At 52.9% G+C, this 57671-nt stretch carries 41 protein-coding genes (2 of these 41 running past the window's edge); 11 read left to right on the top strand and 30 right to left on the bottom strand.

From position 1 onward, the window contains the following. The 3 genes in view from CFI03_RS07755 to CFI03_RS07745 are tightly spaced (at most 6 nt apart) and all read right to left on the bottom strand, a layout consistent with a single transcriptional unit that may run on beyond the window. Positions 1–288: the 5' end (the start) of an ABC transporter permease gene (locus CFI03_RS07755; RefSeq protein ID WP_116394106.1), read on the bottom strand. The gene continues 504 nt to the left of window position 1, outside the view; the window shows 288 of its 792 coding nt (coding positions 1–288); it begins with the start codon at positions 286–288; the stop codon falls past the left edge of the window. A gap of 6 nt (positions 289–294) precedes the next feature. Then, positions 295–1089 (bottom strand): ABC transporter permease, encoded by a 795-nt coding sequence (locus CFI03_RS07750; RefSeq protein WP_116394105.1) that lies wholly within the window; start codon positions 1087–1089, stop codon positions 295–297. After that, complete coding sequence (locus CFI03_RS07745) at positions 1086–2162, bottom strand: ABC transporter ATP-binding protein (protein WP_116394104.1); 1077 nt, start codon at positions 2160–2162, stop codon at positions 1086–1088. The genes CFI03_RS07750 and CFI03_RS07745 overlap by 4 nt, the downstream gene beginning before the upstream one ends. 253 nt (positions 2163–2415) lie before the next feature. Between CFI03_RS07745 and CFI03_RS07740 the strand changes: the two genes are divergently transcribed. Further along, entirely contained in the window at positions 2416–3480 is a 1065-nt protein-coding gene (locus CFI03_RS07740; protein WP_116394103.1) for an LCP family protein, read from the top strand. A gap of 559 nt (positions 3481–4039) precedes the next feature. After that, positions 4040–5350, top strand: coding sequence for a glutamate-1-semialdehyde 2,1-aminomutase (locus CFI03_RS07735; protein ID WP_116394102.1), 1311 nt, complete (start codon positions 4040–4042; stop codon positions 5348–5350). A gap of 353 nt (positions 5351–5703) precedes the next feature. Here CFI03_RS07735 and CFI03_RS07730 read toward each other — a convergent pair whose 3' ends face one another. The 4 genes from CFI03_RS07730 to CFI03_RS07715 all read right to left on the bottom strand — a co-directional run bounded on the left by CFI03_RS07730 (position 5704) and on the right by CFI03_RS07715 (position 18290). Then, positions 5704–14412: a hemoblobin-interacting domain-containing protein gene (locus CFI03_RS07730; RefSeq protein WP_116394101.1), complete on the bottom strand. Its 8709-nt coding sequence runs from the start codon at positions 14410–14412 to the stop codon at positions 5704–5706. A 149-nt stretch (positions 14413–14561) separates the two neighbouring features. Then, positions 14562–16343 carry an extracellular solute-binding protein gene (locus CFI03_RS07725; protein WP_116394100.1) on the bottom strand — a complete coding sequence of 594 codons (1782 nt, stop codon included), beginning with the start codon at positions 16341–16343 and terminating at the stop codon, positions 14562–14564. Between the two features lie 135 nt (positions 16344–16478). After that, entirely contained in the window at positions 16479–17357 is an 879-nt protein-coding gene (locus CFI03_RS07720) for a carbohydrate ABC transporter permease (RefSeq protein WP_116394099.1), read from the bottom strand. 18 nt (positions 17358–17375) lie between these two features. After that, a complete protein-coding gene (locus CFI03_RS07715; protein ID WP_116394231.1) occupies positions 17376–18290 on the bottom strand; it encodes an ABC transporter permease in 915 nt (304 codons plus the stop codon). A 213-nt stretch (positions 18291–18503) separates the two neighbouring features. Here CFI03_RS07715 and CFI03_RS07710 point away from each other — a divergent pair, with 213 nt between their 5' ends. Then, a complete protein-coding gene (locus CFI03_RS07710) occupies positions 18504–20234 on the top strand; it encodes a sensor histidine kinase (protein ID WP_116394098.1) in 1731 nt (576 codons plus the stop codon). 62 nt (positions 20235–20296) lie between these two features. Next, entirely contained in the window at positions 20297–21922 is a 1626-nt protein-coding gene (locus CFI03_RS07705) for a response regulator transcription factor (protein WP_116394097.1), read from the top strand. Positions 21923–21983: 61 nt separating this feature from the next. Here CFI03_RS07705 and CFI03_RS07700 read toward each other — a convergent pair whose 3' ends face one another. The 7 genes from CFI03_RS07700 to CFI03_RS07670 all read right to left on the bottom strand — a co-directional run bounded on the left by CFI03_RS07700 (position 21984) and on the right by CFI03_RS07670 (position 32545). Next, a complete protein-coding gene (locus CFI03_RS07700) occupies positions 21984–26435 on the bottom strand; it encodes an InlB B-repeat-containing protein (RefSeq protein ID WP_162862770.1) in 4452 nt (1483 codons plus the stop codon). Between the two features lie 257 nt (positions 26436–26692). Next, positions 26693–27550, bottom strand: coding sequence for an inositol monophosphatase family protein (locus CFI03_RS07695; protein ID WP_116394095.1), 858 nt, complete (start codon positions 27548–27550; stop codon positions 26693–26695). 163 nt (positions 27551–27713) lie between these two features. Next, complete coding sequence (locus CFI03_RS07690) at positions 27714–28532, bottom strand: sulfite exporter TauE/SafE family protein (RefSeq protein WP_116394094.1); 819 nt, start codon at positions 28530–28532, stop codon at positions 27714–27716. A gap of 114 nt (positions 28533–28646) precedes the next feature. Further along, the gene (gene uvsE, locus CFI03_RS07685) at positions 28647–29663 is read right to left on the bottom strand and encodes a UV DNA damage repair endonuclease UvsE (RefSeq protein ID WP_116394093.1); all 1017 of its coding nucleotides are present in this window, start codon (positions 29661–29663) and stop codon (positions 28647–28649) included. Positions 29664–29669: 6 nt separating this feature from the next. After that, positions 29670–29987, bottom strand: coding sequence for a hypothetical protein (locus CFI03_RS07680; protein ID WP_015842440.1), 318 nt, complete (start codon positions 29985–29987; stop codon positions 29670–29672). 40 nt (positions 29988–30027) lie between these two features. Then, positions 30028–31155 (bottom strand): D-alanine--D-alanine ligase, encoded by a 1128-nt coding sequence (locus tag CFI03_RS07675; RefSeq protein ID WP_116394092.1) that lies wholly within the window; start codon positions 31153–31155, stop codon positions 30028–30030. Positions 31156–31180: 25 nt separating this feature from the next. Then, complete coding sequence (locus CFI03_RS07670; RefSeq protein ID WP_116394091.1) at positions 31181–32545, bottom strand: amidase domain-containing protein; 1365 nt, start codon at positions 32543–32545, stop codon at positions 31181–31183. Positions 32546–32811: 266 nt separating this feature from the next. On the opposite strand from CFI03_RS07670, the gene acnA reads away from it, so the two are divergent. Beyond that, complete coding sequence (acnA, locus tag CFI03_RS07665) at positions 32812–35514, top strand: aconitate hydratase AcnA (RefSeq protein ID WP_116394090.1); 2703 nt, start codon at positions 32812–32814, stop codon at positions 35512–35514. A gap of 311 nt (positions 35515–35825) precedes the next feature. On the opposite strand, the gene CFI03_RS07660 is transcribed toward acnA, so the two are convergent. Continuing rightward, positions 35826–36569, bottom strand: a complete 744-nt coding sequence (locus CFI03_RS07660; protein ID WP_116394089.1) for an IclR family transcriptional regulator — start codon at positions 36567–36569, stop codon at positions 35826–35828. 236 nt (positions 36570–36805) lie between these two features. On the opposite strand from CFI03_RS07660, the gene CFI03_RS07655 reads away from it, so the two are divergent. Further along, a complete protein-coding gene (locus tag CFI03_RS07655; RefSeq protein ID WP_116394088.1) occupies positions 36806–37900 on the top strand; it encodes an alpha/beta hydrolase in 1095 nt (364 codons plus the stop codon). 195 nt (positions 37901–38095) lie between these two features. Here CFI03_RS07655 and folE read toward each other — a convergent pair whose 3' ends face one another. The 7 genes from folE to CFI03_RS07620 all read right to left on the bottom strand — a co-directional run bounded on the left by folE (position 38096) and on the right by CFI03_RS07620 (position 42490). Continuing rightward, positions 38096–38686 (bottom strand): GTP cyclohydrolase I FolE, encoded by a 591-nt coding sequence (folE, locus tag CFI03_RS07650; RefSeq protein ID WP_116394087.1) that lies wholly within the window; start codon positions 38684–38686, stop codon positions 38096–38098. A gap of 39 nt (positions 38687–38725) precedes the next feature. Continuing rightward, on the bottom strand, positions 38726–38941 hold the full coding sequence (locus tag CFI03_RS07645; protein WP_116394086.1) for a YneF family protein: 216 nt from the start codon (positions 38939–38941) through the stop codon (positions 38726–38728). A 110-nt stretch (positions 38942–39051) separates the two neighbouring features. Then, on the bottom strand, positions 39052–40239 hold the full coding sequence (queG, locus tag CFI03_RS07640) for a tRNA epoxyqueuosine(34) reductase QueG (protein WP_116394085.1): 1188 nt from the start codon (positions 40237–40239) through the stop codon (positions 39052–39054). Positions 40240–40267: 28 nt separating this feature from the next. Continuing rightward, the gene (rnhA, locus tag CFI03_RS07635; RefSeq protein WP_116394084.1) at positions 40268–40702 is read right to left on the bottom strand and encodes a ribonuclease HI; all 435 of its coding nucleotides are present in this window, start codon (positions 40700–40702) and stop codon (positions 40268–40270) included. Between the two features lie 44 nt (positions 40703–40746). After that, the gene (lepB, locus tag CFI03_RS07630) at positions 40747–41331 is read right to left on the bottom strand and encodes a signal peptidase I (protein ID WP_116394083.1); all 585 of its coding nucleotides are present in this window, start codon (positions 41329–41331) and stop codon (positions 40747–40749) included. A 5-nt stretch (positions 41332–41336) separates the two neighbouring features. Next, a complete protein-coding gene (locus CFI03_RS07625) occupies positions 41337–41894 on the bottom strand; it encodes a DUF402 domain-containing protein (RefSeq protein ID WP_116394082.1) in 558 nt (185 codons plus the stop codon). A gap of 173 nt (positions 41895–42067) precedes the next feature. Next, positions 42068–42490 carry a GNAT family N-acetyltransferase gene (locus tag CFI03_RS07620; protein WP_015842428.1) on the bottom strand — a complete coding sequence of 141 codons (423 nt, stop codon included), beginning with the start codon at positions 42488–42490 and terminating at the stop codon, positions 42068–42070. Between the two features lie 355 nt (positions 42491–42845). Here CFI03_RS07620 and CFI03_RS07615 point away from each other — a divergent pair, with 355 nt between their 5' ends. Further along, positions 42846–43460: a superoxide dismutase gene (locus CFI03_RS07615; protein ID WP_116394081.1), complete on the top strand. Its 615-nt coding sequence runs from the start codon at positions 42846–42848 to the stop codon at positions 43458–43460. Positions 43461–43626: 166 nt separating this feature from the next. After that, on the top strand, positions 43627–44370 hold the full coding sequence (locus CFI03_RS07610; RefSeq protein WP_116394080.1) for a hypothetical protein: 744 nt from the start codon (positions 43627–43629) through the stop codon (positions 44368–44370). A 449-nt stretch (positions 44371–44819) separates the two neighbouring features. Here the strand turns inward: CFI03_RS07610 and CFI03_RS07605 are convergent, their stop codons facing one another. The 7 genes from CFI03_RS07605 to isdC all read right to left on the bottom strand — a co-directional run bounded on the left by CFI03_RS07605 (position 44820) and on the right by isdC (position 53479). Continuing rightward, positions 44820–45974 carry a S1C family serine protease gene (locus CFI03_RS07605; protein WP_116394079.1) on the bottom strand — a complete coding sequence of 385 codons (1155 nt, stop codon included), beginning with the start codon at positions 45972–45974 and terminating at the stop codon, positions 44820–44822. An 11-nt stretch (positions 45975–45985) separates the two neighbouring features. Further along, entirely contained in the window at positions 45986–47236 is a 1251-nt protein-coding gene (locus CFI03_RS07600; RefSeq protein ID WP_116394078.1) for an FxLYD domain-containing protein, read from the bottom strand. 175 nt (positions 47237–47411) lie between these two features. Further along, complete coding sequence (locus CFI03_RS07595; RefSeq protein ID WP_116394077.1) at positions 47412–48185, bottom strand: ABC transporter ATP-binding protein; 774 nt, start codon at positions 48183–48185, stop codon at positions 47412–47414. Beyond that, positions 48167–49156, bottom strand: a complete 990-nt coding sequence (locus CFI03_RS07590) for a FecCD family ABC transporter permease (RefSeq protein ID WP_116394076.1) — start codon at positions 49154–49156, stop codon at positions 48167–48169. Before CFI03_RS07590 ends, CFI03_RS07595 begins: the two co-directional genes overlap by 19 nt. A 4-nt stretch (positions 49157–49160) precedes the next feature. After that, complete coding sequence (gene isdE / locus CFI03_RS07585; protein ID WP_116394075.1) at positions 49161–50096, bottom strand: heme ABC transporter substrate-binding protein IsdE; 936 nt, start codon at positions 50094–50096, stop codon at positions 49161–49163. 67 nt (positions 50097–50163) lie between these two features. Continuing rightward, positions 50164–52386, bottom strand: a complete 2223-nt coding sequence (locus CFI03_RS07580; RefSeq protein ID WP_116394074.1) for an S-layer homology domain-containing protein — start codon at positions 52384–52386, stop codon at positions 50164–50166. Positions 52387–52435: 49 nt separating this feature from the next. Continuing rightward, positions 52436–53479 (bottom strand): heme uptake protein IsdC, encoded by a 1044-nt coding sequence (isdC, locus tag CFI03_RS07575; RefSeq protein ID WP_248756973.1) that lies wholly within the window; start codon positions 53477–53479, stop codon positions 52436–52438. Between the two features lie 492 nt (positions 53480–53971). Here isdC and CFI03_RS07570 point away from each other — a divergent pair, with 492 nt between their 5' ends. From CFI03_RS07570 to isdG, 3 genes are read left to right on the top strand one after another with little or no spacing between them, the layout of a single operon-like run. Next, positions 53972–54910 carry an ABC transporter substrate-binding protein gene (locus CFI03_RS07570; protein ID WP_116394072.1) on the top strand — a complete coding sequence of 313 codons (939 nt, stop codon included), beginning with the start codon at positions 53972–53974 and terminating at the stop codon, positions 54908–54910. Positions 54911–54921: 11 nt separating this feature from the next. After that, complete coding sequence (locus tag CFI03_RS07565; RefSeq protein ID WP_116394071.1) at positions 54922–55920, top strand: FecCD family ABC transporter permease; 999 nt, start codon at positions 54922–54924, stop codon at positions 55918–55920. Then, positions 55917–57050: a heme oxygenase gene (gene isdG, locus CFI03_RS31005; protein ID WP_116394070.1), complete on the top strand. Its 1134-nt coding sequence runs from the start codon at positions 55917–55919 to the stop codon at positions 57048–57050. The genes CFI03_RS07565 and isdG overlap by 4 nt, the downstream gene beginning before the upstream one ends. Positions 57051–57359: 309 nt before the next feature. On the opposite strand, the gene galU is transcribed toward isdG, so the two are convergent. Then, a protein-coding gene (gene galU, locus CFI03_RS07550; protein ID WP_116394069.1) for a UTP--glucose-1-phosphate uridylyltransferase GalU crosses the window boundary here: on the bottom strand, positions 57360–57671 show its 3' portion. 573 nt of this gene lie beyond the right edge of the window; 312 of the gene's 885 nt are visible here — the last part of the coding sequence; the start codon falls outside the window, past its right edge; it ends in the stop codon at positions 57360–57362.

Genomic DNA, 57671 nt, shown 5'->3' with positions numbered 1-57671 from the left:
GCGGTCCATCTCCCCTTTTACAATATAACGCTCGCTGAAGTTCCACATCCCGAAGAAGGTAGAGAAGATTCCGTAAGGAATCATAAAGAAGCCGTATACGAAAATAACCTCCGACTCCGACCAGCCGCCAAGCGAAGGCGTGTGCTGGAACACGACAAGGATGAAGACCAGGTTCATCCCCTGGAACATCAAGTCCGACAGAACCTCGACCCAGAAGTCGGCGCGGTAGGTAAGACGGGTTTTGGCATAGTTTTTAATATATTCCCAGAATAACACGGCATACAGCATCTTGAATCAACCTCCTTGCACGAACAGCCGCTTGCGGGCCGCACGCCAAGTAAACATAATGGGCACGAGCAAAATAACGAACCACAACGCCTGAATGCCCAGTACGCCCCAGGCTTCGCTCATCGGGGTACGTCCGGTAAAGACGGCGCTTGGCAAATACGTGATCGCCTGGAAGGGCAGCCATTCCATCGTCCCCTTCAGCCAGCCCGGGAAGAAGGCGATCGGAATGAGCACGCCGGAGAACAGGTCGACAAGCACCCGCTTCATCCGCATCATTCCTTCGTTATTTTCCACGAAAAAGGCCGCAAGACCGGTCAAAATATTAAGCTGCGAATTAATGAACAAGCTGAACAGCAGCATAATGAAATAGACAATCCATACAGCCGGGTCCTTCGGCAGCTTGACCGGGAACAGCAGACAGACGATAACCAGTCCCGGACCCATAAAGAGGATCAGGCGGAACAGCCCTTCGCCAAGTCCCTGCATCATTTTGACGAGCAAATAGGAATACGGGCGGATCAGCTGCATCGCGATGCTTCCGTCCCGGATATCGTTCGCAATCTCGCGGTCCAGGTTATTGAAATAAAAGGCGCGCGCCATCCACGACACGGCGATATACGTCGTCATTTGAGCGAGCGTAAAGCCTTGAAGCGTCTCGGCCGAGCCGAAAATCGCTTTCCAGAGGAAATAATACGCTCCAATATTAATCGCATAAATAATGATACCGCTATAATAATTAACGCGGTAAGCCAGCATGGTCAGAAACCGGATTCGGATAAAATCGACGTAAGCGCTCATCATCGCAGAGAAGTCTCCTTCTCAGCCTCGGCCTCCTGCTTTGGGGACTCGGCTTCCAGCAGCGTTGCGGCGGCAGATGCCGACGCTGAACCGGAGCGATAAATTTCGCGCACGATATCGTCGGTGTTGGTCTCGAGGATTTTGATATCCCGGATATCCGCCCCGCCTACAACTACGCCAAGCGCGTCCGATACGTTAATCGTATGCGGCAGCCACATGGAGGCGCCTTGCTCGCTCATTGTCCAGGTAACATCCAGTCCTGCCGTTAGCAGCTGCAGCTTCGCAAGCGACGTTGGCGTGCCGAATTGGAACTGGATCTCGCGTCCTTTGCTCCAGCGGTTCTTCAGCTCTTCCAGTCCGCCGTCATAAATAATCCGGCCGTCATCCAGCATAATGACGCGCGAGCACAAGGCTTCGATATCCTGAAGGTCGTGAGTGGTAAGCAGAATCGTGGTCCCCTCTTCGCGGTTCAGATCCTTCAGGAACTCGCGGATTTCCGTCTTCACCACGATGTCCAGGCCAATGGTTGGTTCATCGAGGAACAGGATCGACGGATTATGCAGCAGCGATGCAACCAGCTCGCAGCGCATCCGCTGCCCAAGGCTCAGCTTGCGGACCGGACGGTTCAGAAGATCGCCAAGATCAAGGCGTTCCACGAGGTTGTCCAGTCTTTTGCGGAAATCTTGCTCGGATACGCGATATACTTTGCGCAGCAACTGGAAAGACTCAATAACACCGATATCCCACCAAAGCTGGGAGCGCTGGCCGAAAACAACGCCAATCCCTCCGACAAATTTTTCGCGGTCCTTGTAGGGTACATAACCGTTTACCTTCAGTTGTCCGGATGTCGGTACCAGAATGCCGGTCAGCATTTTAATCGTAGTCGATTTGCCTGCGCCATTCTCGCCGATATAACCGCAAATCTCGCCTTGCGGAATTTGGAACGATATATCTTTAACGGCTGTAACCTCGTTGTATTCCCGTTTGAACAGATCCTTTAGAGCGCCGGACAAGCCTTCTCTGTTCTTTTGCACTTTAAACTGCTTTCGCAGATCTTTGACATCAATCGCCAGCATGGGTTTAATAAAACTCCTCTCCGTTAAGAACGGTCGACATTTCCCGGGGAATTATGAGTTTTTTCCAAGGGAAACGATAAAACTTGCGTCTATCTATCGTTCCGCTTTATAATTTTATGATATGTAATATTACAATAGTTATGGTTTTGCGTAAATGGCAGGCATCATCGATTCGGGAGCGATGGATCGCCTGTCTGATTTGGGTTTACACACTTTTGCAGGATGAGTTGCTGAAAGGAGCACTACTACAGTCATGGCTACAAAAGCTAAAAAGAAAAGAAAACCTTGGAAATGGGTACTCAGCGGTTTTCTCGTAGTTATAGTTATTGCCATCGCCGGCCTGGTTTACTGGGGCACCGGCGTATATAATTCGTTAGACAATTTCAGCAAGAACAAAGAGGATTCCCGGTTTGGCCAATTCGAAGACAATACAACCCCCGCTCAAGCGCCTCCGAAATGGGAAGGCAAAGAACGCGTCAATATTCTGCTTCTCGGCGGCGACGCTCGCGGTCTGGAAGAAAATCAGGTTCCGCGGTCCGATTCCATCATGATCGCATCCTTTGACCCGGTTACGAAAAAGGCGCATCTCTTCTCCGTCCTCAGGGACACCTACGTTGATATCGAAGGGCATGGCAAAGGCCGGATCAACACGGCGATTACGCTAGGCGGACCGCAGCTGGCCATGAAAACCGTCGGAGACCTGCTTGGTCTCGACATTCAATATTATGTGTACACGGATTTCGAAGGATTCAAAGCCCTCGTCGATTCGATCGGCGGCGTATACTTCGACGTTGAAAAAGATATGCACTATACGGATAACGCCGACAAAAATAAATACGATATCGATCTGAAAAAGGGCTACCAGCTGCTGGACGGCGACAAAGCCTTGCAATACGTTCGCTTCCGCCACGACGCAATGAGCGACTTCACTCGCACCGAGCGCCAACGCGAATTTTTAGGCGCTGTAGCCGACAAGCTTAAATCAGGCTGGAACATCGTACAGATGAAAAAGATTCTGGACAGCGTATCGCCTTACATCGAGACGAACCTCCAGGTTACCGATATGCTGAAGCTTGGCCAGCTGGGCGTCGATTCCCACTTGGCAGGCACGCAGCAGGTTCCTCCAATGGATCAGATCGCCGAAGAGCATGTAGGCGGCGCGGCCGTGATTGGCGTCAAAGACCTGGATGAACTGAAAGCAACGGTTCAAGATACGCTGGCGAAGGATGATACAGAGACTACACCATCCCCATCGCCGGGTGCCGAGAACGGAACCGATACCACTACAAATTCGGTTAACAGCAGTACCGCGCAATAGGGGTAGAATAAAGGGAGTTAGCTTTACAAAAAGGGACCAGATCTCCGCCAACCGGCGAGATCTGGTCCTTTCGCATTTATGCGGTTAAAGGTAGAGCACGCTAACCTTTTATTTGTTTAATCATTGGCTTAGCTGTCGCTTGCGTTATATTGCATGAAGTTCAGCATATTCACGTATTTGAGCCCCGTAGGCAGATATAGCCTGCACGAAATGCAGGATACGATAGAATTAGCCTCCCAATTGGGCTAGATTCCGAGTGATATCCTGCATTTGGTACAGTATAACTTGTCCTAACCCTGTTCCTGGGGCAAATATACTGCATTTCGTACAAGGTGAATGAGCAGCAGAGCCATGTTTGGCGGATAAAGATCACGCAGCTGCTTGCGGAGCCTATAATTTACAACGGGGAGAAAGATATCTGCTAGGCCAGAAACGCCCTTGAGCATGACTTTGCTTTTTGCTCCGACTGCGCGATAATGGGAAGTGTCGATTTTTCTTCATTCAGGCTGTTTGCGCAGGCAACCGGCTTACATATTACGAACTACGGAGGATTTCTTTCATGTCTATGCAACGCAAACGTTCAGAGGCGCTTTACGAGGAAGCGCTGCAGCATATCGTCGGGGGCGTCAACAGCCCTTCCCGCTCTTATAAAGCGGTTGGCGGCGGTGCGCCGGTGTTCATGAAGCGCGCGGAGGGCGCCTACTTCTATGATGTCGACGATAACCGCTATATCGATTATTTGGCGGCTTACGGCCCCATTATTACGGGACATGCCCATCCGCATATTACGGAAGCGATTGTCCGGGCGGCGCAAAACGGTACGCTCTACGGTACCCCTACCGAGCTGGAAATCCAGATGGCCCGCATGCTGAAGGATGCGATCCCTTCTCTGGATAAAGTCCGCTTCGTGAACTCCGGCACGGAAGCCGTTATGACAACGATTCGGGTTGCCCGCGCGTTCACGAAGCGCAATAAAATCATCAAGTTCGCCGGCTGCTACCACGGCCATTCCGACCTTGTGCTCGTTGCCGCGGGCTCCGGCCCTTCTACGCTTGGCATTCCGGACAGCGCCGGCATTCCGACCAGTATCGCGCATGAAGTGATTACGGTACCGTTTAACGACCTGGACGCCCTGAAGGAAGCTTTGGAGCGCTGGGGTGACGATACGGCCGCCGTTATGGTGGAGCCGATTGTCGGCAACTTTGGCATGGTGATGCCTAAGCCGGGCTTCCTGGAGGGTCTCTGCACAATGACTCGCGAAGCCGGCGCCCTTGTTATTTACGACGAGGTTATTACGGCGTTCCGCTTCCACTACGGCACGACGCAAACGTTTAATGCCTTCCCGGATTTCAAAGCCATCGAGCCGGATCTTACCGCGCTTGGCAAAATCATCGGCGGCGGACTCCCGATTGGCGCTTATGGCGGCCGCAAGGAAATCATGGAGCAGGTTGCTCCGCTTGGCCCTGCTTATCAAGCAGGCACGATGGCGGGCAATCCCGCTTCCATCTCGGCGGGAATCGCGTGTCTTGAGGTGCTTCAGGAAGCAGGCATCTATGACCGCATGAACGATCTGGCGACAACGCTCGCAGACGGCCTGCGCGTTTCGGCTGCAAAGCATGGCATTCCTCTGACGGTTAACCAAATCCGAGGTTCGTTCTCGGCCCATTTCTGCAACCATCCGGTAACCAACTATGACGAAGCGCAGGATACCGACGGCGAAATATTCGGCCGCTTCTTCAAGCTTATGCTGGAGCAGGGCATCAACCTGGCCCCTTCCAAATATGAAGCGTGGTTCCTGACCACTGCCCATACGAAGGAAGATATCGAGATTACTCTTGCAGCAGCAGAGCATGCCTTCTCGAAGCTGTAATGAAATGCAGAAAGCTGTTCCGTACTGGAACAGCTTTTTCATATTCTCTGCATCAGCACACTTAACGGCCCTGATAGGCAAATAAGACCCTGCTAGGGTTTTATGCCCGCCATTCCCACTACTCTCTCTGCCAGTAAGACCCTGCCAGGGTCTTATTGCGTTGCAACACCGCTTCAACAGGCAATCTTCTTACGCCTTTTAAGCAAATAGGACCCTCAAAGGGTCTTATGCCCGCCATTCCCACAACTCTCTCTGCCAATAAGACCCTTCCAGGGTCTTATTGCTCCGCTCACCCGGCAACGCCGCATAACAAGATAAGCCCCCGCAAATTGCGGGGGCTTATCTCTAGCAACTTATTGATAGATTTCAATCTCGTACAACGAAGGACCGTATGGAGCAAAGCCCTTCTCCGTTACATAGATTCGTACGTATTGACCTTGCGTTGGAGCATCCAGATTAATGATCTGCTTCAATCCGTCTGCGCTAAGCGATTGTCCCGACACGGAATGGACAGTCGTCCAGCTCGCGTTATCGGTCAGATCGGCACCCGGCTGAGCCACTTGAATGTCGAACGATTTCCCGTAAGCTCCTTCCCAGTTCAGGACAAGTTTGCTGAAAGACTCTACGGCACCAAGATCCACGTAAATCCACTCCGGATGGTTATCCGTGTTTGTCGTCCAATCCGCTCCCCATCTCGAACCGGCATCGCCGTCTGTAGCTTCAGCCGCCAGGAATGCGCCCTGAACGGAGGAAGCAACGGCTGTCTTGCCAAGGGCAAGGTTCACATCGGCTATGATGACTTGCGTCACTTCGTTATCGGCATAACCCGATGCGGCAACCGTAATCGCGTAGCTGCCTGCTGCGGCGAATACGCCTGATTTCAATGTGATTTTGCCTGCCGCAACCGTATACTGGCTGGCTGCAAGAGCGGCATTGTTGACTTTAACGGCCGTAATCGCGCTTTCCCATGCGGAATCGCTGGCAAAGGCAAGGTCGATGCTACTGCCAACCTTATTATCGGTCGAATCCGCTGTCAGCACTGGGCCAAGCGGCAATACCGGATCGGGATTCGACGGATTGCCGTATACTTCAACCTCCCATAACGAATAGCCCCATTGCGTGCCTCTTGCCGTACCATAGATCCGGACATGGCGTGCTTCTTCGCCATGCAGCGTAATGTTGTCAATGCCGCCGTTGCCGGAAGGCTCGGTAAAGATGGTGGTCCAGTCGTTATCGCCCGGCGTTTCCGCCGAAGAGACTTGAACCGTATACGTCTTGCCGTAAGCCCCTTCCCAGCTCAGCGTCATGCTCTCCAGCTTATAGAGCTTCTTCAGGTCAAGCGAGATCCACTGCGGATCCTGTGCGGCGCTCTCCCATCTTGTTCCGGCCTTGCCGTCAATCGCGTTAGACGCAGGCTGATTGTTCGTCGATGCGGTTGCCGTGCTGCCAAGCGCGATGTTCTTCGCGCTGGTCTTCACTTCCTGCGATACTTCCGCTGCCGCATAGCCATTAGCCAGAATGGCTATGGAATACGTCTTGATCGATGGGAACAGGGAGGCATCAAGCGTGACTTTGCCAGCCGCAACCGTATACTGGCCTGCATTGACGGCCGCCCCGTCAATCGTAATGCCCGTAATGGCGCTTCTCCAAGCGGCATTGTCCGTAAAGGTCAGTTCAATTGGATAAGTCAGCTTATTATCCGTCGAATCCGCTGCCACCGTTGGCGGCGACACCTTCTCGCGGACGGCTACTTCATCGATGTAAATCGTATGCTCGCCGGATGGGGTCGTGATGTCTCCGCTTATAACGTTACCAAGCAAGTATTTCACCGTCAGCGTCATGTCGGCGGTTGGCTTCAATACTTTCGTGTAGACCGTAGAAGAGTCTCCCGTAAGATTGAACAGCACCTGCTGATTGCCGCTATAGCCGGTCAGCTCGACCAGAATCGGACGGTTCACGGTCGACCATGCTTTAAAGCTCAGCTCATACGTTTTGCCGGCTTTCAGCTTGATGCCGGATTGCATGAACTGCGTGGACCACGTATACGGAACGCTCCATTGCGGGTCCAGACCGCCGTTATAGTTGATTTGGATTGCAGCCTTCTCGTCCTCTACCGAAATCGAAGAGTAATCGTCGGCTCCTTTCCACGATTCCCAGTTAGCCGTACCGTTCGTAAAGCTGCCGTTTAATACAAGGTTGCCATCGCCGGAGAAAACTTGCTGCGTCAGGACAGCATCGCCATACCCGGTCGCGGCTACCTTCACCGGATAGTTGCCGTCAACGGAGAAGACATCCGAATGAAGAGTTAGTACCCCAGCCGTAACTGTGTATTGCGCTGCATTCAGAGCCGCACCGTTTACGGATACCGATGTAATAGCGCCTCTCCAGGCAGCGTCATCCGCAAAAGGAATCGTGATCTCTTGGCCGGCGAGATTATCCGTGCTGTCCGCTACCATCGTTGGCGGACGCTTCACCGGCGCATTTTCCACCTCAAGCACAACGTTGTCGATCCAGACGGTACCCACTGCTCCACCCGGCGTTTTGCCGAGCATGATCTTAAGCGCAAGCAGCTCGTCGGCCGCAGGACGAACCGTAAACTTCATATGCGTCCAATCCGTGCCAACCGCTTGCACGCCGGAATCAAATCTCCGGACGTACGAGGCGTTTTCCAACGTTGCCTGCAGGTCGCGTGCCACGGAGGCTTTTACGTCAAACTCCAGCGTATAGGTTAAGCCCTTCTTGAAGCTCATGCCGCCTTGAATCAGCATATTGCTGTAAGGCTGATTGCCCAGGCTTGTAATCGTAAGCTTCGCGGCGCCATTCTCCGTGGAGAACTGTGCAGCCCCGCCATCCTGCGTATTTTGTTCCCAATTCAGCAGACCGGCGAAGAAATCGCCGTTCTTCAGCGGGAACAGGTCCACGCCCGTGAAGTCGAAGTTGTTATTCGTCGTGCGGATCAGAGAGACATTGTCGATCGCAACATCCGCGTCATTGCCGCCTAGTCCAAAGACAAGCTGCCCTTCCTCATCCGTTACGCCAACCGGCATCGTAAACGTAAACTCCTGATTGCCCATTGCCGTGCCGATTGTAAAGTCTTTCGAAGCATAGACCGTATGGCCGTCCTTACTTAAGAAAGAAACCTCAATGGAACGCTCCGCTTCCCCCGAAGCCTTGAAGTTCAGCTTATAGGAATCGTTTTGAAGCAGATTGATTCCTTTTTGCGTTAGGGTAATATCCGATGGACTGTCTCCGCCGTTTGTAATGGCTGCTTCAAGTTGTCTTGCCTCAGGGTCAACCGAACCAGTAGCAGCTGCATCTCCCGAGGTTTCAAAGTTCCAGTACGTCATGCGGTCCATGGAGCCAAGATCGAAATTGCCGTTGTACACATGCTGACCGTTGCCAAGCGGCGCTTTCGCCCCGTTTTGCTCGGATACCGCATCAACCTCTTCGATCTTGATATTGCCGATCCATACCGTATTGGTATTGAGACCAAGATTAAGCTCCAGCCGCGCGGCAAGGTCAGTATCGTTATTCATCAGAAAGCGGTACTCGTAATGCTTCAGATTGGTTGTCAGCGCGGCATCGAAGTTATCCGAATAAGCGCCCCAGCCGTTATCCGCATCGCCGCCTACCTTCAGGCTCATATTTCTTGCTGCCGCTGCTTTGGCGTCAAAGCTGATTTTGTAAGCATGGCCTTTCGTAATCGTTGCATACTGAATCAATTGCAGAGCGTAATTCTGGTTGCCCCCGCTCGTAATCGACACTTTGGCGAACTTATCGTCGCCGATGGTGTCCACGACCGCGGAGCCTGCCCCGCCAAAGTCCGGCGTATGCAGGAAGTTCCAGTAGTTCGCGTCAAGCGCCTGCGTGGAATCCGTTATATCGGTAAGGCCATGCTCGAAGTCCTGATCGACAATCGCTTTCGCGTTAGCCGGAATCTCGTCCTTCGAATCCGGCTCTACCGGTGTACGGTAAGGACGGCCCGTCAGTTCGTAAGCACGAACATAGTCCACTTCCATTTTGGCTGGCAGATCGCTGTCGGCCGGAAGACGGTTGCCGTCAAATTGACCGCCAACGGCCAGGTTTAGAATAATATAGAACGGTTTATCAAACGGCGCGGGATATGCGTATTTATCCGGCTGATCGGCTCCCCAGCTGTTCCAGTTGTTAACCGTCTGATAGAGATTGCCATCCACATACCAGCGGATCTCGCCCGGCTCCCACTCTACCGAGTAGGTATGGTACCCGGAGATGGATTCGCCTTCGGGGAAGGTGTAAGCCGCACCCGTTGCTTTATTGTTCGGAGCGTTCTTGCCATAATGGATCGTTCCGCCGACTTCATGCGGCAGACGGCCTCTCGCTTCCATAATATCGAGCTCGCCGGAAGCGGCCCAGCCGCCGTATTCGCTGTCGGCAGGCATCATCCAGAAGGCCGGCCAAATGCCCGTGCCTTCCGGCAGCTTCATCCTGGCTTCGAATTTGCCGTAGGCCTTCGTAAACGTATTGCTGGTCCAGAGACGGCCGGACGTATACGGCTTGCCGTTAAACGTCTCTTTTTTCGCGGTAATGACCAGGTTGCCGGTTGCCGGATCAACGGCGATATTTTGCTTGCGGTAGTATTGCTGCTCGTTATTGCCCCAGTCCGCAACGCCGTATTCGGATCCATTGCCTTCCTGGTATCCCCACTTCGTCAAGTCGACGCCGTTTGTATCGGGAGTGACGGCATCGCCGTTGAACTCGTCGGACCAGACCAAGCTCCACATTTGCTGCGCTTCGATCGTTTGCGTAACTTGCCCCAGCTCGTAACCGGTTGCCGCAATAACGATAACGTGATCGCCCGCTGCTGCAAATACGCTCGCTTTGATCGTAATGCTGTTTGTTCCCACCGAGTAATCTTCCGCCTCAAGCGCTGTTCCGTCCACGGTGATCGCGTTAATCGAGCTGCTCCAGCCCGGCTGGAAAGCGAAGGTCAGCGTAATGTCTTTGCCCAGGCTGTTGTCCGTCACGTCAGGCGTAACGATTGGAGCCGAAGTAAGGCGTATATCGTTCGCGAGCGATACCTTTTCTCCCAATGCTTCCTTGGCGCCTTTCCGCTCGAAGCGGACGTTGTCGATCAAGACATCATGAGCGGCCAATGCATCGCCGTTCTTGCCTAGGAGGAACTTCAAGCCAACCGTATCATCCTTAGGCATCGTAAACTCGAAGGAATAGCTCTTCGTTGTTTCGCCTAGCGTTAATTTTTGATTCAGATAACGGGTATAAGTGCCATTTTCCGCAATAACCTCAATGGTTTTGGCTACGGTTGATCTTGCGTCAAAGGTTGCGATATAGGTATTATCCTTCTTCACCGGAAGCGGCTCTTGGAAGAGCATCACATCCCAAGGATTCGCGCCTACATTTTCGATATTGATCCTTGCTCTGCCGCCTGTAAAATCAAACGTTGCCTTCGAAGTACCGTCGTACACGCCTTGGATATGCTTCGACCAGTTCGCTTCGCCGTCTGTGAAGTAGCCGTTCTTTAATAGGAAGGCTTTCTCGCGGGCGTCTTTGATTTCCACCCGTACGTTGTCCGCGTACACATCATGCGCGCCAGCCGGATTTGCTGCTTGCTTGCCAAGCAATACTTTAAAGGAAGCTAACGTGTCACCTGTAACGGGAAGTTCATACGTAAAGGTCTGGTAGTCCGCCGTCAGATGCTCCAGCTTCGAAAGCAGGCGCCCGCCGGCATTGTCCACGACAATCTCCACGTCGCGCTCCGCGGTTGATTTGAGATCTACGGATACGACATAGGTATTGTCCTTGTGGAGAGTAAAATCGTTCTGCATCAGCATGACATCCCATGGATTATTGCCAACGCTGCTTACGTTGACCTTCATGCTTCCAGCGTCTTCGTTATAGCCGGTCACTTTGTCCCAGCCGTCGTAAGAGCCTTGCACATGCAGGCTCCACGATGCTTTGCCTTTCGAGAAGTCGCCGTTCTTCAGCGGGAACTGCTCGGAGAGAGGCAAATCGCCGATGCCATTGTTCGTCAGACGGGTCATGACCACATTATCGATGGTGACATCCGCATCGCTGCCGCCAAGCATAAAGACGAGAATCGCCTTGTCGTCGGCTGCTGCCGCGGAGTTGAAGTTCACCGTTTGCACTTCGGATGCGCTGGTCAGGTTTACCTCAACAGGGTCGACCACATTCGTGCCGTCCTGCTTCTGGATGCCAACCTTGATCGTACGGTCAGACGCTGCGCTTGCCTTGAACTTCACTTGATAATCGTTGTTCGGAATCAGGTTGACGCCTTTTTGAAGCAGGGTAACGGAGGAAGCACCCGCTCCGCCATTCGTAATATTCGCCTTGAATTCGCGTTCTTCCGGATCAACGGAGGCCGTTGCGGCCGCACCGTCCGCCGTATTGAAATGCCAATAAGTCAGACGGTCCAATCTTCCAAGGTCAAAATTGCCGTTGTATACGTGATTGCCGTTAATCGGCTCTTTCGCCGCATCCTCGTTATACGGATCCGGTGCGTCCACTTCCTCCAGCTTCACGTTGCCGATCCAGACCGGATTGGTGTTCAGCCCGATATTTAGCTCCAGGCGTGCCAGAACATCCGTATCGGCAGCCATCTGGAACGTCATGCTGTAGGTTTTGAATTCATCGGTCAGGCTTGCCGACAGAACATCGGAATACGTTGCCCAGCCGCGGTCGGCACCGCCGCCGATCTTGGCGGACATGGTCCGGTTCGTTGTGGATTTGGCATCAAAGGAAAGCTTGTAGTATCTGCCTTTGCCTACGGTAACGTTCTGGATGAGCTGCACGGAATAGTCCTGCGAGCCTCCGGCCGTAATATCCGCTTTGGCATACGTTTTGCCGCCAATAACGTCGGTTCCGATGGAGCCGTTGCCGTTATAGGTAGGGACATGCACGAAGTTCCATTTTTCCGGATCCAAGGTATCCGAATCTGTCGCTACCGTCTTAAAGCCATTCGCGAAATTCACATCATGCACATAGTTGCCGTCAATGGCCGGTTTGTGATTGTCAGGCAGAGCCTCTTGATCAACCTTTGGCTCTTCAAGTCCTTCCGTAGTATATCCGCCCTTCTTATCGTAGACGCGGACGTAATCGACTTCCATCGTACGGGCATTGTCGTCGAGCGGCATCTTGCCGCCGTCGAAGTTACCGCCAACCGCCAGGTTCAAAATCATGTAAAACGGTTTATCAAACGGTGCCGGATAAGCGTATTTCGCCGGCTGGTCAATTCCCCAGCTATTCCAGTTGTTTTGCGTTTGATAGACTTCGCCGTCTACCAGCCAGCGGATTTCGCCCGGCTCCCATTCAACGGCATAGACATGCTCGCCGCTGAAATCCGTTCCGCTTGCGAAGTTATATTTATTGCCCGTGTAGCGGTTGCCCGGGGCAGCTTTGCCGTAATGGATCGTTCCGGAAACTTCGCCCGGCAGTCGGCCGACCGCTTCCATAATATCGATCTCGCCGGAGGACGCCCATGTGCCGTATTCGCTTGTTGCCGGCATCATCCAGAACGCTGGCCAGAAGCCTTGCCCCTTCGGCAGCTTCAGCTTCGCTTCGAATTTGCCATAGGCTTTGGTGAATGTATTCTGAGTGAAAATTCGGCCGGAAGTATAAGGCTTATTATTGCTGTTTGCTTCCTTTTTCGCCGTAATGACAAGCTTACCGTCTTCTACCTTCATATTGTCCGCTTCATAGCTCTGCTGTTCGTTATTGCCCCAGCCGTCAAGGCCGTATTGCGAACCCGTACCAAGCTGATAACCCCACTTGTCGAGGTTTACGCCATTCGTATCGAGGTTGCTGCCGCTTCCGTCGAACTCATCATTCCAGACCATCTCCCACTCATCCGTTGGAATTGGCGTTGGTGTCGGTGTCGGCGTTGCCGTCTCCGTTGGCGTTGGCGTCGGGGTTGCAGTCGGCGCAGGTGTTGGCGTTCCGCCGCCAGTGCTTCCTCCACCGGTGCCTGGAGCTGTTCCGCTGTCTACGGCATAAGATTTATCTTTGTCCAGATTTTTGCCATTCAGGCTGGAATCCGATTTATTGCTGTTCACATGGTCGATATCCGAATTACTCGTTTCCAGTACCGTATCGGAATTGAGCTCCATCGTTCCGACCTCTGAGCCGTCAACAACGACGCGGACCGGCCCTTCCTTTTTATCAACAACGATATTCGGCGTCTGAACATTATTCAGATGAATACTATGCACACCACCGCCGCTGATAAAGATAGTTCCTTTTACTTCCGTATTTTTCAGCGTAAAATCGCCTTCGCCAATCCCAGCGGTCAAGTAAAGATTCCCGCCGATTGCCGAATTCTCGATCGTTACGCCGTCAAGGTTCACCAGCCCGTTGCCCGCCAGCTTTTGATCCTTGTACGTCTGCGCTTTCACGTAAGCTTCGCCTGCTAGCCGGCTTAATAGAACAACCGCTTCCGCACGCGTAATCGACTTAAGCGGCTGAACCGTCCCGTCCGGGAAGCCCTTCAAATAACCTCCGCTTACCAATTGGCCCAGCGGCTCTACCGCAAATGCGCCAACTTGCGCTTTATCATTAAACGCTACAAGCGGATCAGCGCCTGTTACTGCCGGCAATCTGAACAGTCCTGCAGCTATTTTTGCCGCCTCTTGTCTTGTAATTGCCGTATTTGGTTTAAAGGTTCCATCCGGATAACCGTTAATAAAGCCTGCTTGCTTTCCGATCGACACCGAATCGGCATACCACGCTTCTGCCCCTACATCCGAGAAGCCGTTCTCTCCTTTTGCCGTAAAACCAAACAAGCTGTTAATCAGCTTCGTAAATTCCGCGCGCGTAATGCCTTGCTCCGGCTTGAACGTTCCGTCCGGATAACTGTTAACGAGGCCCTTGGATGTCCAATCCGTTACCTGTTGCGAAGCCCAATGCCCCGCAACATCCGGTGCCGCAGCGCTAGTGGCTGCCGCTGTCGTATCCGAAGCCGCAAATACGGCTGACGGCACGTAACTTACGGCGATAACGACCGACATCACGAACGACAATAACCTTTTTGTTCTTTTTCTAGTCAACACTGTTTTCCCCTCTCAAGCAAGATGACCAGGGTGACTGTTCTAGTTGTAAACGTTTTCAGAATTTTCTAAAAAGGATATCCGGCAAAAGAAAAGGAACGCCTGGCGTAAATATGGCGTTCCTTATCCTGTTGCAAGCCGTTATTGCTAGATTACTTCGAAGCCGAAGCGTACCAATCGTTAACTTCCTTCGTTACTTGGTCGCCGCCGGATTTCTTCCAGTTCTCGACCATGGTATCGAACGAATCAAGCGGTGCTTGACCGTAGATGATTTTGGAATACGATTCGTTAACCAGTTTGTTCAGCAATTCGTTTTTGGACTTCATCGTTTCCGTCAGAGGACCTTGGAAGTAGTTCTTCATGCGAATATCTTTTTGATCCATAACGATCTTCATCGCTTCCAGGTTTTCCGGTTTACGAACGGCTTTTGTCTGCTCTTCGTACGGAGTAGTTGGAGCTTCGCCGTTATACAGCTTGATCATCGTGTCCGCATACAGGGCCGGTTGACGAGCGCCTTCGAATGTCAGCGAGTAGTAGATCGGCTCTACGAGATGCGTGCGGTCCGCATAGTTCGGGAACAGGTCCGGATATTTTTGCGGATCCTTCGTGATCGTGCCATCCGGCAATTTCGCCCAGTCGTAGCCTTCCGCGAAGCCGTTTTCGAACTCGCTGCCTTTTTGCGGGTTCGCCCAGTTATCGAAGAAGAAGTTGTAGTAACGGAGCAGCGCTTCAGGATGGGCCGCCTTTTTGTTGATCAGCATCCAGCCGTTAACGGAAGGGTTACCGCTTTGGGAACCGATTTTACCGTCTGGACCTGCAGGGATTGGGTAAGCTTTGTATTTCGCGCCGGGAACGTTGTTGATCAGATCGCCAAACGGCCAGTCCGGCAGCCAGTTGCGGCCTACGATTGCGCCCGCTTGACCTTTCGTGAAGAACTCCGAGCCGGAAGTATCGTCTTTCAGACCGGAGTCTTTCGAGATCCAGCCTTTATCCATCCAGGTTTTGAGCGTGCTGAGAGCCTGCTTCGCAGCTGGATCCACAGAGCCGAATGACAGCGTGCCGTCAGCCGCTTTATTCCATTGGCCCGGCATTGTGCCGTAAGCGCCGAACAGCCAGCTCACGTCCGTCATCCAGTTCAGGAAGCCGTTTTTGAAACCGAGTGCCATACCGAATGTATCCGGCTTGCCGTTGCCGTCCGGATCTTTGTTGGTGAATGCATCCATGATGGCTTCAAGATCGGCAACCGTTTTCGGAGCTTGAAGGCCCAATTTATCCATCCAGTCCTGACGCAGCCACAGCACCATATCGTCGTTGTAGGCGTAGTCGAGAACCGGAAGCGCCATTTTCTCGCCGTCGCGCGTTACCGGAAGGAAGGTATCCGGGTTCAGCGCTGCCGCTTTTTTGTACTCGTCGCCGGCATACTTGTCGAACAGCTCGTTAACCGACATGAATTGACCGGAGTCAATCAGCATGTTAACGGTCTCCATATCGCCGCGGTACGTAATAACGTCAGGCATTTTCTCGCCGGAGGAAAGCATCAGACGAAGCTTTGTTTTGTAAGCGTCGTTTGTATCCGTTACCACCCAGTCGTATTTCACGTCGATGCCCAAGTTGTCTTTCATATACTTTTGCAAAACGTTGTTTTCCATCGTTTCGCCCGTTTTGAAGAAGTAGTTCGTACCTACGCCTTTAACCGTTGTCAGAGTGATCGGCTCTACGTATTTCTTGCCGTCCCAACCCGTCTCGTCCGCACCGCTCCCCGCGTTGTCCGTACCTGCATTGTTCGTTGCAGCCGCATTGCCGGAGCTGGTTGCCGCAGGGTCGTTAGATGGCTTGTTGCCGTTAGTATTGTTGTTTGATCCGCATGCCGCAAGGCTTGCCGCAAGCACGCCAGTCAACGAAACGAGCATAAGCTTTTTCATTGAATTATGCATTTTTTTCCCCCCGTAAAATGATTATTATAGCATGAGAGCGCTTTATTTACTCTCAAGTAATACTATAGTCTTGGTTATTACTGATAGAAATACCATAATTTTGAGTAACATGCCATTTTGTTATCTTCTTAATTTCTACTCTTTTACCGCGCCAAGGACAATCCCTTTGACGAAAAACCGCTGCAGGAACGGATACACGACCAGAACCGGCAGCATCCCGATAAAGATCTGAGCCGCCTTCACCGTACGCTGGGAAATGTTCTTCAGCTCGTTTACGTCCGGGTTCAGCTTGCTGAAGTCCTGCTGTACGATTATCGTCTGCAGGAAGGTTGCGAGCGGATAGTTGCGGTAGTCGTTAATATAGAGCAAAGCGTCAAACCATGCATTCCAGTTGCCTACGATCGTAAATAGCGACATGGTTGCAATCGCCGGCATAGCCAGAGGCAGATAAACCCGGAACAGAATCGAGAAATGTCCCGCTCCGTCGATAAAAGCCGCTTCCTCCAGCTCCTTTGGCGTGGCGCGGAAGAAGTTCATCAGGAGAATCATGTTGAATACCGCGACGGAGCCCGGAAGAACAAGCGCCCAAATCGTATTCATCATATGAAGATTGCGAATGACGATATACAGGGGTACGATACCACCGCTAAACCACATGGTAAATACGAAATACCAAGCATATCGCGAGCGCGCCTTAAAAGCGGTCGTATCCTTGGACAGCGCATAACCGCCAAGCGTGATAACGGCCAGGGTAATGGATGCGCCAAGCGCCGTCCGCCCGATCGAGATCCAGAACGCCCGGAGGAAGTTCGGATTGTTCATCGTTTTCGTATACGATTCGGTATTGAAATCCACCGGCCACATGCCGACCAAATGCGCGTTTGCAGGAGCACTGGCACTAAAGCTGATCGCAAGGATATGAATGATAGGTATAATACACAACAGGCCTGCTAGAGCCAGGATTAAATAGTTGAATACCGAGAAAACCCGGTAACCGAATGTCTTTTGATACATGTGCGCAGGTACCCCTTTTTAGAAGATTTTATAATCCGCATATTTTTGAGCGAGCTTGTAACCGACGATAATGAGCACGAAACCGATGAGCGATTTAAAAATGCCAACGGCCGTGGCCAAGCTGTACTGCCCGTTTAGGATACCCGTACGGTAAACGAACGTGTCTATAATGTCGCCTTTGCTGTAGACAAGCGGATTATACAAGTTGAAGATCTGGTCGAAGCCCGCGTTCAAAATATTGCCAAGCGCAAGCGTCCCCACAACGATTACGATCGGCAGGAGCGATGGAATCGTTACATGCCAGGTTTGCTTCCAGCGAGTCGCGCCGTCTACTTCCGCCGCTTCGTAGAGTGCCGGATTCACGCCCGCCAACGCCGCGAGGTACACGATTGTGCCGTACCCGAATTGCTGCCAGACATCGCTAAGCACAACGACAAACCGGAACCAGTTCCCGTCGCCCAGGAACAGAATGGACTCCTTCACGCCAAACCAGTTATGAAGCACCGAGTTGATAATCCCGTCCGACGCCAGCATGTCATTCAGGATCCCCCCCAGGAATACCCAGGAGATAAAGTAAGGCAGATAGACCAGCGTCTGCACCGTGCGCTTGAAAGGATTAAAGCTGACTTCGTTCAGCAAAAGCGCAAACACGAACGGCACGATAATGCCGCATATAATTTTTAGTCCGGCGATCAGCGCCGTGTTCGTAATAACCTGCTTAATGTCCGGATAATCGAACATAAATTTGAAATGCTCAAGCCCTACCCACTTGGAATGGAAAATGCCATCGTACGGTTTGTAGTCTTGAAAAGCGATAACCAATCCTCCGAGAGGCACGTACACGAATATAAATTGCAGGATTACGGCCGGAAGCAGCATGATATGAAGCGGCCAGGTCCTCTTCAGAAATCCTCTCGATTTTGATTTGCCCATCTCCTGTCGCAAGACCTCATTGCCGGCTATCGCCTTTGTCGTTGTCCCCATCCCCATTGTCCTTTCCGCTATTCTATTTGTCGATTGACAGAGTTTCATCATGATGTATAGTAAGTATAGCAATCGGGGAATCGCCAAGTCTGCGCCAATGATTTTAGAACGATACCCGGATTTTTTGTTTTCATCCACTTTGATGCGGGGAGACGGACTATCATGTCGCTGAGATTGAATACGTTTACAAAAATAGTCGGCATCATCGTTTTGCTGCTCATTCCGATCATCGCCCTCTACTGGTTTTCGAATAAGACAAGCATGGACGTCGTGATGAACGAAGTGGAAATTTCCATGCACAAGGACTTGTCCTACTTTGCGGCCGAGACCGATGATACGGCGGAGCAGCTGGCGAAAAGCGGCCTTATGATAACCGAAGATATTAACGTCCGTACCCTTGAATTTTTGGAGATAGCCACCCTATATGAACAAACGGATCAGAAGATTCGCATTGCCGACAAGCTTCGGCTCATCAATGCCTCCTCCGATTGGGATACAACGATCAGCATCTATGCGCCGGCTACCAACACCTTCGTTTCAACCGACTTCCATCTTCAATACGATAAAGATCTCGTAGCGAAAAACTATTCAAAGGTCTGGAAATATACCGAGAACGTTGCCCCTTACTATCAGAACAATCCGAGGTTTGTAAGGTTTCTAAGCGAGCCCTATGACAGCTCCTCCTCTAACGCGGGAGTTATCGTTGAAGTCAGCTTCGCGGCCGACGAATTAGTGAAGGCGCTGGAACGCTTCAAGGCGGGAAGCAAGGGAGATGTCTTCTTCAGCTCGCCGGACCGGAAGATTCTCGCGGTGAACGGCTCCGATACCGAGCTGCAGAAGAAGCTGCTTGCCAAGGTGAATTTGGAAAAGCTTTCGGAATCGCAATATACCCGCATTAAGCTGGACGGCATCGAATATACCGTCAACAGCGTGTACATGCCCGAGCTTGGCTGGTACCTTTTTGACTACCTTCCCATCGATGACGTAGTCAGGCCGATTACGGCAAACAGCAATCTCTTTTACATCTGTATCGTCTTTCTCCTTATCGGCAGTACGATTGCGGCTTACGTGCTGTACACCAATGTGCAGGTTCCGATCCGCGAGCTGATCAGAGGCGTGAAAAAGCTGAAAAAAGGCGAATATCCGAAGCTGAAGGTGTTCCATCCGAACAACGAGTTCCACTTCCTGCTCGTCAGCTTTAATGACATGGCTTCCCAGATCGAGCAGCTCATCCAGAACGTGTATTTGGAGCAGATCCGTTCCAGGGATGCCAACCTGAAGCAGCTTCAATCGCAGATTAATCCGCATTTCCTCTATAATTGCTTCTCTCTGATCCGCAGTCTTACGAGACTTGGGGAAAAAGAATCCGTTATGGAGCTTGCGCTGCATCTCAGCCGGTATTACCGGTATACGACAAGGTCCGAAAGACAGCTGGCCTACCTGCGCGAGGAGGTGGAGCTGGTGAAGAGTTATCTGGCGATCCAGGCGATGAACGTCCAGGATATGACCTACGTCATTACGATCCCGGAAGCGATGGACGAGCTTGAAATTCCTCGGTTAATCCTCCAGCCGATCGTCGAAAATGCCGTTCTTCACGGCCTCGAGCCGATCGGCGGCGGAGAGGTGCGAATTACCGGCTCGCAAAATGACCGGTACAACGTCATCACCGTCACCGATAACGGAGTTGGCGTAACGGAGGAGCAGCTGGCCCAATTAAAGCTGCAAATGTCAATGCCGCCAACGGAGGACAAGGGCTGTGCCCTGTGGAATACACGCCAGCGCATGACTCTGCAATATGGACAGGAAGCCGGAGTCCGGCTGATCCGCGGGGATGATGGCGGATTGACCGTCGAGCTGTATTGGCCTAATGAAAGTGAAGGGAATCAATCTTAAGCAAGGCATTCTTTTTGCTGACGCACTAGCTTGCGAGCTATTCTTTTTAGGGGGAATTCGAGATGCGCCAACTTCTAATTGTAGACGACCAATCGATACTTGCCGACGATCTGGCAGATATGCTGCCATGGGAGGAAGCCGGCGTTGACGTTGTCCATAAAGCCTATTCCGGCCCGGAAGCCATCGGGCTATTGCATGAGCATGCCATAGATGTCGTCATTACGGATATCCGGATGCCGGGCATGACGGGACTGGAGCTTATTCAGGAAATCAAGCAGAACTGGAAGCATACCAAATGCATTCTGCTGTCGGGTTACTCCGACTTCGAATATACGAAGCAGGCCTTGAAGCTGAAATCCAGCGACTATCTGCTGAAGCCTGCCTCGGACGATGAGCTGCTGACTTCGGTCCGCCGCGCAATCAAGGAGCTTGAACAGGAGTGGCTGGAGATCAGCTCGATGCAGCGCGCGATGTACTCCTTGCGGGAGCAGCTGCCGAAGCTGAGAGAATATCTGCTTCTGGATATGCTGAGCGGCAAGCAGTCTCTGTCCCCTCAGCGCTTGTCCAAAAAGCTTGCCACCTATACGGTACCGTTCCGGGAAAACGACGATTTCCATGTGATGCTGCTCCGGATTGATGATGAGGACCATCTCTACGATGACGGCGAGAGCGAGGCTTTAATCGATTACGCGCTGGCCAATATCGCGGAGGAAGTATTCGGCGACCAGCTGGACATGTGGCATGGCAAGGATTCGAACGGCTTTATCGTGTGTCTCCTGAAAGCCAAAGCCGGTTCGACCCTTACAAGCGAGCTGGACGAATGGATTGAGAGCCACGCTTTCCAGCTCCAGCATGTCGTGAAATCGTACCTCAAGGTCGGCATCTCTATTCTTACGAGTAAAAGAGGAACATTCCCGCAGGATGTCTGCCCTCTCTATCAGACCTCCATTACGAACTTCCGCCAATTCATCGGCAGCGAGCAGGAGCTGTTCGTGTCGCTGGCGAAGGAACCGACGCGCGGCGCGCCCCAGCTGCTTGGCGAGCTGTACCGCCCGCCTTCCGTGCTGCAGATGCTGGAGCTTGGCCAATGGGATGCCGCCGGCGAGAAGCTTGAAGCGATTTTCCGCGAGATTGAGGAGGAATGGCGGGGGTCCCAGGAGCATGTGCTGGAAGCCTACTTCTCGATTGCGGCAACGCTAGCCGCCCTGGCGCATAAGAACAAAAAATGGCTGTCCGACATGATAGGCGACGACTTCCACGCGTTTGCGAACGGCAGCCCGATTCATACGGTTGATGAATTGCGCGCATGGACGGCCCGGACAATCGATTCCTACCGGAAATCGGTCAATTCGGAGGATAAGGATTCCCGCTCCAGCATTATCCGCAAGGTGCAGGAGTACATTCACAATCATCTGGAGCAGGCCTCCCTTCACTCCATCTCGGCGCATGTTTATCTCAATCCCTCCTACCTGTCGAAGATTTACAAGACGGAGACGGGCGAAGGAATCAGCGAATACCTGCTGCGCGCGAGGATGGAAAAATCGGCCGACCTGCTTGCCCAGACGGATGAGAAAATCTATGAAATCTCGGTTATGCTGGGCTATCAGAAGCCAAGCTATTTTATCCAGCTGTTCAAAAAGCATTTTGGCATCACGCCTCAGGAATATCGGAATAAGGTTACAAATTGACGTACAGACATGAAAAAGACGCTTCCTATCCGCATGGACAGGAAGCGTCTTTTTCGTTTCTTTAGATCAAATCCGATTTCGATAGAAGCCTTTGAATCATAACGACAGCTTCTGCTCTTGTAATATTCGAGACGGGAGCCAGAATCGAAGCGCTTTGTCCCGATACGATTCCGGCTTGCAGGCAAGCCGCAATGCCGCTTGTCGCCCAAGCCGAGATTTTCGATTTATCCGAGAACGCGTTGATTAAGGCATTTACGCTGCTCTCTTGAAGATCGGTTTGAATACCCGTCAATGTCATCGCTTTGGCTATAATCGTCATCGCTTGTTCGCGGGTAATGCTGTCATTCGGATGGAAGCTGCCGTCCGGATACCCGTTAATGAGCTGATGCGAATATGCCGTCTGAACATCATCGGAATACCAAGCCGATCCTTTTACGTCCGAGAAGCTGCTTGCGCCGTTCTCCATGCGAAGCCCCAGCGCGCGAACGATAATCGCAGCGAACTCGGCACGGGTAATCGCTTTGTTCGGGTAGAACAACCCGTCTCCCGCTCCGCCGACAATGAGGCGGGACGCCATATCATTCACCGCGTTCTTGGACCAATGATTGCTCATGTCAGAGAAGGAAACGCTCTTGCTCACAAGCGCATACAAGCTGTTCGTACGGCTGTTGATGACGGCATAACGCTTGCCTTCAATGCTAACCAGCTTCGTTGGCACTGGCCGGACAGACCCGTTCGGCTCCACGACGATGGCCGTTAACTCCGGATTTTGAGCCATGTTATCCGGAATAGCAATCATTCGTTCTACATAGGAAGCAAATGCGGAGAGCTCAACCTTCTTGTCGCCATAAGAAACCGTTACCGAGAATTGAACAGGCGATACTGCCAGATTAAGCTGATTCTGTAAGGCAGCCTTCTGCGTCAATGCTGTCATTGCTGCCGTTGGTTTCCCGATTTCCACGTTAACCGTGACATCCTTGGCATTTACGCTGCCATTAAACAGCTTCGTTAAATCGATAAGCCCGGTTGGCAATGCGTATACGGCATATTCCGTTTCGATCCGCAAGGTGGCCTGCTTCTGGATAAGCAGCTGCAGGAGATCGCCGGGAATCTCGCCAATGGCGACATCCGCTCCCGTCTTGATTGGAAGCACAACCGTAACCTGCTGATCCGATGAAGCCAGAATCTCCTTCAACTGATCCGCGCTCAGATGGAGAGTCGATACCGTTTGCTCTCCCCGCGCGGAAGTCTTGAGCTCGCCTAAGCGGTAAGACTTCCCGTCAATGACAACCTCGAAGCCGGACGCCGGATTCGAATTGCCGCCGTTGTTGCTGCTGATTACGGCAAATGAAGCCGTAACCGTCAGGTTTCCGTTTACGCTAAGATCCGTTCTTGTTGCGCTTCCCACTCCGTCGCTCCAACCGGCAAACCGGTATCCGGCATCCGGCACGGCCGTAACCGCCGTTCCGTCCGAGCCATGAGTAACCGTCTGGAGCTTATCGCCGGTGAGCGTTCCGTGATCGCCAGCCGTGTAGGTCAACGTATATTCGTTAATCGCGAAATCAGCCGTGACGTTCAGGTCAGCTACAATCAAGGTATCCTGACGCGTATCCGTCTGAATACCGTCGCTCCAGCCAATGAAATGATAACCAACCGCCGGTTCCGCTTTTACTTCCGTACCATTGGCTTGGTAGTTGATTTGCTGCGTTGCCGCCCCTGTTACGCTTCCCCCCGCTCCAGCGGAGTAAGTAAGCGTAAACGTGTCAATCGCGAATTCCGCTGTGACGGTTAGATCGCCGGTTACGTTCAAGTCCGTACGGCTGGCCGTCGTTACGCCGTCACTCCAACGGACAAAATGATAACCCGTATCGGCTGCTGCCGTAACTTCCGTTCCATCCGAGCCATGATTTACCGTTTGGAGCTTATTGCCTGTCAGCGTTCCATGATCCCCCGCCGTGTAGGTTAACGCGTACTCGTTAATCGCGAAATTCGCCGTGACGTTCAAGTTAGCCACAATCCCAGTATCCTGGCGGGTATCCGCCTGAACACCGTCGCTCCAACCGGTGAAATGATAGCCGACTGCAGGCACCGCATGCACTTCCGTACCATCGGCTTCGTAATTGACTTCCTGCGCGGCATCTCCGGTCACGCTTCCCCCGGTTCCCGCGGAATAGGTGAGCGTAAACGTGTCGATTGCGAATTCCGCTGCTGCGCTCAGATTGCCCGTAACGTTAAGGTCCGTGCGGCTGGCCGTCGTTATGCCGTCACTCCAACGGACAAAATGATAGCCCGTGTCCGCTACGGCCTTCACTTCCGCTCCATTAGAGCCATGGTTTATGGTCTGATGAGTAACGCCGGTCAGAGTCCCATGCGCTCCGGCGGTATAAGCCAGATCGTATTGGTTAATCTCGAACACGGCCGTTACCGCAACGCTGGCTTGGACATTTTTCTCTTGGCGGGATGCCGTGAGCAAGCCATCGCTCCAACCTGCGAAATGGTAGCCCTCATCCGCCACGGGGGTTACCGTCTTGCCGTCTTTTCCGTAATCGACGGTTTGAGCGGCATCCTGGTTAATGCTTCCCCCGGTGCCGACCGTATAGGTCAACGTATATTGATTAATGGTGAAAGTCGCCGTTACGCTTTTGTTAGAAACGACTGAGAGGTCTGTCCGGGATGCCGTCGCAACGCCGTCGCTCCAGCCGACGAAGCTGTAGCCCGGGTTCGGTACCGCCGTTACCTCGCTGCCGTTCGAGCCATGAGTGACCTTCTGGGAAGTCTGTCCGTCCAGGGTCCCGCCTTCCGCCGCCGCATACGTCAGCGTATACTCGTTAAGCGCAAAGCTGGCTGCTGCAGTCTTGTCCGCTCTCACATCGCGCTCTACGCGATTGGGAGTTTCGATTCCGTCACTCCAGCTAACGAAATGATAACCCGGATCCGGTGTGGCCGTTACTTCTTGACTATCGGAGCCGAAATCGACGGTCTGCACACGCGATGCTTGTCCATCAATGCTGCCACCCGGATTTGCCGTATAGGTAAGCTTGTAAGTATCGATTGCAAATAGCGCGGTGACGTTCAGAGTACCCGTAACGTTACTGTCCGTCCGGCTTGCATTCGTATAGCCATCGCTCCAGCCTACGAAGTGATAGCCCAGGTCGGCTACGGCCGTTACGGTTGTCGCATTCCCGCCATGCGTGACCGACTGAGATTTATCCCCCGTAAGGCTGCCGTTCGGACCTGCCGCATACGTGAGCTCATAAACGTTGATTGCAAAACTAGCGGTTACGCTGAGATCGCCGGTAATATCTTTATCCGTCCGGGCTGCGTCCGCATAGTTATCGCTCCAACTGGCGAAATGGTAACCGGTATTTCCTACGGCCGTTACTTCAGTCCCGCTTCCACCCGTCCGTACGCCTTGCAGCGCATCGCCGCTAATCGTCCCATTCGAGTCCGCCGCATACGTGAGCTTATGCTGTGCCATAAGAATGGTGCCGTTCGCGCCAAGCGCCATAAACTCTCCGTTCACGTACGCAGCCCCGTACAAGACGACTGTCGTGCCGCTTGCGCGCTGCTGCCAGCTCTGACCGTCCGGCGAGCTTAGAATCGTACCGTTGCCGCCAACGACTATAAAGGTGCCATCCCCGAATGCGGCTCCGTAGAACGTGCCGCTTACCGGTGGAATAATCGTCGTCCAATTCGCTCCGTCGGGAGACGTGAGAATTTTGCCGCCGTTTCCGACCGCAACGAATAGTCCATTTCCGTATGTAACTCCCCGCAATGTCGTTGTAACACCCGAGCTTTGCGGCGTCCAGTTCACGCCATTCGTTGAACTTAATATTGCTCCTCCGCTGCCAACCGCGACATAGGTTCCGCCGCCGAATGCTACCGCATTAAGCGCTCCGCTAGTCATCAAATACTGACTCCACGAAGACCCGTTGCCTGAGGTCAGAATGACTTGCGTCTGATTAAAATTGATATCGTTGCTCGCGCCAACCGCTACGTAACCCGCGCTTCCGTAAGTTACGCCGTACAGCGTAGTTCCCAATTCGCCGGGAAGCGTTTCGGATTCTTTCCACTCAATCCCGTCATCCGAAGTCATAATCTTTCCATGATAGCTCTGTTGACCATACCTGATCGATTGTGAGTATCCAACTCCTACAAAACCAGCAGGACCGCCGGATACCAAGCTTCTAATCTCATGATTGACTCCCGTAGTCAAAGCCGACCATCCCGCGCCTGTTGTTGAGGTACGGTATAAGCTTCCTGCGTGCATATCAACTTCTCTATTACCACAGGTTCCTTGAAGAGCACAGTCCGGAAAAGGCATCGGCGGGGTTCCGGTTGCGACGATTTTCCCGCTGCCGTATGCCGCCGTACGGAACGAATCCGTAGAATCGGTAGAGCCCGACGGCTTAGCTACCCAGGACAAGCCTTCCAGCGCATCCGTTCCCCCGCTTGCGAAGGCTTTGCCATATACCGGCAGCAGACCTGCTACTATCGCAAAGATTAATACCATTGCTATTTTCCTGCTAAATGCATGACGACTTATTGCTCTTCCCCAGATGTTCCTACTCATCGCCTGACCCATCCCCATCCTCAAATATGACAATACGATAATGCTACACAGTATCATATACCATACTAACGAACTAATATATTATACCTACGACCTATTCTATGATTTATAGCGCTATGGACACTGCCAACGCGCACGAAAAAACCGGCTATCGCCGATAGCCGGTTTTGCAAAACTCTATTTATTAATAAATCCTGTTATTTCACGGCATCCGCAGCCGCAAGCGCGTCAAGGAAGGACTGATGCATTTTTCCATTGGACGCAGCGACGTTGCGGACGCCCAGGCTGTACGGCTGCCCGAGCGTATCGGTTACGGTACCGCCGGATTCCTGAATGAGCAGCGCGCCTGCCGCCAGGTCCCAGCTATTCAGGCCGATCTCCCAGAAGCCGCTTAAGCGGCCGGCCGCAACATACGCCATATGAAGCGCTGCCGAGCCGCCAGAGCGGATATTGCGGACTTGCGGCGCCAGCGCCTGCAGCCCCTTCATGTTAAGCGGCAGCGCATAATCCAAGTCTGCCGGGAAGCCCGTAGCAATAAGGCTCGTCTTCAAGCTGTCCTCTTGGGACACGCTCATCCGCTTGCCGTGCACGTAAGCTCCTTTGCCCTTCTCGGCAATAAACAATTCGTCGCGCATCGGATCATAGACAACGCCAAGAATCACCTCGCCTTTATGGGCAAGCGCGATGGAGACTACAAAAAACGGAAAGCCGTGCACGAAATTAGTCGTCCCGTCAATCGGGTCGACAATCCACAAATATTCGGCTTCGCTTACTTCCTCCAGCGCGCGTGCGGATGCTTCCGGCCCGGGCTCAACGCCCTCCTCGCCGAGGAAGGAATGATGAGGGAAATGCGTCAGCACAAGACGCTTGATCAACGTCTCCGAGCCTTTGTCTACTTCCGTCACCAAATCATGAGCGGAATACTTTATATCAAGCTTCTCATAGTTTCCTAGCTTAGACTTAATCCATTCTCCAGCTTTAGCCGCGCAGTTGATCGCCACGGCGGCGAAGCTTTTGCCTCCGACGACGGTGCCCTGCTGATCACTTACAGTCACAGTCCATCACTCTACTCTCATCATAATTTGACCAAACATAAACGTTTCACAATAAAAAAAAGGGCAGTTTCATTTCTTATACGAACAACTTCCTCCGCAAGTTTCGCGCAAGTCGTATAGAGAGAATGTATACTTCGTATATTTTTAAAATATTACCGTAGTGTTAAAGCTTCGTCAAACCCTCGTAGATTAATTGGGCGGCCAGCAAAAGCAGCGTTACCCGAAGCAGCCAGAGCAGCCCTTTGCCGCTCATTCGCCCCGCGATCATGGCGCCAAGCTTGCCGCCAATCCATGCGCCCGGCACCAGCGCCAGCACGATCCAATAATTGATTTCTCCCAGCCAGCCGTGCATCCCGCTTCCCAGTATCGAGGAAAGAAAGATAACGAACATGGACGTTGCGGTCGCCGTATGCGGCGGAAAACGGAACAGGAGCACCATAAGCGGTACAAACAAAGAGCCGCCGCCTATGCCGAACAACCCGGATATGAGACCTACCGCAAACCCGATGGCCAGCGCGGGAACAATCGCATAACCGTACGTGTGCTCCTGCCCCTTCGCATCTACGATCGTACGCTGGATCGGCCATTCCCGGTTGATGGGTTTCAAATAATCGCGCGCTACGAGCAGCCCGGCCATAAGCAGCATAAAAATGCCGAAGGACAGCGAAAAGGCAGCGCCTTGAAACCGGCTGGTCAGCGCGGATCCGATCATGGCGGCAGGCCCGCTCGTCATAAAGAACAGCCAGCCGCTTTTGAAATCGACCAGCTTTTTCTTCGCGTAGCTTAACGTAGAGGCAAGCGCCGTAATAATAAGCATGGTCAGCGAGGTGCCTACCGCCGTTGCATGGCTGATCTCGCCCCCCGTCAGCTGCGGTCCCAGCAGCATAAGCACCGGTACGATAATAATGCCGCCGCCTAAGCCTACTATACTGCCAAACATCGCTGCAAGAACGCCAAGCAGCACCAGCAGAATCCATTCCAACACGTTGCCTTCACCGCTTTCCCGCTCATGATGTCTCTAAAAACTATGTAGCGTCTGTTCACAAAATAACACCGCCAACGCCGTCCTGTTGGCGGTCCTTGGCGGTGTTATCGCTTAAGGGTCGATCTCCACGGTTCCGCCATCCAGGATGCGGATTCCGTTTCCTAGCGCGGCCATTTCCTTTAGATCCTCCATTAGCTTGAGCAGCGCGGCATCCTTATGCTTCGCCTCCAGCATGCAGTCGATCCTCGGCGTTGACGCCGCAACGCTCCGGAGAAACTGCACGAGCGGCTCCGGCTCCACGTTATCGGCATGCCCCCGGGGATCGGACAAGCTTTTTGGACTGGAAGCATGGATTTTGGGCGGAAGGCCACCTTCCTCTAGACCGAGACGCTGCTCCTCCAGCTCCCACGTACGGGCAATCCGCTGCCATAAGCCGGCGGAAAGCTCGTCCATCGTCACATCCCCGCTGTTCACCGCATGATGGTGGATATCGAGAACCATCGGAACGCCAACGGCTTCCGCAGCTTCAATCGTTTCCCTGACATCAAACGTTTTATCGTCGTTTTCGAGCGTAACCCGATGCTTGTACCGGTCAGTCAATGCGCCGAACTGCTGAACGAACCGCTCGCCGGACAGCTTCTTATCGCCATAGGCTCCGCCCATGTGAATATTGCATTTCACCGTTTCCGGCAGCTCCATCGCTTCGAGCATCCGGATATGATAATCGAGATCCCGTTCCGATTTGACCAGGACATCGGGACGATTCGTGCTGAATACGCAGAAATGGTCGGGATGGAAGGAGGTCCTCATCCCCGTCTTTTTCGCATAGTCGCCAATTTCCTTCATGGACGGACGAAGGACGGGAAACGGATCCCAGTCCAGAAGATCCTCATGCGTGGAGAGCGGAATCAGCTTGGACGAGAACCGGTACATATGAATGTCATGGGCATTGGCATGCTTCATGATCCGAAGCGTATTGTGCAGATTTTCCTCCGCGATCCGCTCCATCTTCCTTATGCCGGCTTCTCTGTCGTTCAGCTTGCTAAAGTTCGCGAACGTCATTGTCCGGGACGGCGAAGCATTCTCTAGAATCGTGCTCATGGCGACAAATCCGAACCGGACGATCATAGTCAATTATACCCTCTCTCCGAAAAACATCTCGTACGCGAGAGCCGTCTGGATGCGCGCCTCCTCTTCCGTCAGCTTGCGCACCAGCTCCATCTCCACTTCCGTCACTTCTTCCCCCTGGAAATTGATTTCCGCGATGGAGGCGAGAATGCGAACGATCGCAATCGCTTCGTTATTTGGCGTATACGCGATTACTTTCTGGCCGGTCGGGAAGACGCGGAACCCGCTCTTCACCATTTTTCCCCTACCGTATTCAAGCAATTCATACAGCTCTTGCTCCGATTTGAATTTGCAAACGGAATTAAACTCTGTCGCGAAACCCATCTCTATCCCTCTTTTCCTTTTAGTCCGAATTATTGCTTCGTTAATTGCCGCCGCTGCCTCCGTAATCAATCGTCTTTCTATCGGCATAACGCTTGAATGCCAAGTCGATCAGCTTATCCAGCAAGTCCTTGTACGGTAGGCCCGACTCTTTCCACATAAGCGGGTACATGCTGATTGGCGTAAAGCCCGGCATCGTATTCACTTCGTTAACGAACAGCTGGCCGTCCGTCTTGCGGAGGAAGAAGTCTACCCGCGACAGCCCCGCCCCGTCAATGGCCAAAAAGGCCCGTAGCGCCATATCCCGCACGGCTTCCGCCGTCTTGTTCGGAATATTCGCCGGAATATGAATGGTGGACTTGCCGTCCACGTACTTCGCCTTGTAGTCGTAAAACTCGTTGGACGGGGCAATTTCCCCGGGAACCGATATTTTTGGATCATCGTTGCCAAGAACGCTGACTTCGATCTCCCTGGCATCGACGAACTCCTCCACGATGACCCTGCGGTCGAACCGGAAGGCAAAATCGATCGCCGCGATCAGCTCCTCGCGGGTCTTTGCTTTGGATATGCCTACGCTCGATCCGAGGTTGGACGGCTTTACGAAGCACGGGTAACCCAAAGCGACTTCGCATTCCATAATAAAAAAGGAGGCGTCCTTCTCCCACTGCGCCCGGTTGAAATACCGGAAGACGCATTGCGGAAGACCCTCGTACGCGAATATTTTCTTCATCGTAATCTTGTCCATCCCTGCAGCGGAGGCTAGAACCCCCGCCCCGACATAAGGGATGTCCGCAATTTCGAGCAGACCCTGAATCGTCCCGTCCTCTCCAAAGGTACCGTGGAGCAGCGGGAAAACAACGTCGATCGGCTGTCCCCCGCCCGCAAGCGTTCCTCCGGCCAAGCGATCGAGGAGCGGGGCAAGCGGAAGGTCCGGCACAACCGGCACCGGTGCCCCGTCCACCGGCTCAAGGCGAAGCTCGTCGATGTCCCCCGGCTGCCCGCCAAGCATCGATCCCACTCTCCATTCGCCCAGCCGGGTAATATAAAAAGGCGTTATTTCATATTTTGCGTAATCAAGCTCCCCCATCACCGCAAATGCCGTCCGCAGCGACACGTCATGCTCTCCCGACTTCCCTCCGTAAATCAACCCTAAGTGTACTTTCTGCCCCATTAGGTATCCTCCGGTATGGTTATTTTTAGAAGTGGTCCGCAATATGAAAGAAACGGTATCTTGTTTGCTCGGTCCAAGCATAGGAATCCCGGTAGTCCCAGAACCGGTGCCGGCTCGGAACCGTATTCGCGTTCACCAGCGGCATGCCTGCCGCATCGAAGGCGGTAATAATGGTGCTATGCTGGTAACGGTTGTCGCCGTTCCAGTCATAGGTGATGACATCGCCAAGCTGAAGCTCTTCCACGGATTCAACAACGGTTGCGTGCAGGCCGGAATTGCGCTTGCCGGACAAATAATTGGTCAGCGCATTGGACACCGCCCAACTGTAGCTCCACCATTCCTTGCCGCCGCTGCGGCCTTTGTACCACCAGCCGCTTTCTCTTTTACCAGTATAGTTCATAGGCGCGTGGCCTGCAAAGAGACACTGGGAAATATAGTTAGTGCAGTTCACCTCGAATTCCTCGTATGCCGGATTCCCTTCATTCCACCACCGGTCGGCGTAAGCGGCCGCCAGCTCGCGGCGATAGGGGATGCCTTTTACCCGTTGCTTCAACTGCGGATATTGATCCAGGTTCAAAAAAGGAGTCGACCGGAAGACCGATGCTTCTCGGGTCTGATCCAGGTCCTCCTCCATCGCTGCGGTGTACTCGGAAACGCCGAACCGAGGCCTCCGCTCCGCAATGACGGGCTCGATCCGGAAGATGCGCCAGGCGCCTCCCGACTGATTCAGCCATAACCGTTCGATTTCGGTCCTCTCCTCCAGATAATGCAGCCCCGATTGTTCCATCTGTCTTCTAATATGAAGCTTCAATAGAACGGATACTTCGGCAGAGGATTCGTTCACCTTGATAAGCTCAGCCTTGGTCTCGCCCCTGGCGGGAAGCACGCCGCGGTACAGCTCCCTTTCCCGCAGCCGTTCAAGCCGGTAACGAAGCCTCAAGCAGTGGTCTTTATCTTCTATATAATCATCGAGAACGGCATAATGCTGATCCGTCTCGGCCTTATTGTATAAGTTCACATATTTGGATATAACGGACTTCCATTCGCCTGCCTTCTCCCTTTTTCCGGCGCCTGACGGCTCGGCGGAACGAAGCAAGGAAGAAAGCTTCGCACCGGCTTCCCTTCCGGCGGTATGACCGGCAGACGGCTGGGCAGACTTTGTAGGTGCGGATTGGACGGGTAGCCCAGCGGGCAGCGATTGACCGCCCCGCTGCTCGCGGGCGGCATTTTCCGGCGTCACGACGGAAGGACGCTGCGTTTCGAGCTCCTCCGCCTTCAATATGATCCCGGACGGCTGACTTGTGCGCACCGCCGCCGGTTGGAGCACTAAAGCTTTGTTTGGCCGCTGCTTGTCGGGACGATTCCTTGTTTGATCCGATCGCGTAGACATGGCTACCCCTCCCATTCCTGTATTTGCTGGTTCATTATATGAGCAAATGTAAGATTTCATGTAACAATCGCCATGGGGCTTGGGAACACTATCTGGGGTAAAGAGGATGAATGTTTAAGCAAACCGTAAACTTTAAGCGAATGCTTTCGAAGTAAATGCTTCGCAAATTTTTGGCGGATGCTTTCGAAGTAAATGCTTCGCAAATTTTTAGCGGATGCTTTCGAAGTCAAATTTGCTTCGCAAATTTTTTAGGAGGTCACTAACGTATGTCCAAGAACAACCCTTTTGCCGAGCGCAGCACGCTGGATGCTGCCGGCAAAACCTATGCGTATTACCCGATCGCGGAGCTGGAGAAGCAAGGGCTGGGCCCTGTATCGAAGCTGCCCTTTTCGATTAAAGTGCTGCTGGAGGCCGCCGTCCGCCAATACGACGGCCGCGCGATAACCGAGGAGCATGTGAAGCAGATTGCTTCCTGGGCCAACGGCCGGATTGATAAGGAAATCCCTTTTATTCCAGCGCGTATTCTCCTGCAGGATTTCACCGGCGTCCCTGTTGTCGTCGACCTGGCGGCGATGCGCGATACCGTCAAGCGTGCCGGCGGCGATCCAAAAAAAATCAATCCGCTCGTGCCGGTTGACCTTGTCATCGACCACTCGGTTATGATCGATTCCTTCGGTACTCCGGAAGCGCTCGAATACAACATCAAGCTTGAATTCAAGCGCAACGAGGAACGCTACCGGTTTCTGCGCTGGGCGCAAACCGCCTTCGATAATTTCCGGGCAGTCCCGCCCGACACCGGCATCGTCCATCAGGTGAACCTGGAGTATCTGGCTTCCGTTGCCGCAACCAAAAAAATCGGCGACGACACGGTCGTCTTCCCGGACTCCCTGGTCGGCACCGACTCCCACACCACGATGATCAACGGTCTTGGCGTTGTGGGCTGGGGCGTAGGCGGGATCGAGGCGGAAGCCGGGATGCTGGGGCAGCCGCTCTATTTTGTCATGCCGGAAGTTATCGGCTTTAAGCTGACCGGCAGTTTAGCCGAAGGCTCCACCGCAACCGACCTGGCTTTAACGGTTACTCAGATGCTCCGTAAAAAAGGCGTTGTCGGCAAGTTTGTCGAGTTTTACGGATCCGGCCTGTCTAACATTAGCCTGGCTGATCGCGCAACGGTGGCGAATATGTCGCCTGAATACGGCGCGACGATCGGCTTTTTCCCGGTGGATGAAGAGACGCTCCGATACATGCGGGATACGGGACGGGATGAAGAGCAGATTGAGCTGGTTCGGGCTTACTATAAGGCACAGGACATGTTCCGTACCGATGAAACGCCGGATCCGGTGTTTACGGACACGCTGGAGCTTGATCTGTCCACGGTTGTGCCATCCCTTGCCGGACCGAAACGTCCGCAGGACCGCGTTGAACTCACCCATCTCAAGGAAGCTTTTAACGATATTATCAACCTGCCCGTTGAAAAGGGCGGCTACGGCTTAAGCGAGGAAAATAAAAATCAAAGAGTAAAGGTTCACCATAAAGACGGCCGGGAGAGCGAAATGGGCACCGGAGCCGTTGTTATTGCCGCCATAACCAGTTGTACCAATACGTCTAACCCAAGCGTTATGCTTGGCGCCGGACTTGTCGCCAAGAAAGCGGTAGAGCTTGGATTAAAAGTCCCGGCTTATGTCAAAACCTCTCTTACGCCAGGTTCGCTGGTCGTGACGGAATATTTCGAGCGCGCGGGTCTCATGGAGCCTCTGGAGGCACTTGGCTTCCACCTGACCGGCTACGGCTGCGGCACTTGCATCGGCAACTCCGGACCGCTCCCTGATGAAGTGAGCAAAGCGATCGCCGACAATGATATGACGGTGGCGGCGGTATTGTCAGGCAACCGGAACTTCGAAGGGCGCATCCATGCCCAGGTCAGAGCGAACTATCTGGCGTCCCCGCCTCTTGTTGTCGCTTATGCGCTGGCGGGTACGGTAAATATCGACCTGTCAAAGGACCCGATCGGTACGGGCGCAGGCGGCAAGCCGGTTTACTTGAAAGATATTTGGCCGACCAATGAAGAGGTGCATGAAGCGATCAAATCGGCAGTCCGTCCTGAGATGTTCCGTGATAAATACGCCAATGTCTTCACGCAGAATGAACGCTGGAACGCACTTGAAGTAGCTAAGGGAGAAAGCTACGAGTGGGACCCGGATTCGACCTACATCCAGAACCCTCCATTCTTCGAGAATCTGAGCGGAGATGTCGGCGACATTCAAAACATTCCGTCATCGCGCATACTGGCACTGCTTGGCGATTCCGTCACGACGGACCATATCTCTCCGGCAGGCAATATTAAAGCCGACAGCCCGGCGGGCAAATATTTGACCGACCATCATGTGGAACGGGTGGACTTCAACTCTTACGGCTCCCGCCGCGGCAACCATGAGGTCATGATGCGCGGCACGTTCGCGAACATCCGCATCCGCAACCAAGTAGCGCCGGGGACGGAAGGCGGCGTAACCACCTATCTGCCGACAAACGAAGTGATGTCCATCTACGACGCTTCAATGAAGTACCAGAAGGACGGAACGAACCTTGTTGTTATCGCGGGCAAGGAATACGGCACGGGCAGCTCCCGGGACTGGGCGGCAAAAGGCACTTTACTGCTTGGCGTCAAAGCGGTTATCGCCGAAAGCTTCGAACGGATTCACCGTTCCAACCTCGTTGGGATGGGCGTGCTTCCGCTGCAATTCCTTGAAGGCCAAAGCTGGAAGACCGTTGGTCTGACCGGCCGCGAAACCATTGATATTTCCGGTCTATCCAATGACGTGAAGCCCGGCCAGAAGGTCCATGTCAAAGCAACCGGCGAAGATGGCAAAGTAACCGAGTTCGACGTAACCGTACGTCTCGATTCCATGGTCGACGTCGACTACTACCGCAACGGCGGGATCCTGCAAACCGTGCTCCGCCAGATCATGTAGAAACAAAAGCGACTGTGCCAAGTATCAGCACAGTCGCTTTTCTTTTCTCTAAAATAGGTTAATGGCAAACGGAGCATTTTGAATGATTCTGGAGAAAGATTAAGCTTACGAAGCAACTTTCTTCCAGAAAGTTTTTAAGCGTTCGCTTTTGTGAAGGGATTCCTACCTATTAAACCTAATTCAAAGGAATCCCTGAGCAATGGCGATCGGAAGAACATTCAAATGCGGAGTATGCCACTTAACCAGAACCCCATTCAAATGCGGGGTTTGCCACTTTAACCTGCACGTATGCGAAGTTTGCCACTTAACCGTCACTTGATCATGGTGCCCATACGCTTCGCGAACTCGATTAGAACCGGCGAATACTCTCGCATCGTCTCCATCGTTAGACGGCTGGATGGCCCGGATACGGATAACGCCGCGGCCACCTGGCCATGCCGGTTGAAGATTGGCGCTGCCAATGCCGCTACCCCCGGCTCGCGTTCCTCGAAGCTGGTCGCGTATCCCTGCTGCGCGATCTCCTCGAGCTGCTGCTTATATTGGTCAAGGTCGATCGCGAGCAGCCAAGCCGGATCGCCAAAGATCTGTTCCTGCACAAAGCGGTCGGAATAAGCGATCAGCACTTTGCTGGATGCCCCGGCATACAGCGGCAGCCTCGCGCCAACCGGCGCTACCCGGCGAACCGGCTGATTGCTCTGGACCGCCTGAATCCGCACGCGCTCCGATCCGTCGCGTACATATATACTAACCGTCTCTCCGAGCCGGTCGCGCAAGCGCTCCATCTCCGGCTGCCAGATGACGGATTGGTCATCCGAGCTGGACAGATGCGCCGACAGCTCCCACATCCGCATTCCGAGGTGATAACGCTCGGACGACGGATCCCGCTCTACGAAGCCGCGGTCTTCCAACGTTGCCAGCATGCGGTGGACGGTGCTTTTATGCAGGCCTACCTTTTCCGCGATTTCGGACATTGCCAGATCCGTTCCCTCCGTGAAACAGAGCAAAATATCCAGCGCCCGTTCTACCGCACGTACATTTGATTTGCCTTCTTCCATCCAGTCCGCCCTCCTTGATCCGCTCCAATTTTGGTTTCGTACAATGAAACTTATTATCATCCAGTATACCTTAATTCAGCGATAATGGTAAAGAAAAGATCTTTCATTACAGCCTGATTACAAATGCTTAACATTACATCGACATCAATTGACAGGCCTAACCCTACGGGTCTACGATAAAAGTACTAGATATGTAATAGCGCTTACATAGTTAGTAGTGAGGGAGGGACGATGCGATGAGCACAACCATAATGACACCAATGCCGCTTGAAACCGGCTTTCCCCAAACGCTGCAGCCTTTTCCGCTTGATGGCGGACTGCAAAAGCAGCGCCCGCAGACTAAGACGCGCAAGCATTTCTTCATCGCGCTGGTTGCTTCGTTCACGGCTCTATGCCTGCTGCTTGTTCTCGTTTTCTACGGATATGTCGCCTGGATGCTGACCTATCCTTATGTAGCACCGCTTACTTCCAATCCGAAGGCCGCTGCCGGCCTCGATTATGAAGATATTTTATTCCCAAGCGCTAGCGGAAAAACAACCGTCAGCGGCTGGTATGTGCCGGCCTCGGATAATGATTCCGACGCGGTTCTGGCAAGCTCCACGGCGAAGTCGGAACGCACCGTTATTTTCAGCCACGGCTATGGCGCCAACCGCGAGGAAGACTGGGTACCGATGTATGATCTGACGAAGCTGCTTCACGGGCTTCACTATAATGTGGTGCTTTTTGACTACGGCTATGCCTCGCAGAAATACAAGGCGCCGGCTACGGCGGGGATTGAAGAATCGCAGCAGCTGCTCGCGGCCATCAATTTCGCCAAGTCCCGCGGAGCCCAGGAGATTGTCGTATGGGGCTTCTCGATGGGAGCAGGCACGGCTCTCCAAGCCGCGCTGCAGACGAAGGATATTGACGCGATGATTCTGGACAGCACCTTCCTGGCAACGGCCGATACGATGTTCCACAACGTGACGCAAATTTTGCCGCTTCCGAAGTTCCCGTCCAAGCAGTTGATCGAAATGCTGCTCCCTACCTGGTCTGGTACAAACCTGAAGCAGGTGCCGGTTGATCAAATATTAACGAAGTCCTTCGATATACCGCTGTACATTATGCATGGCACAAGCGATGCCAAAGCACCTTACCAGCTAGCCGAGCAAATAGCGGCGGATCAGACGAACCCGCTGTCTCGCTCCTGGATTGTACCAAACGGCCAGCACGAAATGCTTTTCCGCGCTTCGCCAACCGAATACATCCAGCGCGCAGCCCTTTTCCTCGGCCAGGTCGATCAACAGTACCAGGAATCGCATCCCGCCAAAGACAATACGCAAACCACTTAGCATACAGCCCTTATACGGATAACAAAAAAGCCACCGCAGCATCAAGCGTTCGAAACGGAACTTGATGCCACGGCGGCTTTTATTTCATTCTAAGAATTTATAAGTTCTGTCTTATAAATAGGGCTTAGAATTCTCCGGAATGAAACGCTCCCCGCCATCAAAGGATGGCGAAGCCGTTTCACCTTGTTACAGCTATTATTGCTTGAGCAAAGACAGAAACTCCGAACGCAGCGCACTATCCGAGAATACGCCGCGAACGGCCGACGTAACCGTCTTGCTGCCCGGCTTCTTCACGCCGCGCGCGCACATGCAGAGATGCTCGCCTTCCACGACAACCATCACGCCTTGCGGCTTCAGCACTTCCTGCATAATGTCCGCGATCTGCGTGGTGATCCGCTCCTGCACCTGCAGTCTTCTCGATACCGCTTCAACAAGTCTTGCCAGCTTGCTGAGACCGGCGATTTTGCCGCTTGGAATATATCCGATGTGCACCTTCCCGAAGAACGGCGCCATATGATGCTCGCATTGGCTGTAGTAGACAATGTCTTTGACAATAACAAGCTCTTCATGCTGCTCGTCGAAGGTAACGCCAAGCACCTCGCGCGGATCTACCTCGTAGCCCGCGAAAATCTCTTCATACATCCGGGTAACGCGAGCTGGTGTCTCCAGCAGCCCTTCTCTTTCGACGTCTTCGCCAACCAGCTTCAAAATTTCTTTTACGTGATGCTCGATTTGCTCCCGGTTGCGCGATACCGCCGAATTGACGTAGTCTTTCATCCCCGCCATTTCGTACCACCTCTCCGGCTACTACCAACTGACCGCACTTTATCTTCGTGGCATTTTCTGATTTTTCATCATTTGCTGTGCACGATTCATTTGCTGTTTGTTCAAGTTGTAGCCCATTTGTTTGGCCATTTTTTGAATCATTTCAGGGTCGTTCTGCATCTTCTCAAGCTGCTTGCGCAGGTAGAATACCCCGATAAAAAATCCGCCTGCAACCCCTGCGATTAAAGTTACAATCGGAATAATGATGTTCCACATAATGATGAACTCACCCGGCCCTTTCTACTAATCCAGCCTATAGTCTATAATGACCCCTATAATAGCATGTAAAGCAGGCATTCGCAAACGTCCCGGGGAAGTAATTTTTCCTAGCTTTCATGCGGGATCGAAGCTCCTTCCTCCGCTCTGCCAAGGTCAGCCTCGAGACTGGCGATCGCACGCTCCAAATAGACTCTGGCTTCTTCGTCCGTCTCGTTCGGCAGCGCCTCTCTCAGGGCTTCCATCGCCTCGTCGCCGCCGATGCGTGAGAGTGCCCAGGCAGCCGTTCCGCGCAGCACCGGACGCGTATCGTCCTTCAGTACGCCAATCAAATCCGGCACGGCGCTTTTGTCTTTAAAATTGCCAAGGCCGATAACCGCGTTGCGCTGGATCGGTTTCTTGCCGCGCCAGGCGGAAGAGGTATGGCCGTAACGATCTTTGAATTCCCGGTTGCCGATCGTCAGCAGCGGGACAAGCAGCGGCTTGACCAGCTCCGGATCCGGCTGAAGCTCCGGCTGGTGGGTCCAGTTTTTGCCCCGGTTCACCGGACATACGGTCTGGCACGTGTCGCAGCCATACAGCCGGTTGCCGATCTTGCGCATGTATTCATCGGAGATGAAGCCTTTGGTTTGCGTAATAAACGAGATGCACTTATTCGAATCCAGCTGTCCCGGACCAACCAGCGCATCCGTCGGGCATGCGTCAATGCATTTGGTGCATTCCCCGCAGCCCTCCGTCACCGGCGTATCCGGCTCGAACGGGATATTCGTGATCATCTCGCCGAGGTAAATCCAGGAGCCCAGGTCCTCGCTTAAGATCGAGCAGTTCTTCGCGCTCCAGCCGATCCCGGCACGTTCGGCAACCGCCCGGTCTGACAAGGCGCCCGTATCGACCATGCTCTCGAACCGCGCTTCGGGTACGCGTTCCTTCAGCCAGGCCTCCAGCTTCGCCATCCGGTCCCGCAGCACCTTATGATAATCATCGCCCCAAGCGGACCGCGATAAAATACCGCGTCTGGCCCCCGGTTCCGACTTTGGCGGATTAGGCAGCTTCGCCGGATAAGCGACGGCAATCGCGATGATCGATTGCGGATTATCAAACAGCAAAGCCGGATTGGTCCGTTTGTCCAAATCCGGCTCCTCGAAGCCCGACTCGCGGCCTAGCTCGCGATGCCGGATCAGCCTTGTTTTCAGCTCGGTAAACGGATCGGCGGAAGCAAAGCCAATCTTGTCGATGCCAAGGCTTGCCGCCGCTTCGCGTAATTCTTCTTTTAACGATATCCAGCGGCTGCCGCCCATTAGCACCTGGCTCCCTTCCTTTTAAAAATTACAACCGTTTAATCGCTTCGCGGGCAAGCTCGTCGCAGCGGTTATTCCACTCGTTGTCGCTATGCCCTTTTACTTTGATGTATTCCACCTGATGGCGCTTCATCAGATCCCATAGCATTTTCCACAGATCCTGATTCTCCACCGGCTCCTTCTTGCTGTTCTTCCAGCCATTGCGCAGCCAGCCGTGAATCCAGCCCTTTTGGAAGCAGTTCACGACATAAGCGGAATCGCTGTATATCTTTGCTTTGCACGGTTCCTTCAGAAGGCTCAGCGCTTCAATAACCGCCTGAATCTCCATCCGGTTGTTCGTCGAATGCTTTTCGCCCCCGGAAAGTTCTTTCCGGTGCGCACCGTAGAATAAAACGGCTCCCCAGCCGCCCGGCCCCGGATTCCCCGAGCAGGCGCCGTCCGTATAGATCGTCACTTCTTTCATTCTTCCATCTCCTACAAAGAAAATTGCGGAGCAATTCTATAAGGCTATAACACCTTCACCTGTTTGAACGGCCATAAAATAATATCCGCTCTGCCGTGGATCATGGAACGCGGTACGGTGCCAAAAATCCGGCTGTCCTTGCTGGCTCTGGCATGGCGGTTGTCCCCCATAACGAAATATTGCCCTTTCGGAACAATAACCGGCATAAAATCCAGATCCTCGATTTCGACATCGGTATAGGCTTCCGATACCTTTTCTCCGTTACGGTAGAGCTGTTTATTGTAAATTTCGATTCGGTCGCCCGCTACGCCAACGACCCGCTTCACCAGAAAGTCTTTTTCGGTGCCGTATGCCGAAGGGTCCTCGAGAATAACGACATCTCCCAGCTTGGGATTGCCAATCAGATAAGCGGCCTTATTCACGAACAGCCACTCCCGGTCCTGAAGCGTCGGCTCCATGGAATGCCCTTCGACTGTCGAGAGATTAAAGACAAACAGATGCAGCACCATCACGATCAGAAAAGAAATCGTTATGGTTTTCGCCCACTCCAGCGCTTCCTTGAACCAATGAGGCTTTTCATGAGCCTCCCGCGGGGCGGTTTTATTCAGATCGGAAGGGGATACACTCATGCAGCCTACCCCTCGCTTTCCCCACAGGTGCTATGCCAGTCTGCATAGTAGCTTTGGACAATGTCATCCTGGAAAGGAACCGCTCCCTCGTCCATCCGCTTGAGCAGCGCTGCCAGTCCTTGCTGAACCTTGTCCTCCACCATCTGCGGATAATGATAAGCCAGCTTGTGCATCTGGTACTCGTCCTGATCCACGACATAGCGGTTGCCTTCGGTCGTGCGGATCACATCCAGATCATAATCGATATAAGTAAGCACGTCCCCCTGCAAATAAGGCGGAGATGCGATATTGCAATAGTAACGGATGCCGCTGTCTTCCAGCAGCGCTACGACGTTAAACCATTCACCCGGAATAAAGAACGATACCGCCGGCACGCGGCTGATCCATTGCTTGCCGTCGGATTCCACTATAGGCGTCTGACGATTTATAAGCACAATGATTTGGTTATCCCTGTGCACTGGCGCAAGCCGTTCTGCCGGCACAAGGTAGTTGCGCTGCCATGTTCGGTGAATATGACCGTCGTGCTTGAAGCTTTTGATAACACAGTGCCGATAAATGTCCATGACGCCTCTCCTTACTTATTGTGAAACGGGCCAAGGGCGGCATCAAGCGCCCCGTTCGTATGTTCCAAACAATAGTCCTTTTAAATAGAAAAGCATATCTGACCGCCAAAAGCAATGGCGATGCAGATATGCCCTGCACAAAATATGGCTATTAGGCTGAATTCGGAAGCCGTTTAGCCTGCTACAATACTTAATTTCTGGAATGAACGGAAAAAGTCGTTCGAAGCATAACCCATCGCTTCGTATAACGGCAACACCGGTTCATTATGCTCGTCGGCGGTAATTAATATTTTGGAAACGTTGCGCTGCTCGAAGCGCTGCCGTAAAGCTTGTATAAGCGCCTTGCCAATTCCTTGGCGACGATACTCCGTATGAACAGCGATACGATAGTAATAACCCTTGTTATTATCAATCGTGCCGATGATCATACCTACAATTTCCGACTCTTCGACAGCGACAAGTACAAGCTCACTGTCCCATGACAATTGACGCGCAAAAGCTTCCATCGTTTGTTCGTAACACTCTTCAGACAATACTTCCTCAAGGAGTGTAGTGACAGGTCTGTAGTCAGACAACTGGAAGGAACGAACGTTCATTAATTATACACCTTCTATACCTTGTCATAGTGCTGCATTTATATATTTTACGACATTTTATAACGAAATCCTCTTTTTGTCTTAAAAAATACTTAAAAATTTTAAAGAAATTTGCTAAATTACGTTGAAAACGCTTTATTTTAAGCGCTTACATGTATTTATTGGCCGTTTACTCTGGATTTGGCTCGTTTTCTAATGTTTTTGCATATTTCCATGGCTCCCGTGACATTCTACAACTCGTACGACTTTGTCCGTCACCATTCGACTTTTGCAACATTAATGTTGATTTATGCACTCGGATAAGGGATAATATGAGAAGAGTTTTACATAACCTATTTATGGGAGGCTGTTAATCATGGCTCATCAATTACCTGCTTTGCCTTACGCGAAAGACGCTCTTGAACCGCATATCGACGCGCTGACAATGGAAATCCACCACGGCCGTCACCACAACACTTACGTGACTAACCTGAACGCTGCTCTGGAACAAGCTCCTGAGCTGCAAGACAAGTCCCTGGAAGAACTGCTGGCTAACAACCTGGCAATCGTTCCGGACGCAATCAAAACGGCTGTACGCAATAACGGCGGCGGCCATGCAAACCACTCCCTGTTCTGGGAAGTTATCGGCCCTAACGGCGGCGGCGCTCCAACTGGCGCACTGGCTGCGGCAATCGACAGCGAACTGGGCGGCTTCGACGCGTTCAAAGCTGAATTCGCGAAAGCAGCTACAACTCGCTTCGGCAGCGGCTGGGCTTGGCTCTCCGTTAAAGACGGCAAGCTGAAAGTATCGAGCCTGCCTAACCAAGACAGCCCGATCTTCGAAGGCGAAACGCCTATCCTTGGTCTGGACGTTTGGGAGCATGCTTACTACCTGAACTACCAAAACAAACGCCCTGACTACATTGCAGCGTTCTGGAACGTTGTAAACTGGGCTGAAGTTGGCAAACGTTACGAAGCAGCTGTTAAATAAGCAGTTGCTTGAATACAAACAAGGCTGTCCCTTTGGGGCAGCCTTGTTTATTTTTATCGCAAAATGTCCCGCAGCTGCTGCTTCGTGCACACGGATAGGCATCCGCCGCATAAGATGGATCAGGATGATTGCCTAATCTGTCATACGAAGGAGTCTGACAAAGCGCATGAATAGCTATACTTATAAGTATATCGAAGGGAAAGGCAACAACACCGTTGTTAGCAACTGCGGCTGCGGGGGCACGCGGACGTTAATGCCCGGACCGCCTCCGCCACCTCCTGGACCAGGGCCGGGGCCGGGGCCAGGGCCGGGGCCATTCCCACCAGGGCCAGGTCCGTTCCCGCCTGGGCCGGGGCCATTCCCGCCAGGACCGGGGCCAGGACCGTTCCCACCGGGGCCGGGGCCGTTCCCGCCAGGACCGGGACCGTTCCCGCCGGGGCCGGGGCCATTCCCGCCAGGACCGGGACCGTTCCCGCCGTTTTTCCCGCCGTTCTTCCCGCCGTTCCCTCCTCAGCCCGGACCGGCATTTGTCACTGTCGTCATTAACGGCGGACGTTTCTTCCCGAACGTAACGAACGCTTACCGCGTACCGTTCTGGCCTGGCATGAGCATTCGCGATTCGCTTGCTCGAACCGGCGTTGTACGCTTCTCGTTTAACGGCCAGATTGCTTCGGTTAGCGGAATCCCGATCGGCGGACCAATTCAGTGTATTCTCCGCTTGAATGGCCGCGTCATACCGCAAACGCTGCTGACATTCCCGGTACAACGCTTTGATACGGTCGCAATCGAGTTGTTCTTCACGGCAACCGGAAGATCTGACGAAGAGGATGAACTACCGCAGGAGCTGACGGATATTGCCCATCTGAACGTTGCCGAACACTTTGCCACCTATGATCCGGAAGAGGTATAAAGTTGATCCGAGCTGCAAGGCCTTATTCGGCCTTGCAGCTTTCTTGTTTCCCCCCTGATAGGCTGTTGGCAGCCTTCCAGCTCCATATACATATACATGCAAGTTGCGCGTTGCACGAAATGCAGCATAATTAGCCAATCGGGCAGGGTTGAGCGAAATATACTGTACATGATGCATTATAATTCGCCGCACTGAGGCAATATAGCCAACCCTATGCCAAATATCCTACAATCTGTGCAGGATATTTCGTCTTACAGCACCCAAATGCACCATTATGTTGTATTTCGTGCAACGTTGGGCGAGCTGCTTAATCCTCTACCGCAGAGTGGGTTAGCCGCAGATTACCGTTTACGATCGAAAACAGCGCACCCGAGCAAGGCGCTCCCTTATAGGGCATGCAAAAAGGCCGCGAGCCTATGCCTGCGACCTTTCCTCCAACCTCTTCAACCTCATTTAGCCTTGGTAGGCTTATCTTGCTCTTCGCCTTGCTTAATGACCTTGCCCTTGCCGCTGATTAGCTTAAGCTGATCGTTCTCGTAGCCAACGTCATAGGTTACCTGATACTTGCTGAGCCGGTATTCGCCGTCCACCCGTTCGTCAACCGAAATGATTGCCGTAACGATCGCCTCGTCGTTGCTTTCCTTCGTGACGTGGATGTTGTCGATAACCACGTTCCGGGTCATCATGTAACCTTGGCGGAATACCTCGTAGCTGGTGCCAAGCTTCCAATTGCCGCCAAGCAGGGAATAAGCGTAAACGTAGTCGGCATTATTAAGACTATCGTAAAAGTGCGTAACCAAATATTCCGCATACTCGGTAATCGATGCATCCTTCTTCACGTTGCCGTCATCCTCGGCAGGCTTCCCTTCCGGCAAGGTCTTCATCGGATGCTCCGACCATGCCTCGGCCATGTCCAGCACGTTTACGATGGGTATGCTGAACCCAATCGAGCTTTGCTCGATCCCGGCGGAGTTAATGCCCAGAACCTCGCCTGTCTTCTTGTCGACCAGCGGTCCGCCGCTGTTGCCCGGAGCAATAGGCGCCGAGATCTGGTACAGGTCGTTATACGTGTAAGGCTTGATTTCGAAGCTCCGGCCTACGCCGCTGACAATGCCGGTTGTAACGGTATTCTGGAAGCCAAGCGGACTGCCTATCGCGATAACTTCATCACCAATCTCCGCCTTCTCCTTGCGCACCATCGAAAGCGGTTCTACTCCCGCTAGTCCGGCAACGCGTACAACCGCAACGTCAGTCTCCGTACTGATGCCGATAACATCTCCTTCGAGCTCGCGCGCATCAGCCGTTTTTACCGTCACCTTGCTCGCACCGGCAACCACATGGGCGTTGGTAATCAGGTCGCCTTTATCGTTATAGACGAAACCCGAGCCTTGCGTCCCGTCCTCCGTTTCGATCATGACAACGAGCTTTTGCGTTGCGTAAATAATATCCTTTAACGACTTAGGCGCACCAGCGTTAGCGTCAGCGAGTAAAGGCAAGCCGCTTAGCTGCTTCGGCACCTCCGCATGTATATAAGCAGCGGTGCCCGCTCCCGCGCAAAGCACCGCCACAGACGCGACGAGACTAATCCATGTTCCTTTTTTCATGACTAATTCCCCTAATCCAAATACCAAGTCATATGATCGATAGCCACTGTTGCATTCTCATCCTGCACATGATGAACCACAAAGGAGAAGCTGAACGTCTCGCCCGCCTCAATATAAGAAGGGGTAGCATCCACCTTGCCCGTTGTAATCACTTTTCCTTCCGAATCATGAACCGTATATTCAATAACAACGGAGTAAATCGGCCGGGTAGCTGCGTTGAGCAGTTCCCCCTTCACGTTAAAGTCGCCGAAAAGATCAAGCTGCGCGTCAATATGCTTCACCTTAACCGCTGCCGTCTGATTGATCAGATCCTCTTCCGCCGCCTTTTGCATCGCCTGCTCAATCCGCTGCTGCTCCGCGTCTTCGAAGTTTTTCTTCTCTACGACAATCCGGTCGTACAGCTTAGCCAGCTTATCGTTGTCGGGCGCGTAGATGAGCCCCTTCTGCGCTGCCGTAATAGCCGCCGAGAAGTTCTTCTTCTTCCGCATCGCGTCGGCCTCGTCGTAGCTGATATCCGCAATCTTCGCTTCAATTTTCTGTCGAAGCGCAAGCGCCTCATCGCCGGACAAGCCCTTCACCTGGTTATACTCTCCCGCAAGATCGTCAATGCCGGTCATGCTCTCATACTCCGACGATACTTGAAGCACCGTTACCTTCGTCGACATTTCTTCAACCTGATCCCTTACTCTGCCGAAAATCGGCTCTTCCCGGCCGCGCAGCTTCGACTTCACCTGCTCCAGCTGAATAGAGGCTTCGCCCAAATCCTGGTCATCCAGACGCTGCTGAATTTCCGTTAACGTACGGTCAAGGGATAATGCTTCCTCCACGACCTTCAAATCCGCCTGTACCGGCTTAAAATCCGGACGCGCATCCGCCGCTTTGTTCAGCTGCCGGAATGCCTCTTCGTATTTACCCGCCAATGCCTCCTGTCTGGCTGCATTTTGCCAATCCAGGACACGGTTATTTAATCTGGTTTCATATAAATAATAAGACAACAGCACCGCTGCAATACCAACGAGTACAATGACGGGGATCAATCCAATGAGCAAATTGCCCCTGCCAGTCTGCTTTAACGGCGTTTGCGACGTCTCCAATGCTGTGCTTGCCTGGTCCTTTGCCGTATCCCATTCTTCCAACGCTGCCGCCTTATCCTCTGTTCCATGTTGCAAATTCCGCTCTGGCTCCAGCAGCCTGCCGCATCTGCTGCAATATACGGCATCCGCATCATGCTCCCTAACGCAATGATGGCAATACAATTTCATTCTCCTCCAACTTGAGTGTTCATCTCTTTATATCTCTTATCTATTCTATATGAAAAAATAAATGATCTCCATTTTTCCTTTACGGAAAATAAAAAAAGTTTCTCCAACCCTTTCCAACTTTTCGCGCAAAAAAGCCGAACCCCGCTTCAGCAGGATCCGGCACATCTTAAATCGCCTATTTTACTCCAATCGGCACCATATACATACCCGTTCGTTCATCGCTGCAGATGGCAACCTCGATGCCGTAAATCTCCTTCATCGTATGCTCCGTCACCACGAATTCGGGAGGGCCTTGCAGCAACAGCTTCCCTTCCTTCATGACAAGCAAACGGTCGCTGTAGCGGATTGCCTGATTCAGATCATGCAGCACCATGACGATCGTCAGACCATGCTCGACATTCAGCCTGCGGATAAGCTCCAGCAGCTCATATTGGTAGAACATATCCAGAAAGGTCGTTGGTTCATCCAAAAAAAGAATCGGCGTCCGCTGCGCCAGCGCCATCGCGATCCATACGCGCTGCCGCTCTCCTCCCGACATCTCGGTCAGACGCTGCTTCCGCCTCCCGGACAATCCCGTCAGCTCCAGCGCCCATTCAATGGCAGCGTCGTCCTCTTCTCCGCCGGGCGTCCACATCTTGCGGTGAGGCAGCCTCCCGAAGGCAACAAGCTTCTCCACCGTTATATCGGACGGGGCTTCATTCTGCTGGTGGACAACCGCCAGCTTGCGGGCGAGCTCGCGCGGCTTGTACGCCGGAATCGCTTTGCCGTCCAGCACCGCTTCGCCGCTTTGCGGCAAGCAGTGACGCGACAATACGCCAAGCAAGGTAGACTTGCCGCTTCCGTTTGGACCGATGATGGTCGTGATTTTACCTTGCTCGATCGAAGCAGTCACCTCATGAAGGGTATGGGACTTCTCCTTATAAGCAAACGTCACTCGATTAAGCTCCAAATTCGCGTCCCCCCTTTTCTCAGCATAAAGACAAGAAACGGTCCGCCAATAACAGTCATTATAATCGATGCTGGAATTTCGGTAGGCGCCAGGACGGTGCGTCCAATCGTATCCGCGGATAAAATAAGCAGCGCTCCGGCCAGCGCCGAGAACGGAATAAGCGCTTTATGGTCGGAGCCGATAAGCAGCCTGGAGATATGCGGAATCAGCAAGCCCACGAACAGGATTAGTCCGCCAACCGCGGTCGCCACCGAAGCAAGCAAAACCGCAATGATGGAAATCACAATCCGCGCGCGGGCCACGTTCAGCCCAAGGCTGCCCGCCGTTTTATCCTGGAGCGACAGCATATTGCACCATGGAATAACCAGCAGGGAGAGCAGCAGGCCAATGGAGCCGTAAAGGCCTAGCACCTGAACATCCGTCCATGTCTTCATCGTAAAAATCGAGCTGATCGCCTGGTTTACCGACGTCACCGCATAGCTGCCCCGGTAGTTGAAGGACTGCCCGAGTCCCGTGAAGGTTGCGTTAATCGCGACACCGACCAGCAGGGTCCTCATCGGGTTAAGTCCGGATTTCCAGGACAACGAATACACGAGCAGGAAAGCTAGAACGCCGCCGGCAATCGAAAAAATCGGCATCCAGAAAAACATCGCCGGAAAGATCGTCACCATCAGCACGGACACAAAGCCGGCGCCGGAGGAAATCCCGATGACCCCCGCGTCCGCCAGCGGATTGCGCATGACAGCCTGAAGAAGCGCGCCCGACACCGCAAGCGCTGCCCCGCTGAGCATGGAGACCATAATACGGGGCAGCCGTAAATCGCGGACAACGGCCACTTCTTCGTTGTTTCCGTTTAATAATCCGTCAATAAGCTCAATAAATCCGACCTTAATGCTGCCCGTCGTCATCGACCAGAAGGTAACGCCAAGCAGCAGCAAGAGGATAACGGCAAAGCTGATCGTTTTTCTCATCGCGTTACGCAGCATCCTTCGCTTCGGGATACAACATCGGAACAAGCGACTTCAGCGCTTCGGCCGCGGCCAGATTAGCCGTTGTGCCAAACAGCTCTTCCGGAAGATCGTAGACCCGTCCGTTCTTCACCGCGTTAAAATGCTTCCAGATATCGTTCTTCTTGAACTCTTCGTCAAACATCTTGATCACCTCATCCGGCATCCCGTGAGCGGCACGCAAAATAATGTCCGGATTGGACTTTTGCAAATACTCAGTGTTGGAAGCCAAATACTCCACCTTCGCGCCGCTCGCGATATTCACGCCGCCGGCCAGCTGCACAAGGCTGCCGATATAGGATTTTTCCGTCGCCACCAGATAGCTGCCCGGAACGCCAAGCAATATGAGTACGGTAGGCCTTGTTTTCCCTTCCGTCGTCTTGCCGATCTCGGCAATCCGTTCATCGATTTGACTCACGATCTTAGCGGCCTGCTCCGCGCGGTCATATTTCTGCCCCAAAGTCTTGATCGCCTCTTCCATGCTCGCAAGGCTCGTCAGATCCAGGAAAGTCGCGTTAATCTTCGCTGCTTCGAAAGCAGGCTTCAAATCCACTTTAAGCGTGGTGACGGACAAGACCTCGGTTGGACGCAGCGACTTCACAAGCTCCATATCCGGACTCATCGGATTTCCGACCTCCTTAATCTCCCTGTAACGGTCCGGCAGCGTCTTCACGCTGGTCGGAACGCCTGCAAGTTCAAGCTCAAGCGCATCCATGATTTGAGTGACGGCAACGGTAGTGGATACGATACGCGGCGCTTCCTTCGCGGCTTCCGTTGCCGCGGGCTTGCTTGCATTTGCGGCGGTGGTTTCCGGCTCCCGTGCCGTTGTTCCGCCGGAGGAACAAGCGGCCAAGGCGCTTATGGATAGAGTGACGACCAGCATTTTCGCCAATCTGGCAAACATCTTATCTCTCCTTTCCGAAAAACAAGGCAGAGGATATCCGGCCTCCCGGACATCCTCCTGCATACGTTTATTTCGCTGCTGTTTGCTGCGCTGCTTGTGCCGCCGCGAAATCCAGAGCGCGAAGGATCAAAGTCAAAGCCTCGGCGCGCGTTGCATGGGCAAGCGGGTCAAACTTGTTATTGCCTTTGCCTTGGAGAAGGCCGTATTTGACCGCCGTAGCTACGGCTGCCTTCGCGTATTCCGGTACGCTGTTTGCATCCGCATAGGCAAGCGAGGCTGCCGGCTCAAGCGGCAAACCAAGCGCTTTGACGACCATTACGGCAATCTCCGTGCGCGAAATCTCTTGCGCCGGACGGAACGAATCATCCGCATAACCGCTGATGATGCCCGCTGCCGCCGCCTGTTCGATAAACGGCTTCGCCCATGCCGGGATGGAGGACAGGTCGCTGAAGTTCAACGATGCTCCGCCTTCCGAAGCTTGAAGCTTCAAGGCACGGCTGATCATAGCCGTAAACTCGGCGCGGTTAATCACGCCGTCCGGTTTGAATGTACCGTTGCTATAGCCGTTTACGATCCCAAGCTGGACGGCGCGTTTGATCGACTCGTTCGCCCAATGCTTTTCGACATCCTTGAAGGTTGTGCCAGGCTGTTCGGTCGAAGGATCGGTTGTTTCTTCCTCTTCCTCTTCGGGAGTGGAAGGTATTGACGGATTCCCCGTCCAACCCGGCTCGGTGTAAGTGAAATAACTGCCGAATTTGATATTTATGTTGTACTCTTCGTGATAACTAACAGCATCCCAGTCGATTTTGACCCAGCCGTTTACAATCTGAGACAGGTCGCTGACGGTGAATTTCACGTCTCGAGTGTTTTTCTCGGCATTGGAAGAGACTGTAGTTGGCGCCACGCCGTTAACCTTGAAGCCTGTAATCTCTTTGCTTTGCGTTAAGCGAAGAGTTACGGAATAGACGCCGTTATTCGCAACCAGCGTAGCCGGATGAACGGTATAACCATCCATAACCGAAGCTTGAGTCGTTCCTTCTTTCAAAATCGTGAAGTTCAGGCTGTACGTGCCGTTGGGGATCTGGTTGGGATCCACCGGCGCAGTACCGCCGCCGCCCGACGCGTTTGCTACGGCAGTTGTCAGAGCTTGTAATTGAGCAAGAAGCTCCGCTTCGCGGGAAAGCAAATGATCAACCGCGGCAGCTGCGGCGATCGCTTGCGATAATTGAGTGCTCTTGTTCGCGATGGCGTTAGCTTCGGCAAGCTTCGCTTTCAGCGCCGCTCTCGTTTCAGCCTTCGCATCCTGATTGATAACGATATACATCGGATGGTTGCCTTGCGTTGGTCCAGCCTGATAAATGATCTTGCCAACGATTGGATCGGTAAAGCTTGCAATCGCATAATCATAGACATGACCGATAACGGCGTTTTCCGCATTGTAAATCGAAGACACCTCGATAGGCGTAACGCCATCGATGACAAGCTGCAGATTGATGCCGGCGCTCAAAACGCTTACGCGCAAATACTTTTGGCCATCAAGCTCATACGTTTTAGCGTCATAGTAATTGGTTCCGACCGTCGCATCGTAAGATACCGTCTTGTCTGTCAATTTCACGTAGTTTAGCGTAACGGCGGCAGGCTGCAGCGTCTCTCTTGCGACAGCAGTTGTGAGAGCTTGTAATTGAGCAGCAAGCTCCGCTTCGCGGGAAAGCAAATGATCAACCGCAGCAGCGGCAGCGATCGCTTGCGTTAATTGAGTGCTCTTGTTCGCGATCGCGTTAGCTTCGGCAAGCTTCGCTTTCAGAGCCGCTCTTGTTTCAGCCTTCGCATCCTGATTGATAATAATATACATAGGGTGGTTGCCTTGCTGCGGGCCAGCCTGATAGGTGATCTTACCAACGATTGGATCGGTAAAGCTTGCAATCGCATAGTCGTAGACATGACCGATAACGGCATTTTCCGCATTGTAAATCGAAGACACCTCAGTAGGCGTTACGCCATCGATGACAAGCTGCAGATTGATGCCGGCGCTCAAAACGCTTACGCGCAAATATTTTTGGCCATCAAGCTCATACGTTTTGGCGTCATAGTAATTGGTACCAACCGTCGCATCGTAAGATACGGTTTTATCCGAAAGTTTTACGTAATTTAGAGTAACATCGGTAAGCTGTACATCCTCAGCCGCATAAGCAGCTTTAGAAAAACCTGAAAATAAGGCCAGAACTAATGCGATAATCAACATTATGGATATCTTTTGTTTTGTTTTCTTTTGCAGAACACTCTCCAACATTTCCGACAACCTCTCCTTATATAAAAATGAATAAGTTCAAAAATCTCATTTATGGTCTGGTCGAACGTTTGCGCCGTTGGACGATGAACATCACTGCCCCGGCTATAATAACACCAGCCAGAATATATATGCCTTTCAAATTCCGGCCGTTGTCGCCTGCCGGCTGCAAAGCTTCCTCTGCCAGCGGGGCGGAAGCCGTTTCTGCATCGGCATCGTCCGCGATTCCCGCGGCTATTGCTTCATCGCTGCCCGGACCGCTTGCTTCCGCTGCCTCCGGTTCCTCCGCCGCGGTTGAATCCGCCGGCGTGTCTGGAGACTTGCTCGCCTCCGGACTAATGGCATCGGCTGCCGGTGTTGCTGACGGCTCCTGCGCAGCGGAAGCGCCAACCGCTTCCGGGCTTTCTTTGCCGTTGCCGGAACCGGCAGCCGCTGCGCCGCTTGCCCCCTTCTCCTCCGTGGAGGCTGGCTTCACCGTTGAAGCCGGGGGCTCCTTGCTGCCGGATGGCTTTGCGGTGCCGGTGCTTATGCCCTTATCCGCTGCCTGCGTTTCCTTTGGTGTTTCCTTCGGCGTCTCCGCCGGCGTTTCTTTTGGCGTCTCCGTCGGTTTTTCCGCAGGCATCCCCGCCGCTTTAATCGGCTTGAAGCTGTTCGTATCAAAAGAGAAGCGGATCGTATACTTATGGTCGTAACCGATATCCTCAACCGTCACATGGATCTTGGCGGAAATAGGCTTCGAGAGATCATCCGCCCGGAATTCAACCGTTCTTTTGTCCGCGGCTTCATCCGTGCCCACCACTTTCACGGCGGAGTAGGATCCGCTGCCCGACGGAACGCTGAACTCTTTCACCCACTTGGTGTGATTAATGGTCATCCGGACCGTCGTGGCGTTGCCAGCAACCGTGACGGTCGCCGGCTTCTCCCAATAATCGTTGGCAATCGATGCGGAATCATCCTCGGCTCTGAGCACCACGTAATCGGCCGAGTAGCTTCCGGCTTCCAATGAGGCTGCGGCGGCGGCGTAAGCTGGAATACAGGCGATGATGACCAATAACGAGAGGATCCACGCGCCCATTCTCCCTATTATTCTTTTCACTGAAACCTCCAAAATTAGTTTACTTAATTACATTTATTTACTTTAAACTAATGGATATAAGAGAAAATAATTACACAAATTATGACACTACCTTATTGATTATCATTCTCACTAAGGATCAAAAAAAATAGGATCTTCATCCTCCTTCCCAGCTGACAATAAAATTTGGGGCTATAAGCAAGCCCAATCCTTGTATAATCAAGGATTTCGGGCATGAAGAAGTACATTGGGCCCATAAAACACCCGTATCGTTCTCCCTCGCATGCCAGACCTCATGTAAACTCAATGAGAAAATTATCACAGTTTAATTGAGAACGTCAACCATAAATATGAAATTCAGCTCAATTATTTTTATTTTTTATCACCTGAAATTTTTATCTAAAAAATTCCTGAAAATCTATTGACGTTTTAAGTGAGAATGAATATCATTATTATCAAACTGAGAATCGTTCTTGATTACTTGGCCACTTTTACCCATAAAGGAGGGCAATCATGCGTAATCGCTTATCGCTATTAGCAGCCGTTGCGGCCATTATCGTTATAAGCTGTTGCGCTTGCGGCAATACTTCGCCGCCCGCTGAAGCAGGCAGTAAAATCGCGATCAAGGACTTCACCGGAAGAAGCCTAGGCTTTAACCATGTTCCGGAACGAATTGTTGCGCTTGGCAACGGCGAAGCCGATATTATCTACGCGCTTGGCGGCAACCTGGTTGGTCGCCCTACCTCCGAGCTGCCTCAAAGTCTGGAAGCCTTAAGCGAGGTGAAGCAGATCGGGACCGCGCATGAGGTCGATCTCGAGAAAATTACGCTGCTGCATCCGGATGTTGTGCTTGGCAACAGTCCAATGAACACGAAGGACATCCCGACCATCGAGAGCATCGGCTCCAAGATGCTGCTTACGAGCGCTAATTCCGTCCAGGAAATTACGCAGCAAATCGAATTGTTCGGCAAGCTTCTTCAACAAGAGGATCGGGCAAGCGAGCTCGTGGACCAAATCAACGGTCAGCTCGCCGAGTATAAGGCAGCCGTTGCGGCAAACAGCCCTAAAGTGCTGCTCGTCTACGGAGCTCCCGGGACGTTTATGGCTGCCCTTCCTTCTTCGCTTGGCGGCAACATTCTTGAACTCGCCGGAGGCGTAAACATCGCTGCTGACTATCCCCGCCTGCAAAGCTACCCGCAATACGCGCAGCTTAGCAATGAACGGATCGTACAGGCGAATCCGCAATACATATTTATCATGACGCATGGGAATGTGGAGCAGGTAAAGGAAAGCTTCTTGAAGGAAATGGCGGACAACGCGGCTTGGAACCATGTAGACGCGGTAAAGCAAGGTCATGTCGAGATTCTTCCCAATGATCTGTTCGGCACCAATCCGGGAACCAGGGTCATGGAAGCTTTGACACTCATGCGCAATCAATTGTCCGCAAGCTGAAAGGGAAAATCATGAACATCAAGCAACGTACCAAACGCCGAAAACTCGTTCTCTCCATCGCGCCGGTACTCGTTATCGCAAGCCTGCTGCTTGGCCTTATGGCGGGCTCCGTGCCTGTCGCGCTTGAAGATATTTGGCATGCCTTAACGGCCCGGGGGGACTCTCCGCAGGATACGATCGTCTTCGATCTCCGGCTGCCCCGCGTTCTGATCGGATTATTAACCGGCGCTTGTCTTGCCGCCTCCGGCGCTATCCTGCAGGGCGTCATGCGCAATCCGCTTGCCGATCCCGGCGTGATCGGCGTATCCTCCGGCGCTGGCCTGGCAGCCGTTATCACGATGGTTCTGCTGCCGCAGTTCAGCTATCTCTTGCCGGCGGCAGCTTTCCTTGGCGCCTTACTATCATCGGTCATCATCTACACGCTGTCGTGGGATAAAGGCGCTTCCCCGGGCAAAATCGTACTCGCCGGCATTGCCTTAAACGCGTTGATAGGCGCTGTCATGAACGGGGTGATGGTCATGTACAGCGACCGCATTCAAGCCGTGCTGCCTTGGCTGTCCGGCGGTCTTAACGGCAGAAGCTGGCATCATCTCTCCTTCATGCTGCCTTATGCGGCGGCAGGTCTTCTATTGTCCTTCCTGGCCATCAAGCCCGTCAATCTGCTTATGCTCGGGGATGATTCCGCCAAGCTGCTTGGACAAAAGGTAGAAACGCAGCGCATGCTGCTTATTCTCCTCGCCTCCCTGCTGGCCGGAACGGCCGTCAGCGTTGCCGGGCTGATCGGCTTTGTCGGCCTGATTGTCCCGCATGCGATAAGACTGATGATCGGCGACGATTACCGCTACCTGATGCCGGCATCCATTCTTGGCGGCGCAGCGCTTGTCGCGCTGGCGGATACGGCCGCCCGGACGGTGCTCGATCCCGTCGAGCTGCCCGTCGGCATTTTGCTGGCCTGCCTTGGGGCACCGTTTTTCTTATATCTGCTTAGGAAAAGGAGCAATTGGCGATGACAGCAGCAGAGACAAAAGGACTGACGCTGGAGCGGGGCATGTTCAAGCTTACGGACGTCAATGCCATCATTCCGAAGGGGAAAATAACCGCTATCGTGGGACCAAACGGCTCCGGCAAATCCACCCTTCTCTCTCTGATTACCGGACTGTCTTCCCCTGACGAAGGCAGCATTACGATACTAGGCAAACCCGCCGAGCATTATTCCAGGGCAGACTTCGCCAAGGCGGTCTCCATGCTCCCGCAGTCCAAGGAGTTTATGCCCAATGTCACGGTCCGGGAATTAATCGAATACGGCCGGTCCCCTCACCGTTCCATGTTCTCGCGGAAGCTCTCCAAGGAAGATCACGACGTGATCGAATGGGCGATGCGCCTGATGAGAATCAGAAGGCATGACGACCGCATGTTTGCCACCCTCTCCGGAGGGGAGCAGCAGAAAGCCCGGATCGCCATGGCGCTCGCCCAGAAGACCGGACTGCTTCTGCTGGACGAACCAACGACTTATCTCGATATCGCGCATCAGCTCGAAGTGCTTGAAGCGCTTGTCAGTCTTAACCGTCAGCAGCAGACAACGATTGTTATGGTGCTGCATGACCTGCAGCAGGCTGCCGCTTATTGCGATCATCTGATTGCAATGAAGGACGGCGAGATTCATTCGGCCGGCGAGCCTAAGACCGTATTATCTAAAGGATTCATGAGAGAAGTGTATGAACTGGAGGCAAAGGTCAGCTTCGACGGCCATTACCCCATTATTATTCCGGTTCGAAAACAAAACGAGGAGGAACAAACAATGATTATCGTAACGAACACATCGCAGATCGTAAAAGGTAGCGGTGACAAGCTTGTTGAGCGTTTTGACCGGATTGGCAAGGTGGAGCAGATGGAGGGCTTCCTCGGACTCGAGGTATTGTGGACGCAAAATTTGAAAGAGTATGACGAGGTAGCCGTTGTTACCCGCTGGACTTCCAAGGATGCTTTCCAGGCGTGGACCAAAAGCGAAGCGTTCCGCGAATCGCATAAACACCGCAACATCCCGGACTATATTCTCGATAACAAAATTACGTTCCAGGAAGTAAAAATCAGACGCAATCCGATTACGGAAACGGCATTGGATGAGACGGCAGCGCAGTAGGTAGATGACCTGTTCGGCAAAGCCCTCGGTTTGAGTGCTTTGCTTTTTTTGCGACAAAAATTCACGTTGCACTGGAAAATAACAGTAAAATTGCCCCGGAATACGTTTTTGTCTTCGTACATGGCTAATTTTAATGGAGCAAATTCAATGTAGGCAAAATCGCCTCAAGCGGGGGAGGCCAAAAGCGCTCTTCCCGACACAAGCTTTGGCTCAAATCAGGCCGTTAATTAGGTAAAGTTATCTTAGTATTAATAAAAAACGCCGCCGCGCAGAGGTATCCCCCTTCACAGCAGCGTTTTTTTCTATTCTTCAGCCTAGGCGCTCGCGCAAATATTTGCGCACTTCCTCCGACAGATCCTCCCGCTCCAGCGCGAAATCAATCGTTGCTTTCACGAAGCCCAGCTTATCGCCCACGTCATGGCGTTTGCCCGTGAACCGATGCGCCAGAATCGGAGCGAAATGATTCAGCTGCTGAAGGCTGTCCGTCAGCTGAATTTCTCCGGCCTTGCCCGGCTTCGCATGCTCCAGCAGCTCGAAGATCGCCGGATCCAGCACATATCGCCCGACAACCGCCCAATTGGATGGCGCCTGTCCCGGCGCAGGCTTTTCGATCAGGTCAAG

The sequence above is a fragment of the Paenibacillus sp. ATY16 genome (genome assembly GCF_003399985.2).
GTDB lineage: Bacteria > Bacillota > Bacilli > Paenibacillales > Paenibacillaceae > Pristimantibacillus > Pristimantibacillus glycanilyticus.
The sequence above is the reverse complement of the archived record's forward strand: the minus strand, read 5'-3'. Positions and strand labels throughout refer to the sequence as shown.

Excerpts from the sequence above, each read along its gene's own strand:
- CFI03_RS07680 (WP_015842440.1), bottom strand. The coding sequence starts at position 29,987 with ATGGGTTTCGCGACAGAGTTTAATTCCGTTTGCAAATTCAAATCGGAG.
- rnhA (WP_116394084.1), bottom strand. The coding sequence starts at position 40,702 with ATGAAAGAAGTGACGATCTATACGGACGGCGCCTGCTCGGGGAATCCG.
- folE (WP_116394087.1), bottom strand. The coding sequence starts at position 38,686 with ATGGCGGGGATGAAAGACTACGTCAATTCGGCGGTATCGCGCAACCGG.
- CFI03_RS07670 (WP_116394091.1), bottom strand. The coding sequence starts at position 32,545 with ATGTCTACGCGATCGGATCAAACAAGGAATCGTCCCGACAAGCAGCGG.
- CFI03_RS07745 (WP_116394104.1), bottom strand. The coding sequence starts at position 2,162 with ATGCTGGCGATTGATGTCAAAGATCTGCGAAAGCAGTTTAAAGTGCAA.
- CFI03_RS07675 (WP_116394092.1), bottom strand. The coding sequence starts at position 31,155 with ATGGGGCAGAAAGTACACTTAGGGTTGATTTACGGAGGGAAGTCGGGA.
- CFI03_RS07705 (WP_116394097.1), top strand. The coding sequence starts at position 20,297 with ATGCGCCAACTTCTAATTGTAGACGACCAATCGATACTTGCCGACGAT.
- CFI03_RS07610 (WP_116394080.1), top strand. The coding sequence starts at position 43,627 with ATGAATAGCTATACTTATAAGTATATCGAAGGGAAAGGCAACAACACC.
- CFI03_RS07620 (WP_015842428.1), bottom strand. The coding sequence starts at position 42,490 with ATGAACGTTCGTTCCTTCCAGTTGTCTGACTACAGACCTGTCACTACA.
- CFI03_RS07645 (WP_116394086.1), bottom strand. The coding sequence starts at position 38,941 with ATGTGGAACATCATTATTCCGATTGTAACTTTAATCGCAGGGGTTGCA.
- CFI03_RS07735 (WP_116394102.1), top strand. The coding sequence starts at position 4,040 with ATGTCTATGCAACGCAAACGTTCAGAGGCGCTTTACGAGGAAGCGCTG.
- CFI03_RS07590 (WP_116394076.1), bottom strand. The coding sequence starts at position 49,156 with ATGAGAAAAACGATCAGCTTTGCCGTTATCCTCTTGCTGCTGCTTGGC.
- isdG (WP_116394070.1), top strand. The coding sequence starts at position 55,917 with ATGACAGCAGCAGAGACAAAAGGACTGACGCTGGAGCGGGGCATGTTC.
- CFI03_RS07615 (WP_116394081.1), top strand. The coding sequence starts at position 42,846 with ATGGCTCATCAATTACCTGCTTTGCCTTACGCGAAAGACGCTCTTGAA.
- CFI03_RS07580 (WP_116394074.1), bottom strand. The coding sequence starts at position 52,386 with ATGTTGGAGAGTGTTCTGCAAAAGAAAACAAAACAAAAGATATCCATA.
- CFI03_RS07710 (WP_116394098.1), top strand. The coding sequence starts at position 18,504 with ATGTCGCTGAGATTGAATACGTTTACAAAAATAGTCGGCATCATCGTT.
- CFI03_RS07570 (WP_116394072.1), top strand. The coding sequence starts at position 53,972 with ATGCGTAATCGCTTATCGCTATTAGCAGCCGTTGCGGCCATTATCGTT.
- CFI03_RS07600 (WP_116394078.1), bottom strand. The coding sequence starts at position 47,236 with ATGAAATTGTATTGCCATCATTGCGTTAGGGAGCATGATGCGGATGCC.
- CFI03_RS07660 (WP_116394089.1), bottom strand. The coding sequence starts at position 36,569 with ATGGAAGAAGGCAAATCAAATGTACGTGCGGTAGAACGGGCGCTGGAT.
- CFI03_RS07565 (WP_116394071.1), top strand. The coding sequence starts at position 54,922 with ATGAACATCAAGCAACGTACCAAACGCCGAAAACTCGTTCTCTCCATC.
- CFI03_RS07715 (WP_116394231.1), bottom strand. The coding sequence starts at position 18,290 with ATGGGCAAATCAAAATCGAGAGGATTTCTGAAGAGGACCTGGCCGCTT.
- lepB (WP_116394083.1), bottom strand. The coding sequence starts at position 41,331 with ATGAGTGTATCCCCTTCCGATCTGAATAAAACCGCCCCGCGGGAGGCT.
- uvsE (WP_116394093.1), bottom strand. The coding sequence starts at position 29,663 with ATGATCGTCCGGTTCGGATTTGTCGCCATGAGCACGATTCTAGAGAAT.
- CFI03_RS07625 (WP_116394082.1), bottom strand. The coding sequence starts at position 41,894 with ATGGACATTTATCGGCACTGTGTTATCAAAAGCTTCAAGCACGACGGT.
- CFI03_RS07750 (WP_116394105.1), bottom strand. The coding sequence starts at position 1,089 with ATGATGAGCGCTTACGTCGATTTTATCCGAATCCGGTTTCTGACCATG.
- CFI03_RS07725 (WP_116394100.1), bottom strand. The coding sequence starts at position 16,343 with ATGCATAATTCAATGAAAAAGCTTATGCTCGTTTCGTTGACTGGCGTG.
- CFI03_RS07720 (WP_116394099.1), bottom strand. The coding sequence starts at position 17,357 with ATGTATCAAAAGACATTCGGTTACCGGGTTTTCTCGGTATTCAACTAT.
- CFI03_RS07655 (WP_116394088.1), top strand. The coding sequence starts at position 36,806 with ATGAGCACAACCATAATGACACCAATGCCGCTTGAAACCGGCTTTCCC.
- acnA (WP_116394090.1), top strand. The coding sequence starts at position 32,812 with ATGTCCAAGAACAACCCTTTTGCCGAGCGCAGCACGCTGGATGCTGCC.
- isdE (WP_116394075.1), bottom strand. The coding sequence starts at position 50,096 with ATGTTTGCCAGATTGGCGAAAATGCTGGTCGTCACTCTATCCATAAGC.
- CFI03_RS07740 (WP_116394103.1), top strand. The coding sequence starts at position 2,416 with ATGGCTACAAAAGCTAAAAAGAAAAGAAAACCTTGGAAATGGGTACTC.
- CFI03_RS07605 (WP_116394079.1), bottom strand. The coding sequence starts at position 45,974 with ATGAAAAAAGGAACATGGATTAGTCTCGTCGCGTCTGTGGCGGTGCTT.
- CFI03_RS07700 (WP_162862770.1), bottom strand. The coding sequence starts at position 26,435 with ATGGTATTAATCTTTGCGATAGTAGCAGGTCTGCTGCCGGTATATGGC.
- queG (WP_116394085.1), bottom strand. The coding sequence starts at position 40,239 with ATGGGCGGCAGCCGCTGGATATCGTTAAAAGAAGAATTACGCGAAGCG.